Raw genomic sequence first — 57,045 nt, 5'->3', positions numbered from 1 at the left:
CAACCTGACCGTCTCGCCGTCTTGGCGCAGTTGTAGCCAGGCGTTTTGTGCATGGGCGTGGCGCAAGCAGTTGGAAAGCGCCTCGCGGGTGATCTGCAGAATATGGATTTGTTCGCTGGCCGATAGCTGGAAGGCCAGCGTGTCGACGTGCAGATGCACCTGAAACTCCCCGCGACGGGAAAATTCCTCGGCGGTGTCCTTGAGTTCCTGCACCAGTCCCGCGTCGTGAATCTGCAAACGAAAAGTCGTCAGCAACTCGCGTAACTGGCGATAGGCATTGTTCAGTCCCTCGCGCAACTCGGCGGTGACGGTTTCCAGGGTCTGGACCGGTTCGCCCCGGCGCATCAGGGTCTGCATGCGGCTGACTTGCAGCTTCATGTAGGACAGGGCCTGGGCCAGTGAATCGTGCAGCTCGCGGGCGATGATCGTGCGTTCTTCGAGCAGTAGCAGGCGATGATCCTGTTCCCGTTGGCGCTTGAGCGAGAGCGAGGTGCCGATCAGGTTGGCCAGGGCCTGGATCAGTTGGGTTTCCCAGGCTTGCATGGGATGCCCGTCGACAAAGTGCGCCTTCAGCTCACCCAGTTCACTGCCCTGGTTGCTGATGCTGAAGGCTTGCGGATTGGCTTTGTGGTGCTTCTGGCAAGTGGCGCAGTCGCTACTGGCGCAGACTTCGCGGATGTTCGCGCCATGCAGGGCCAGTAACTGTTGGGCCGGTGCCTGCAGTTGGCCTTGCAAGCACAGCGACAGGCGCAAGCCGGGCAGGCGTTGCTGGAAGCGTCGAATCAACTCATCCAGGCCTTCGGCATTGGCCAGGCGTGTGGCCAGGCTTCGGCTGCTTTGATACAGCAGCTCCAGAGCGGCATTGGCTTGTTGCAGGTTCAGGGTTTTTTGCCGGACCTGACTTTCCAGGGTGCGATGCGACTCTTCAATCGTCTCGGCCATGGTGTTGAAACTCGTGGCCAACTGGCCCAGTTCGTCCTGGGACTGATGGTTGACCCGCACCTTGAAGTCGCCTCGACGAAAGCGCTGGGTGGCGTCCACCAACTCCTTGAGGGGCGTGACGACACCGTACTGTAACTCGTACAACCCGATCAGCAGGACAATCATGGTGGTGAACAAGGCCAGGCCCTGGATCACCTGTTGCCAGCCTTGCTTTTGTTCGCTTTGACGCTGCAACAGGTTGACGAACTGGTTCAGTTGTTCAACGAAGGACAGGGCCTGGACCTGAAAATAGGCCGCATCGCCGCGCAGCAGTGCCGGGAGTAAATCCTCGTTCCATTGTTGCTGGATTTGCCCATAGCTGATTTGCAGGGCGGCGGTCGGGCCATCTTCCAGCACGGCCTTGAGTGACTGGCTGGTGAGACGGGTTTGCAGGCTGTCGGTGATGGTGGCGATTTCTGAGGGCGTTGCACCCGCGGCGAGTTTCCAGCTCAGGTGATAAGTCTCCATGCGCACCGAGCCTGCGGTGTTGATGGCGGCGGCATCGCCCTGGCTGAACCAGGCGATCAGCCCGGCGCTCAGCGAACTGGCGAGCGCCAGCACGGCGATCAGGATCACCGCCAGCCCGGCGCGAGCGGGCAGGGAGCTGCGCAACCAGCGGATCATCGGCGCAGGTCCCGGAAGAAATCAGGAAAACAGAGCATGTGCAGCACCAGAGTGGGTTTTGCCGCCGTTCCCTGACGCGCTACCTCTAAAGAGTTGTCGACAGGTCCTTGTCAGCAAAATCGTGGCTTAAAACTCTTAACAAGCTGATAAATAAAGGGTTTTAAGGCTTTTCAGGACTACCTCCTTAGAGGTAGACCGCACAAGCATAGGCCTATGCCCCCTTGGGCTTCGTTGACGTGGGTCAAGTTTTTGCGGGGTTGGCCTCTCTAGTCTGCCGCCATGGCTAACTGACTGGAGAGCATTGTGACCCAACCGCGTGTAAGACAAGGCTTGGTGCTGGGCATGAGCACGCTGGCCTTCACTGTGTGCTTCATGGTCTGGATGATGTTTGCCGTGCTCGGTGTACCGATCAAGGACCTTCTCCAGCTCAACGAAACCCAGTTCGGCCTGCTGGCCGCGACCCCGGTCCTGACCGGCTCGCTGGTGCGTTTGCCGCTGGGCCTGCTGACCGACCGCTTTGGCGGGCGCAGCGTGTTCTTCCTGCTGATGCTGGCCTGCGTCGCGCCGCTGTATTTGATCAGTCATGCCACCGCCTACTGGCAGTTCCTGGTGCTGGGCTTGTTCGTCGGCCTGGCCGGCGGCTCGTTCTCGGTCGGGATTGCCTACGTCGCCAAATGGTTCGACAAGGAGAATCAAGGCTTCGCCATGGGCATCTTCGGCGCCGGTAACGCCGGAGCCGCGGTGACCAAGTTTCTCGCCCCGGCACTGATCGCCGCCGGCAGCTGGCAACTGGTGCCGAAAGTCTTCAGCGCGATCCTCTTTATTACCGCGCTGCTGTTCTGGTTTCTCAGTGCCGAAAACAAGGACCACCGCAGTGCATCCGGCGCTACCTTGCGTGAGCAACTGCGCTCGTTGAAAGACCCTGCGGTGTGGCGCTACTGCCAGTACTACTCGATCGTATTCGGTGGCTACGTTGCCCTGGCACTGTGGATGACCAAGTACTACGTGCAGGAATACGGTTTCAGCCTGCAAAGCGCGGCGCTGCTGGCGGCCTGTTTTTCCCTGCCCGGTGGCGTGCTGCGCGCCGTCGGCGGCTGGATGTCGGATCGCTGGGGGGCGCAAAGCGTGACCTGGTGGGTGTTGTGGGTCAGCTGGATCTGCCTGTTCCTGCTCTCGTATCCCCAGACCCAACTGCAAGTGCAGACCATCGACGGCCCGGTGGATTTCCACATCGGCCTGAGCCCGGCGTTGTTCACCGTGCTGCTGTTCGTCATGGGCATCGCCTTCGCGTTCGGCAAGGCCTCGGTTTTCAAATACATCGCCAACGACTACCCGAAAAACATGGGCGCGGTGTCCGGCATCGTCGGCCTCGCCGGTGGCCTGGGTGGTTTCGTGCTGCCGATCCTGTTCGGCGCCCTGGTGGACCTCACCGGCGTGCGCTCTTCCTGCTTCATGTTGATGTACGGCGTGGTCTGGGTCTCCCTCACCTGGATGTACTTCAGCGAAATACGCAAAAGCCCGGTGCTGGGTAAAGCGCCGCTGCTGACCCCGTCCCCGATTTCCAGCATTGCCCTAGGAGAAGAACATGTCCGTTCTGCAAAAGCCTGACAAAGGCCCGGTCATTCATGACTGGCGCCCCGAGGACCCCGCGTTCTGGGGAAGTAGCGGCAAACAGACCGCCACGCGCAACTTGTGGATTTCCATTCCTGCGCTGTTGTTGGCCTTCGCGGTGTGGATGGTCTGGAGCACGGTGATCGTGCGTTTGAACGCCATCGGCTTCACCTTCACCACTGACCAGCTGTTCTGGCTGGCGGCGTTGCCGGGGTTATCCGGGGCGACCTTGCGCGTCTTCTATTCCTTTATGGTGCCGATCTTCGGTGGCCGTCGCTGGACCGCCCTGAGCACCGCGTCGCTGTTGTTGCCATCGATCTGGATGGGCTTCGCCGTGCAGGACCCGAGCACCTCCTACAGCGTGTTCGTGTTGATTGCCTTGCTCTGCGGTTTTGGGGGCGGCAACTTTGCCTCGAGCATGTCCAACATCAGCTTCTTCTATCCCAAGTCGCAGCAGGGCACAGCCCTGGGCCTCAACGCAGGGTTGGGTAACCTGGGCGTTTCGGTGATGCAGTTCTGTGTACCGCTGGTGATTACCTTCGGTGTGTTCGGCTTCATGGGCGGCTCGCCGCAAGCACTGCCGGACGGTGGCCAGTTGTGGCTGCAGAACGCCGGGTTCATCTGGGTGCCTTTTATTGTCCTGGTGACGGTGCTGGCCTGGTTCGGCATGAATGACCTGTCCAGTGCCCGCGCTTCGTTCAGCGAACAGGCGGTGATCTTCAAGCGCAAACACAACTGGTTGATGTGCTGGTTGTACCTGGCGACCTTCGGCTCGTTCATCGGTTTTTCCGCCGCGTTTCCGCTGCTGATCAAAACCTCGTTCCCTGACGTCATAGCCTTGAAATTCGCCTTCCTCGGCCCGTTGGTCGGCGCTCTGGTGCGGCCATTGGGCGGCTGGCTGGCGGACAAGCTCGGTGGCGCGAAAGTGACCTTGTGGAACTTCGTGGCGATGATCGCGATGGTCTTCGGGGTGATGCACTTCCTGCCGCAGAACGGTACCGGCGGCAACTTCTACGGCTTCCTCGGCCTGTTCATGCTGCTGTTCATCACCACTGGCGTCGGCAACGGCTCCACCTTCCGGATGATCCCGGTGATCTTCCGCACCCAGCATGAAAAAGCCTCGGCCGGAAAACCGCCAGCCGTACGCGAACAAGCGCTCAAGGATGCCGGTAAAGAATCGGCCGCCGTCCTGGGCTTCAGTTCGGCCATGGGCGCCTTCGGTGCGTTCTTCATTCCCAAATCCTTCGGCTCTTCGATGGCCCTGACCGGCGGCCCGGAGATGGCCTTCTACATGTTCGTCGGCTTTTACCTGAGCTGCATCGTGGTGACCTGGTGGTGGTACGCGCGCAAAGGCGCCGCGACACCCTGCTGAGACGACCCGAATTCAATCATTGCGTGGGCGGGGCACAGACTCCGCGACAAAGCCTGAGAGGACTACACCGTGAGTCATTTACTGGATCAATTGCGGTTTTTCAACCGTAAGCAAACCGAGTTTTCCGACGGTCATGGAGAGACCCGCAAAGAGTCTCGCGACTGGGAGAACGTCTACCGTTCGCGCTGGCAGTACGACAAGATCGTGCGTTCTACCCATGGGGTGAACTGCACCGGCTCCTGCTCGTGGAAAATCTACGTCAAGAACGGCCTGATCACCTGGGAAACCCAGCAGACCGACTACCCGCGTACCCGTAACGACCTGCCGAACCATGAGCCCCGTGGCTGCCCCCGTGGTGCCAGTTACAGCTGGTACATCTACAGCGCCAACCGCCTCAAGTACCCGAAAATCCGTAAGCCGTTGCTCAAGCTCTGGCGCGATGCGCGGCAGACCATGGCGCCGGTCGAAGCCTGGGCCAGCATTGTCGAGGACAAGGCCAAGGCCGACTCCTATAAAAGTAAGCGCGGCATGGGTGGCTTCATTCGTTCCAATTGGGAAGAAGTCAACGAGATCATCGCGGCGGCCAACGTCTATACCATCAAGCAATACGGCCCGGACCGGATCGTCGGCTTCTCGCCGATTCCGGCCATGTCGATGGTCAGCTATGCGGCCGGTTCGCGTTACCTGTCGCTGATCGGCGGTGCCTGCCTGAGTTTCTACGACTGGTACTGCGACTTGCCACCGGCCTCGCCGATGGTCTGGGGCGAGCAGACCGACGTGCCGGAATCGGCCGACTGGTACAACTCCAACTACATCATCGCCTGGGGCTCCAACGTTCCGCAGACCCGTACCCCGGACGCGCACTTCTTTACCGAAGTCCGCTACAAGGGCACCAAGACGGTCGCGATCACCCCGGACTACTCGGAAGTCGCCAAGCTCACCGACCTGTGGCTGAACCCTAAACAGGGCACCGATGCGGCGCTGGCCCAGGCGTTCAACCATGTGATCTTCAAAGAGTTCCACCTGGACAAACCGAGCGCCTATTTCACCGATTACGCCAAGCGCTTCACTGATTTGCCGGTGCTGGTGCTGCTCAAGCAAATGGTCGACAAGGCACCGGGCGCCGGTTACCAGCCGGACCGCTTCCTGCGCGCCAGCGACCTGACCGACAACCTCGGCCAGGAAAACAACCCGGAATGGAAAACCATCGCCCTCGATGTCAACGGCGAACTGGTGTCCCCTCAGGGCTCCATCGGTTATCGCTGGGGCGAGAAGGGCAAGTGGAACATCCTGCCTCGTGAAGGCGGCGAAGGCCGTGAGATCGATCTGAAGCTGAGCCTGATCGGTGATGACGTGGCCGAAGTGGCGTTCCCGTATTTTGCCGGCGAGTCCCACGAGCACTTCCAGCATGTGGCCGGCGATGCCGTGCAATACCGCCGCGTGCCGGTGCATAACGTGGTGCTGGCGGACGGCAGCGTGGCCAAGGTCGCCACCGTGTTCGACCTGTCGGCCGCCAACCTGGCGATCGATCGCGGCCTCGGCGGCGAAAACGTGGCCAAGGATTACAACGACGCCTCGGTACCCGGCACCCCGGCCTGGCAGGAGCAGATCACCGGCGTCAGCCGCGAGAAAGCCATCCAGATCGCCCGTGAGTTCGCCGACAACGCCGACAAGACCAAGGGCCGCTCGATGATCATCGTCGGCGCGGCGATGAACCACTGGTACCACATGGACATGAACTACCGCGGGCTGATCAACATGCTCATGCTCTGCGGGTGTGTTGGCCAGACCGGTGGCGGTTGGGCGCACTACGTCGGCCAGGAAAAACTCCGTCCGCAATGCGGCTGGCTGCCCCTGGCGTTCGGCCTGGACTGGAACCGTCCGCCTCGCCAAATGAACGGCACCAGCTTCTTCTACGCCCACAGTTCGCAATGGCGCCACGAGAAGATGAGCATGCACGACGTGCTCTCGCCATTGGCCGATAAATCACAATTTCCCGAGCATGCCCTGGACTACAACATCCGCGCCGAACGCGCCGGCTGGTTGCCCAGCGCACCGCAACTCAACACTAACCCTTTGCACATTTGCCGCGACGCCGCTGCTGCCGGCATGGAGCCGAAAGACTACGTGGTCAAGTCGCTGCAGGACGGTTCGCTGCGCTTCTCCTGCGAACAGCCGGACAGCCCGGTGAACTTCCCGCGCAACATGTTCATCTGGCGTTCCAACCTGCTGGGCTCCTCGGGCAAGGGCCACGAGTACATGCTCAAGTACCTGCTGGGCACCAAAAACGGGGTGATGAACGAAGACATCGGCCAGGTCGGCGATTGCAAACCCGAAGAGGCCGAATGGGTGGACGAGGGCGCCATCGGCAAGCTCGATCTGGTCACCACGCTGGACTTCCGCATGTCTTCGACCTGCGTCTATTCCGACATCGTCTTGCCGACCGCGACCTGGTACGAAAAAGACGACATGAACACCTCGGACATGCACCCGTTCATTCACCCGTTGTCGGCCGCCATCGACCCGGCGTGGGAATCGCGTTCCGACTGGGAAATCTACAAAGGTATCGCCAAGGCGTTTTCCAGCATGGCCGAAGGGCATCTGGGCGTTGAAAAGGACCTGGTGACCATCCCGCTGATGCACGACAGCGTCGGCGAACTGGCCCAACCGTTTGGCGGCACCGACTGGAAAAGCGCTGGCGTGGCACCGGAGCCGGGCAAGAACGCGCCGAACCTGCATGTGGTGGAGCGTGACTACCCGAACATCTACAAACAGTTCTCGTCGCTTGGGCCATTGCTGGAAAAACACGGCAACGGTGGCAAGGGCATCAACTGGAACACCGACGCCGAAGTGAAATTCCTCGGTGCGCTCAATCACAAAGAAGGGGCTGCCGGGATCAGCCAGGGTCGGCCGAAAATCGACTCAGCGATCGATGCTGCTGAAGTGATTCTGTCCCTGGCGCCGGAAACCAATGGCCATGTCGCCGTCAAGGCCTGGGCCGCGCTGTCGGAATTTACCGGCATCGATCACAGCCACCTGGCGCTGTCCAAGGAACACGAGGCGATTCGTTTCCGCGACATTCAGGCACAGCCGCGCAAGATCATTTCCAGCCCGACCTGGTCGGGTCTCGAAGACGATCACGTCAGCTACAACGCCGGCTACACCAACGTTCACGAAGGGATCCCATGGCGCACCATCACCGGTCGCCAGCAGTTCTACCAGGATCACCCGTGGATGCAGGCGTTCGGCGAGCAACTGATGAGTTATCGCCCGCCCGTCAACACCCGCACCATCGAAGGGGTAAAAGGCAAGCGCAGTAACGGCCACAAGGAAATCGTCCTGAACTGGATCACCCCGCACCAGAAGTGGGGCATTCACAGCACCTACAGCGACAACCTGCTGATGCTCACCCTCAGCCGTGGCGGGCCGATTGTCTGGCTCTCGGAGAACGACGCGAAAAGCGCTGGCATCGAGGACAACGACTGGATCGAGTGCTTCAACGCCAACGGCGCACTGACCGCCCGGGCGGTGGTCAGCCAGCGCGTCAAGGACGGCATGGTGATGATGTATCACGCACAGGAACGGATCGTGAACGTGCCCGGTTCGGAAACCACCAAGACCCGTGGCGGCCACCACAACTCGGTCACCCGGGTGGTGCTCAAACCGACCCACATGATCGGCGGCTATGCCCAGCAAGCCTACGGTTTCAACTATTACGGCACGGTCGGTTGCAACCGCGACGAATTCGTCGTGGTGCGCAAAATGTCCAAAGTCGACTGGCTCGATGGTTCAAGTGGCGATGACCTGCCACGTCCGCTGCCGACCGATATCGAGGAGAACTGAGATGAAGATTCGCTCACAAATCGGCATGGTTCTGAACCTGGACAAGTGCATCGGTTGCCACACCTGTTCGATCACCTGCAAAAACGTCTGGACCAGCCGTGAAGGCATGGAATACGCCTGGTTCAACAACGTCGAATCGAAACCCGGGATCGGCTACCCGAAAGAATGGGAAAACCAGGACAAGTGGAAGGGCGGCTGGATCCGCAACGCCAACGGCACGATCAACCCGCGCATCGGCGGTAAGTTCCGCGTGTTGGCGAGCATTTTCGCCAACCCGGATCTGCCGAGCCTCGACGATTACTACGAACCGTTCGACTTCGATTACCAGCACCTGCACACCGCGCCGCTGGGCGAGCATCAGCCCACTGCGCGCCCGCGCTCGCTGATCTCCGGCAAGCGCATGGAAAAAATCGAGTGGGGCCCGAACTGGGAAGAGATCCTCGGTACCGAATTCGCCAAACGTCGCAAGGACAAGAACTTCGACAAGATCCAGGCGGACATTTACGGCGAATACGAAAACACGTTCATGATGTATTTGCCGCGCCTGTGCGAGCACTGCCTCAACCCGACGTGCGCGGCGTCGTGCCCGAGCGGGGCGATCTACAAGCGTGAAGAAGATGGCATCGTCCTGATCGACCAGGAGAAATGCCGTGGCTGGCGGATGTGCATCAGCGGCTGCCCGTACAAGAAGATCTATTTCAACTGGAAAAGCGGCAAGTCCGAGAAATGCATCTTCTGCTACCCGCGGATCGAAGCCGGGATGCCGACTGTTTGCGCGGAAACCTGCGTCGGTCGCATTCGTTATCTCGGGGTGCTGCTGTATGACGCCGACCGCATCAGCGAAGTGGCGAGCACCGCCAATGAGCAGGACCTGTACGAGAAACAGCTGGAAATCTTCCTCGATCCGAACGACCCGGCAGTGATTCGTCAGGCCCTGGCCGATGGCGTACCGCAGTCGGTGATCGATTCAGCCCAACGTTCGCCGGTCTACAAAATGGCCGTGGACTGGAAACTCGCACTGCCGCTGCACCCGGAATACCGCACCTTGCCGATGGTTTGGTACGTGCCGCCGCTGTCACCGATCCAGAACGCCGCCACTGCCGGCACCGTCGGTATGAACGGGGTGATCCCTGACGTCGACAGCCTGCGTATTCCACTCAAGTACTTGGCCAACCTGCTGACCGCCGGCGATGAAAAACCGGTCAAGCGTGCGCTTAAACGCTTGCTGGCGATGCGCGCCTACAAACGTTCCGAGCAAGTCGATGGCGTTCAGGACCTGCAAGTGTTGAAGGACGTCGGCCTGAGCGTGGCCCAGGTCGAGGAGATGTATCGCTACCTGGCGATCGCCAACTATGAAGACCGCTTTGTGGTACCGAGCGCGCACCGTGAAGACGCCATGAGTGACGCCTTTGCCGAACGCTCCGGTTGCGGCTTCAGTTTCGGCAGCGGCTGCAGCGGTAGCTCTGACACCAACATGTTCGGTGCGAAGAAAGCCAACCGCCGCGACATCCTGAAAACCGTCCAGTTGTGGGAGGAATGAGCATGCAAATTCTCAAAGTGATTTCGCTGCTGCTCGATTACCCGACCGAGACGCTGATTGGCGGTCGCGACGAACTGGAGCAGGCGATTATCCAGTCACGGGAAATCAGCCCCAAGCAACGCGGTGCGTTGTTCGAATTGCTCGAGCTGATCTGCGCCAATGACCTGATGGATGGGCAGGAGCACTACGGTGCGCTGTTCGGCCGGGGTCGTTCGCTGTCGTTGCTGTTGTTTGAGCATGTGCATGGCGAATCCCGCGACCGTGGCCAGGCCATGGTCGACATGATGGCGCAATACGAAGAAGCCGGTTTTGCCATCGGCGTCAAAGAGCTGCCGGACTATATCCCGCTGTACCTGGAGTTCCTCTCCACCCGCGAAGACATCGAGGCTCGCGAGGGTCTGGCAGATGTTTCGCACTTGCTGGCCTTGCTCGCGGCGCGCCTGGAAGAGCGCGAAAGCGCCTATGCCAGCTGCTTCCGGGCGCTGCTGCAAATCGCCGGTGCCGAACCGCATCAGGCGGTCGCCGACTTGCGAGCGCAGGTGGCTGCGGAACCGCGTGACGACTCCCTCGAAGCCCTCGACAAGATCTGGGAAGAGGAGGCCGTGGACTTTCTCCAGGCCGAACAGCAGGACCGTTGCAGTGGGCTGCCAAGCGCACCGGGCAAGGCTCGGGAAGAAAGCGCGGTGCCGTTGCACTGGGTGGATTTTCAGCATGAAGGGTTGGCCGCCGCGCCAGCCCAGGAGGTCGGTAATGTCTAAATGGAATCTGTTGTTGTTCGGGATCTATCCCTACGTCGCTTTGGCGATCTGCCTGATCGGCAGTTGGGCACGCTTCGACCTGTCGCAATACAGCTGGAAGGCAGGCTCGAGCCAGATGCTCAATCAGCGCGGGATGCGCGTGGCGAGCAACCTCTTTCACGTCGGTGTGTTGTTCGTGCTGGTCGGGCATTTCGTCGGCCTGCTGACGCCAGCGTCGGTTTATCACCACGTGATCAGCACCGAGAACAAGCAGTTGCTGGCCATGGTGTCCGGTGGGTTTTTTGGCCTGTTGTGCCTGATCGGCTTGTTGATGCTGGTCAATCGGCGGCTCACCGATCCTCGGGTACGTGCCACCTCCAGCCCTTCGGACATCCTGATTCTGCTGGTACTGCTGGCGCAGTTGCTGCTTGGTCTGCTGACGATTGCCGCGTCCACCGCGCATATGGACGGCTCGGTGATGGTGATGCTCGCCAATTGGGCGCAGAACACCGTGCTGTTGCGGCCGATGGAAGCGGCGGCGGCCATCGCGCCGGTCGGGCTGACCTACAAGCTGCACGTGTTTCTCGGTTTGACCCTGTTTGTGCTGTTCCCCTTCACCCGTCTCGTACACATGATCAGCGCACCGATCTGGTACCTGGGGCGTCGTTATCAAATCGTTCGTCAGAAGTACTGAGGAGACAATCATGTCAGGTGGATGTGGATGTGGTGGTGGTAACGGCGGCAGCGGTGGCTGCGGGTCTTCCAAAAAAGCCGAGGACGTTCTCGACATCGCGCCGGTCGCAGAGGCGCAGTTTGAAGCACTCCCGGTTGAGCCGGCGGCTGCCGATGACGCCCCGGCGCAGTTGATCGCCAGCAGCGAACAGGAGTGGCCGATCATCAGCGTCAACGAGGTGTCGATCACCCCGGAGGCAATGGCCCAGGAGCTGCAATATCACCCGGCCGAAAGCCGCGAGGAAGCGGTGTACCTGGCCGCCCGGGCGTTGGTGATTCGCGAGTTGTTGCAGCAGCGCATTGCCGAACTCGGCGTGTCGATGGAGATCGGTGCCGGCGAGAACGAAGAAGAAGCGGCCACGCGCTTGTTGCTCGAACGCGAGGTGCACGTACCGCAGTGCGATGAGGAAACCAGCCTGCGTTACTACGAAAACAATCGCGGGCGCTTTCACAGCGCACCGTTGCTGGCGGTTCGGCACATCCTCCTCGAGTGTGCGCCGGATGATGTCGAGGCGCGCGCCGTTGCGCATGATCAGGCGGAAGTTCTGCTGCAACGTCTGGAAGACTTTCCCGGCAGTTTCGCCGAGCTGGCCGTGAAGTATTCGGCCTGCCCGTCGAAGGCTCAGGGCGGTTCTCTGGGGCAAATCAGCAAGGGCCAGACCGTGCCTGAACTGGAACGTCAGTTGTTCACTCTGGCGCCGGGCCTGGCCAGCAAACCGCTGGAAAGTCGCTACGGCTGGCATGTGGTCAGTGTCGATCAGCGGATCGAAGGCATGCCGTTGCCCTATGAAGTGGTGTCGACAGCGATCCGCACGCAGTTGCAGCAAGGCGTCTGGCAAAAAGCCCTGGTGCAGTACCTGCAAACCCTGATCGGTGCGGCGGATATTCGCGGCATCCACTTGCAGGGCGCCGACTCACCGCTGGTGCAGTGAGCATCGTGGCAAACCGGGAGATGTGATGAACGCTGTAATGCAGGATGGCTTTGGACGGCAGATCGATTATCTGCGGATGTCGGTGACGGACCGGTGTGATTTTCGCTGTGTGTATTGCATGGCGAAAAACATGACCTTCCTGCCGCGTCAGCAGGTGCTCACGCTGGAAGAGTTGCAACGTCTGGCAACGCTGTTCGTCGGGTTGGGCGTACGCAAAATCCGCCTGACCGGTGGCGAACCGCTGATTCGTCCGGGCATTGTCGAACTGTGCCGCAACATCGCCGCGCTGCCCGGTTTGCGCGAACTGGTAATGACCAGCAACGGCTCGCAACTGAGCCGCCTGGCCCGGCCATTGGTGGAGGCGGGGGTCAAGCGGATGAACATCAGCCTCGATAGCCTGGACGGGCAGAAGTTTCGTGCGATCACCCGCATCGGCGATCTCGATCAGGTGCTCAACGGCATCGAAGCGGCGCGGGACGCGGGGTTTGAGCGGATCAAACTCAACTGCGTGGTGATGAAGGGCCGCAACTTCGATGAAGTCCCGGCGTTGGTGCAATACGCCATCGATCAGCGCATCGATATCAGTTTTATCGAAGAAATGCCCTTGGGCGACGTCGGGCGTTCCCGGGGCGAATCGTTTTGTTCCAGCGACGAAGTGCGGGCGCTGATCGCCAGCCAGCATCGCTTACTCGATAGCACTGAAAACAGCGGCGGACCGGCGCGCTACGTGCGCCTGGAGCGCCATCCCGATACCCGGATCGGGTTCATTTCACCCAACAGTCACAACTTCTGTGGCAGCTGTAATCGGGTGCGGATGACGGTTGAAGGGAAGCTGTTGCTTTGTCTGGGGCAGGACGATGCCCTGGATTTAAGAGGATTGCTGCGGCGTTATCCGCTGGATGACCAGCCGTTGATCAATGCCGTGCAGAAGGCCTTGCGCGGCAAGCCGTTGCGCCACGATTTCAGTCCTGAAGGGGAGGTGCAGATTGTGCGGTTCATGAACATGAGTGGGGGTTGAGCTGATCTTTAAAACACAGCAAATCCAATGTGGGAGCGGCGGTGCGACGATTCGACTTGCTCGCGAAAGCGGTCTTTCAGTCAACGATGATGTTGAATGTGATGGCCTCTTCGCGAGCAAGCCCGCTCCCACATTTGGCTCCTCGCTTGCCACAGGATCTGTGTCGTCATCGGGCGGTTTTTTTCACCGCCAAATCTTGATATCGATCAATTGCAGATCAGCCCTTTGTCCGTAGTCTTCACTGCATGTTGTGTTTGTTTGTCTATAAACATCTATATGTAGTATCTGGAGGCCGAATGCAGAGCACGCTGATCTCAGTTGGATGTAACCGCTTGCACAAGCGTGATGGCAGTCTGGTTGCCTTCGATGCGGACAAGATCCGTCAGGCGTTGATCGCCGCCGGCAAGGCAACGGGGGAGTACACCGAGGTTGAGGTTGAAGGTTTGCTTCAGGCGGTACTCGCTCGGCTGGACGGACTGCCAAGGCTGCATGTCGAGCAGATCCAGGATCGTGTCGAACGGGTATTGATGGACGCCGGTTTTTTCTTCGCCATGCGGGCCTACATCGTCTACCGCGAACAACACGGGCGTTTGCGTCGTGACCGCCGGACCATGGTCGAAGTGGCGACCTCGATGAACGAGTACCTGGACCGTGAAGACTGGCGGGTCCAGGCCAACGCCAATCAGGGGTATTCCCTGGGTGGGCTGGTGTTGAACGTATCGGGCAAGGTCACTGCCAACTACTGGCTGGACGAGGTGTACAGCGAGGCCATTGGCCAGGCCCACCGCGAGGCGGACTTGCATGTGCACGACCTCGACATGCTCGCCGGTTACTGCGCCGGGTGGTCGCTGCGCACCCTGTTGCACGAAGGGCTCAACGGTGTGCCAGGGCGTGTCGAAGCCGGTCCGCCGAAGCACTTGAGCAGCGCTTTGGGGCAGATGGTGAACTTCCTCGGCACCCTGCAAAACGAATGGGCCGGTGCTCAGGCATTCAGCTCGTTCGACACCTACCTGGCGCCTTATGTGCGCAAGGACCAGCTGAGTTATCAAGAGGTGCGCCAGGCGATCCAGGAGTTCATCTACAACCTCAACGTGCCGTCGCGTTGGGGCACCCAGACGCCGTTCACCAACCTGACTTTCGACTGGGTGTGCCCGCAGGATTTACGCGAGCAGATACCCGTCATCGGCGGGGAGGAAATGCCGTTTGCCTATGGCGACCTGCAAGTCGAAATGGACCTGCTCAACCGCGCCTACATCGAGGTGATGCAGGCTGGCGATGCGAAAGGGCGAGTGTTCACCTTTCCGATCCCGACCTACAACATCACTCATGATTTCCCGTGGGACAGTGAAAACGCCGACCGCTTGTTCGAGATGACCGCGCGTTATGGCCTGCCGTACTTCCAGAACTTCCTCAATTCGGATCTGCAGCCCAATCAGGTGCGTTCGATGTGCTGCCGTTTGCAGCTGGATGTTCGCGAGTTGCTCAAGCGTGGCGGCGGCCTGTTCGGCTCGGCGGAGCAGACCGGATCGCTGGGTGTCGTCACCATCAACTGCGCCCGTCTGGGCTATGTGTTCAAGGGCAACACCAGTGGTTTGTTGCAGCGCCTGGACGCATTGATGGAACTGGCGATGGAGAGCCTGGAGGTCAAGCGCAAAGTCATTCAGCACCACATGGACGCCGGTTTGTACCCTTACACCAAGCGTTACCTGGGTACCTTGCGCAACCATTTCTCCACCATCGGCCTCAACGGCCTGCATGAAATGCTGCGCAATTTCAGCGGCGACGAGGAGGGTATGCACACCGAGCACGGCCGGCAGTTTGCCCTGAAGATGCTCGACCACGTGCGCGCCACGTTGCTGCGTTTCCAGGAAGAAACCGGTCATCTCTACAACCTGGAAGCGACACCGGCAGAAGGCACCACTTACCGCTTCGCCAAGGAAGACCTCAAGCGCTATCCGGACATTCTCCAGGCCGGCAGTGTGCAGGCGCCGTATTACACCAACTCCTCGCAACTGCCCGTGGGCTACACCGAAGACCCCTTCGAGGCCCTGGAACTTCAAGACGAACTGCAATGCAAATACACCGGCGGCACGGTCCTGCACCTGTACATGGCCGAGCGGATTTCATCGACCCAGGCCTGCAAGCAACTGGTGCGAAAAGCCCTTGGCCGCTTCCGCCTGCCGTACCTGACCGTGACCCCGACCTTCTCCATCTGCCCGGTGCACGGCTACCTCGATGGCGAACATGAGTTCTGCCCCAAATGCGACGAGGTCCTGCTGCTGCAAGAGCAGAAAGCCGGCGCCGTTCATTGATTTCGATCCACTCAACCGCAAGGAGCTTCACCATGACTGCATCGCAAACACTGCCCCAGACTCAACGTCAACGCTGCGAAGTCTGGACCCGGGTGATGGGCTATCACCGTCCTGTGTCGGCGTTCAATCCGGGCAAACAGTCGGAGCACCGTGAGCGGGTGCACTTCACTGAAAGCGCGGCACTGGCCGGGCGCCAATGAGTCGAATGCTTCGGGTCGGGGGCATGGTGCCCCTGACCACTATCGACTATCCGGGACAGCTCGCCTGCGTGCTGTTTTGCCAGGGTTGCGCCTGGCGTTGTCGTTATTGTCATAACCCGCAGCTGATTCCCCCTCGTGGCAGTGAGGAAGTGGATTGGCGGCGGGTGTTGGCATTTCTGCAACGTCGTCAGGACCTGCTCGATGCCGTGGTGTTCAGCGGCGGTGAGCCAACCTTGCAGGACGGTTTGCTCGACGCCATGGATGAAGTGCGGGACATGGGATTTCGCATCGGCTTGCACAGCGCCGGCATCAAGCCGGCTGCGTTCGCCAAGGCACTGACCGGCGCGGATTGGGTCGGTTTCGATGTCAAGGCATTGCCCGAGGATTGCCAGGCCATCACTCGGGTCGAGGGCAGCGGGACCGCCAACTGGCGCAGCCTCGAGCATCTGTTGGCCAGTGGTGTCGACTACGAATGTCGCACCACGGTGCATTGGCATCTGTTCGAGCCGGCGCGTCTGCTGATCCTGGCAAAACGCTTGAATGCGCTTGGCGTCAAACGCTTCGCCGTGCAACTGGTTCGCACCGAGCGGATGTTCGATCCGCTGTTGCCGAGTGTTTCGGCTCAAGCGTTGCTGCCAGAGTTGTGGGAGGCCATGCGCGAGTTGTTTCCAGCCTTCGTGTTGCGGGGATAACGGGGGCTGGGGAACTCAAGCCCAGCCCCAGAATTGCAACCACCAGCCAAATCCCACCATGCCTTCGGCCAGGAGCAGGCAAGCGATGGCGGACCCGCGTCGCACCTGGGAAAGACCTTCGCGACTCAGCCGATTCCAACCCAGTAGCAGGCTCCAGCCCATCGCGGCCAATAACAGACAGGCCCTGGCCGGTTGTACCCACTCCAGCAGCAGGCCTTCATAACGCAGTAATTTGACGGTGGTGGCCGACAGCCCGAGAAACAATCCGGCACCCCCCAAGGGCGTGAGTGTCAGCGCCAGGGGCCAATACAGTGTGCGATCCCGCGCCAGTCGGGCCGTCAGGCGCAGAAGCAGCATCAACGCCGTGCCGAGCACGATCGAACTCAAACTCAGGTAAGCGACGATGCTGAAACCGTCGAGCCAGCTGAAGCTGTCGTTGAGCTGCGGGTAATGGGTCAGCAGCCACCAAGGGGCGTTATCCTGCAAGGCCCAGAACTGGTTGTGTTCGACCAGCCACTGGGCCAGGGATTGTTTGAGGGCGACAAACCATGGGCTGACCGTCCACTGAAACGCGCCCATGGCCAAGCCAATCACGCCGAACAGCAGCAAGCGTGTATCCCAAGGGGAAAGGGTCCGTGCTGTCGCGTGAAGAATCTCCTGATTGCTGGAGCGGGCGATCAGTTGAACGGCACCGCGTTGCCCGCTGCAGCGTCCACAGGCGTGGCAATCACTGGCGCCTTGCAGGCGGCGGATATCGAGCAGGGGAGCGCAGTTGGGCGGCGGCAGGCGTGGTGCGGAATTTTCTAGCCAGCGTTGTTCGTCGACCTGAAAGTGCACGGGGGCCAGCCTTGCGAGCAGGGCGAAGACACCGCTGACCGGGCACAGGTAACGGCACCAGACTCGCTTGCCCCGGGCGAACAACAACCCGACGATGACCGCTGCGACGGTCGAACCGCCCAGAATCAACAGCGCGGCCTGGGCGTAGTCATAAACGCTGATCAATTGGCCGTAGAGGGTCGTCAGGCAGAACGCCAAGGTTGGCCAGCCGCCCCAACGCAACCAGCGCGGCACACCCAGGCCTTTACCGTAATGGCTGGCCCATTCGCTGAGCGAGCCTTCCGGGCACAAAACGCCACACCAGAGTCGGCCGAAGAACACCATCGACAGCAACACGAACGGCCACCAGATCCCCCAGAATAGAAACTGCGCGAGCAAGGTCAGGTTGTCGAGTATCCGTGCCTGGCTGTCTGGCAGCGGCAACAGCGCCGGGGTCACCAACAGCACCGCATAAAACACTACAACAGCCCACTGCACCGCACGGATGACGGGCGCATGACGACGCATCCCGTCGCCCAGTCGTTGGAGCCATCGATTGCGCCAGCTCAGGTCGGGCATGGCAGGTTTTCCGCAGTCCGCTGCCGTAGCCAGACGCCGACGGCCAGCCAATAACCGATCCACACCAACAAGGTCAGGCCACTGGGGCTTGCCCGATAACCGGCTCCACCTGCAACAAAGCCACCCAATCCATGGCTGTCGCTCAGCAACGTGCTGCTGTCCCAAAGTGCTTCGCCAACGAGGCTGTAAACCACGTCCGGCAAATCCAGGGCGAGCAGTTGGCCGCCGATTCGTTCGGTGCCGCTGACCAGCAACGCTGCGCCGAGCATGAGCAGGATGACTTCGCTGATGGCAAAGAATCGCTGCCATGAAATGAATCGGCGACTCCTGTGCAGCAGCGTGATGGTCAGCGCCGACAGCACCAGTCCCAACACGCCGCCGACGGCAAACAAACCGAGCTGCGGACCTCGCAACCGGGCGCCGGCGCCATAGAGAAAGACCACCGTTTCGCTGCCTTCGCGGCTGATCGCGAGCATGGCCAGCAGTAATAGACCTGCGCCCCCTTGCCGAGCCAGGTGGCTATCGGCGTGTCGTCGCAAATCATGGTTGAGGCTGCGTCCGTGGCGATGCATCCAGCCCACCATCTGCACCATCAACAGGCTTGCAACCAGTGCGAGTGCGGCCTGGAACCATTCGCTGGCCGACCCGCTCATGGCCTCACCGGCAAACAGAATCAACACCGCCAGCAGGCCCGAGAGCATCAACCCCAGCACCACACCTGCCCAGAGGAATTTGACTAGCCGATTACATTGGCCTTGCTGGCTGGCCCAAGCCTGGAGAATACCGATCACCAGCAACGCCTCGACGCTTTCGCGCCAGACGATGAACATTGATTGATTCATGGAAGCTCCGTGCGCTAACAGGTTATTTCGCGAGGATGCCGCCCTCGGGCAATTGCGGATTGAACTCGTCAAAAAAGGGGTAGTGACCGGGCCTCAGGGGGTGAATGACCACGAAGGTTGTCACGCCCGGCGACAAGACTTTTTCAACCCGCAACGGCGTGCTCTCGAACTCGGCCGGACCTTGGCCGACGTTCTTCAGAACGATCTTGAAGCGCTGTCCGGCCGGCACCTCCAGCAAGGCAGGGGTGAAGTGGCCATCGCGAAGGCTCAGCTCAAAGCTGGGTAACTGGGCATAAGCCGTCACTGGCACAACGGCTCCGGCGAGGATCAGCCAGGCAATGCGCAGGCGCTTCATTCAATAGCCGCCTTTTTTACCGATGCCGGCGTAGATGAATTCGTAGTGCAGTTCGCAGCGTTCAAACCAGGGAGCGACACCGGTTTCCTTATCGGTGTGGCGCCCGAGGGAGCCATGACCGCCGGGTGGCAGGACGGTGAACGTCAGCTGATATTTACCGGGGCCAAGCAGCTTTACATTGTCGCCATAGTGCGGGCCGTCGTTGGCCACCATGGCGTGGAAATCGCCTTTGATCTCGGGGTCGCTGCCGTGTTTTTTCAGGTTGAAAGAGACGTTCAGGTAGGGGACGAAACTGCCTTCCTGAAAGCCCTGGCGATTGTCCGCAGTGGCGCGAATATCGGCTTCCAGGTGGACGTCAGAATCCGCCGTGGCGCGCATCATCCCCGCAGGTGCCATTTCTATCGGCTGCAAATACACCGCCCCGACTTCCAGCCCGGGACACAACTGTGGTTCCCCGATCGGGTATTCCTTGGCGTGAGCCAGCGGCGATAGCAAGAGCAGGGCGAGTGATAGCGAAAAAGGGGTACGCATAATAGCTTCCTGAACACTGACGAGTAGGAGCCCGAGTCTAGGAAGCTTTGCTGCGAACAATAATGATTGTTATCAAGTTTTGAGCAATTAAACGGTTGGCTCGTCACGTTGGCGAAATCGCTGGGCGCGATCGACGCAGTGGGTCATCTGTGCCGCCGCATGAACGGTCATGGGATGCTGGGTAAAACCGGGTCTGGGGGAAATGTAGTCGGCCATGTCCCGGGCAATGGCGAGCTGACGTTCCGAACCTTCTGCCAGCAGCGCGATGACCAGGTTTTCCAGGGCAATCACCCGGACACGCAAGTGAACCAGCTCGGCGTTGGTCAAGGCGGGCGGGGCGGTAAACGCCTCGCCATCGATGGATGTTGCGGCGTTTTGATCGTCCCATGTCGACAGGGTTGGATGGTCCGGGGCCCCAACGCTTGGGAAAGGATTCTTATTGAGCATGAGCGGCGACTCCTAGTCTGTTCAGCCGTTAGAAGCTTAGCTGCAGGATCGCGATGGGGGAGGGAAGTCGCTTGATGTCGATTCTTGATATGTATCAAGGCTGGCATTGCGCAAGGGCTGTAGGTTGGAAAAGCGCCACTCAATGATCGGAGATCGGCATGGCCAAGAACTTCCCCGTCAACCCCAAGCACCCCGAACGGATCTGCTGGGGATGCGACCTGTATTGTCCGGCGAAGTCCCTGGCGTGCGGCAATGGTTCCGAACGGACGATGCATCCGGCGGAGATGTTTGGAGAGGATTGGCATCTGCCTGGCAACTGGGGCCTTGATGCGGTCATTACTACAGACAAGGTGGTGGATGACTTTCAATCACTGCCTGATGCGCTGCACGCAAAGCGTTGATCCGCTTTTCGTAGGAGCCAGCGGTGCGTCGATCGCCACACCGCTGGCTCCTATAGGCTGCAGGATATCAAGCGTGGGTGATGGAAAGGTCGCTGATGATGCACACCGAACCGTCTTCGGGGTCGGTGGTGTCGGAGTAATCGATCTGGTTGTACACACCGCCGTGGAAGGCCAGCGTTTTCGTGTCCCAGGTGTTGTCGAGACGCATGATTGCGGAGGTCGATTTGACCCCGTTACAGCTCGCCGAAACGGAGACCGCGCCGCTCGAATTGGCGTGAATGTTGATTTTGAACAGTGCCCCGAGCGGCACGTCTTCAAGAACCGTCGTGTTCACCGGGTCTTCTTGAAGATAACTCGACCGGAACCCCATGGTGATTCGGCCTTTGTTCCAAAACACTTTCACCGGTGGTCGCTCTGAACCCTGCACATGAATCTGGCCGATCACGACCTTCTGCAGCGAGTTGACCTTCGTCAGACGCATTTCTTGTCGATTCCAGTGGTCAGCAGCGCTGGCGAACAGCCAATAACCCGGCTCTTTCCACTCGCAGCGAGTCCGGTGCGTGCTTTTGCTCGAAGCGCCGAGCGTCGGCGCCGTCATTTGCAGCGAACCATCTGGAAGCATCGAAATGACTTCCGGGCATTCAAGCAGTGCCCGCCAGCCGATGAGCTCAAGTGCGATGGGGTTGGTGTCGGAGATAGGAAGCGGTGTAGCGATTGTGTAGTTGCTGATGTCTACGGTCATGGTCATTTTCCTTAATTCATTTTGATGTCACCTTTTGCTCCGTTGAGCCTTTCGCTGTTGATGTAGGCCTACATCCCACTGCCCACTCGATGAATGGGCAGAGGTGATGCTTCGCTGCTGGGCCGGTGTAGTCTTGACTTGCAAATAAAAGTAGCAGTGCTGCTATTTAAAGTAAATAGCGCTGCTAATAATGTTTTTGAAAGGCACAAAAAACCCGCGCTTTGGCGGGTTTCTAATCGATGAACGCGTTCTACAGAGTGTCGAGCTGCGTCTGAAGTCGGGTCGCCGACATTTCAAATGCGCGCTGAAGGGGAAGGTTTATTATTGCTCCATGATGGCCCGGTACCGCTTTTGGTACTCCTCATACGACGGTGCAGATTTGTTCAATTGCTGAATTTGCTGCAGCTTCCACTGATCCTTGCTGAGCGGCCCGCCTGAAGCAGAAGTTGCTGCTGCATCGGCAACGGGTGCGGTCGCGGCCGGTGTAGTGGAAGGGCTGGAGGTGTTGATGTTGCCCAAGCATTGGTATTGGACAACCATCTGACCTGCAATGCAGGTACCGTAACCATTCATCTGGTTGCAGTGCTGGGTTTTTCCTCCAAATGCCTCTGCATCCGTGTAACCCCACATCGCGCATTTTGATTTAGCGATACTCTGGGCTTGCTCGATTCGAACCACAGGGGTCTCAAACTGCTGGAAGTCATACGCCATATCAACGACGCCATCAGCTCGGCTTCCCCCTTTGGCGTAAAAGTCCTTGTTAGTGGCGCAACCAGCGAGGGTTGCTGACAACACGAAAGCGAGAGCTACCGATAACTTGCGCGTAGCTGGGTTCGATGCTGAGAAGGTCATATTGGACTCCGTTCATTTTTGGTGCAGTCCGCAAACACCGCGGCTCCTTCCTGTACTGTAGGCGGATGCCGAGCATTCTGTAGTCTTCAACAACAAACGGAGGCTATTTTATTCATTCTGTCTTTGCGCCGTTTCTGGCGTTTGTGTAGGGGAGGACTTCCCTAAAAATTCCCGCCGCGCCATCTATTCCGGCCTGCCCCGCACATCCTTGTTTTGATTCCTTAAGGCACGCCCGGTTGGCACCAGGTGTCAATTCATGACAAAAAATAGGCTGACAACTATCTGGCAAACATTCCCCACCAGAACACGTGGCCCAGGATCACGATTTGCTGTTCCTGAACTTCTGCAAAGGTGTAGTCCTCATCCGGATGCTCGTCGCGATTGAAGCTGCGCAGGCGGATGCCCGTCGGTAGGCGGTAAACCTGCTTCACCCGTAGCTGACCGTTGTGGTTGATGGCGTACATGTCGCCGTCAACGATATCGCCCAGTGAGCTCTTGCCGACGTTGATGCCTACAGTTGCGCCGTCACGCAGCACTGGCAGCATGCTGTTGCCGCTGACAACCACGCACTTCGCGTTGCTGAACTGAACGCTGTTATGGCGAAGGTCTTTCTTGAAAAAGCGCAGCCGGGCACTGTCGCTTTCCTCGATCACGAAACGGCCTGATCCGGCCGCCAGTTCCACTTCGCGCAGGAAGGGAACGTAGACCTCATCGTCTTCCAGGGGAGTGTCGTCATCCCAAGGCTGGATGTCCGACATCAATACGCTTGGCTGAATGCGTTCGAAAGACTGGACGCTTGCAACCGTCGACATCAGGCGTGGGCTGACTTCGCTGGCATCGAAGCGCAAGGCTTTTGCCAGTTTCAGGAGTGCCTCGACGTTCAGTGGAACCTTGCCGGTTGCGTACTGACTGAAAGCGCTTTGGCCAGACCATCCGCAGGCATCGGCCACATCCGCTTGAGTGAGATTTGATCCAGCCGCTTTGGCAGCAGACTTTCGCTGGTCGTAAATAGCCTTGAGCCTGGAGCTCTCGACGACTTCTTCAGGGGTAAGGGGGCGGCGTGTTTTCATGGTGACAAGGGTATTAGCAGAACTGATATTTCTGCAAGCAGCGCTGCTAGTAGTTTTCGACTGATAAAAGCAACTCCGCTGCTCTGCGTGGCCGATCGTGATGATCCCCGGTGTGGCTGCAGGATTATCCGGGCATCTTGAAACCATCAACGCTCATCTTTGATGTCGTTGGCATTGCACATAAGCCGCACTGGATTCTCGACATCCTGTTCTTCCCATGTGGCGAAAATCGATAGCCCCATTCTCAGTCGCGCCTTCCGCACAAAAAAAAGCCGCTCACTGAGCGGCGTTTTTGTTGCAGAACCTCGCGGCTGACCTTGGTTGTTTTCAACAACGATGCTGAGCAAGCCCTTCTAATAGTGGTGAGGTCGGGAACACAGTGCCACGGCACTCATCACTCATCACTCAGAAGCGAGTGCGGCATCCCCCCGTACCTGTTGGCTGTCAGCGGCCGGCTGGCGACCCACCTTGAACCATGCAGCGTATAACGCCGGGACGAAGAAGATCGTCAATAGCGTCGCCACGGTAAGGCCGCCCATGATCGCAATTGCCATCGGCCCCCAGAACACACTGCGCGTCAGCGGGATCATTGCCAGCACGGTGGCCAGCGCTGTCAGCATCACTGGGCGGGCCCGGTGAATGGCGGCATCCAGCACAGCATTCCATGGGTCGCGCCCTTCGGCGATCTCGGTTTGTACCTGATCGATCAGGATCACCGAGTTGCGCATGATCATGCCACCCAATGCGATGATGCCCAGGATTGCGACGAAGCCCAGCGGCGACTGGAACACCAGCAGCGCCGGCACCACACCGATCAGGCCCAGCGGTGCGGTCAGCACCACCATCCACATGCGAGAGAAGCTCTGCAGTTGCAACATAAGCAACAGCAGGATGCTGATCAGCATCAGCGGGGCCACCGCCAGCAGTGCCTTGTTGGCTTTGTCACTTTCCTCCACCGCGCCGCCCACGTCGATGCGGTAGCCCGACGGCAGCTTCGCTTCGATATCCTTGAGCAACGGCTGGATCTCCTGCGTTACCGATACACCTTGTTCGCCATCCTTCACGTCGGCACGCACCGTGATCGCCATGTCGCGGTTGCGGCGCCACAACACTGGCTCTTCCAGCCCAGAGCGCACCTGTGCGACTTGCGACAGTGGCACCACCGTGCCCTGGCGCGTGTAAAGGTTGATGTCTTTCAGTGTGTCGAGGCTCAAGCGTTCCTCAGGCACGGCACGGGCCACGATGTCGATCAGGTCCTCGTGCTCACGCAGTTGCGACAGGGTGGCGCCGTTCATCACGGTTTGGGTCGCCAGCGACACATCGGCCGGCGTGAGGCCCAGCGCGCTCGCCTTGTCCTGATCAAGCTCGACCTTCAGCGTGCGCACCGGGTCGTTCCAGTCGAGCTGGAGGTCGCGTACCTTCGGGTTGGATGCAACTACGTTCTCCACCTCACGGGCGATCCGGCGCACCACTTGGGTATCGGGGCCGACGACGCGAAACTGCACCGGGTAGCCGACAGGCGGCCCCAACTCGAGCCGGGTCACGCGCACCCACGCCTGCGGGAATTGTTGGTCGGCCGAGGTCACCAGCCGCTCACGTACCCGCTCGCGCGCATCCAGGTCCTTGGTCATTACAACGAACTGGGCGAATCCTGGATTCGGCAGCTCGGGGTTGAGCGAGAGATAGAAGCGCGGTGCGCCGGCGCCGGTGTAGGCGGTATAGAAACGCACGTCCTCGTCCTTCGCCAGGATCTCCTCCATATGCTTGACCTGCTCGGTCGTCGCGGCGAACGAGGCGCCTTCCTTGACGCGCAGGTCAATGACCAGTTCAGGGCGCGAACTGTTGGGGAAGAATTGCTGCGGCACCAGTTTGATACAGGCCAGAGCAAGCACCAAAGCGCCAAACGTCGCACCGATGACCACCCAGCGACGCTCGATGGCGGTGTCGATCAGGCGGCGCAGGGTACGGTAGAACTTCGTGTCATACATATCACCATGCTGGTGCTTGCCCAAGTCGTTGGGCAGCATCTTGACCGCCAGGTACGGCGTGAAGATGCCGGAACAGATCCACGAGAACAGCACCGCGGCGCCGACGATCCAGAAAATGCCACCCGCGTACTCGCCGGTGGTGGACTTCGAGAGGCCGATCGGCAGGAAGCCCACGACGGTGATGAGTGCGCCGGTCAGGCGCGGCATGGCGGTGGACTGATAAGAGAAGGCGGCCGCCTTTACGCGGTCCATGCCGGTTTCCATCTTCGCCACCATCATCTCGATGGCGATGATGGCGTCATCCACCAGCAATCCCAGCGCGATGATCAGCGAACCGAGCGAGATACGCTCCAGGTTCCAGCCCATCGCCAGCATCACCAGCGCCACGCCGCCCAGCACCAGCGGCACCGTGGTCGCGACCACGAGGCCGGCGCGCCAGCCCAGGCTGGCGAGGCTCACCGCGATCACGATGATCAGCGCCTCGGCCAGCGCGTGCGCGAAGTCGTGGATAGCGTCCTTCACCGTGGTGGGTTGGTCGGCCACAAGCTCAAGCTCCACGCCATGTGGAAGCTCCGACTGGATCTTGGCGACTGCCGTGTCCATCGCCTTGCCAAGGTCCACGATGTTGCCGTCGCTGGTCATCGTGATGCCGAGCATCAGCACTGGCTGGCCGTTGTGACGCACCGTATAGGTCGGCGGATCTTCGAAGCCACGTGTAACGGTCGCAATGTCGCCGAGCTTGATCAGTCGGCCGCCTGCGGAGATGGGCACGTTGCGGATAGCTTCTTCGCTGGCGAACTGGCCGCTCACACGCACCATGACACGATCGCCGCGGGTGTCGATCTGGCCTGCGGGCAACATGGCGTTCTGGCTCTTGAGGCTTTCGGCGATGGCCAGCGGTGTAATGCCCAGCGCTGCCAGGCGCTCGTGCGAGAACTCGACGTAGACACGCTTGGCCTGCTTGCCGATGACATCGATCTTCTTGACCATCGGCACCTTCAGCATGCGGCGCTTGATGTCCTCGGCCGCGTCCGACAGGTCGGCGTGACCGACGCCGTCGCCCTTGACCGCGTACATCAGGCCATACACGTCGCCGTACTCGTCGTTTACGATCGGGCCGATCACGCCGTCAGGCAACTCGCGGCTCAGGTCGTTGAGTTTCTTGCGCGCCTGGTACCAGGCCTCGCGCTGGTCAGCCTTGGAGGTGCCGCCGCGCACGGTGAGCGTCATGCCCGCGTAGCCTTGCCGCGCATAGGTGACCACCTTCTCGAAGTTGTCGATCTGCTCGAATTTCTTCTCCATGCGGTTGAGAACCTGGTCCTGCATCTGCTGGGCGGTGGCGCCCGGCCAGATGACCATTGTGGTCATGGAGGGCACGGAAAAGTTCGGATCCTCGAGCTGACCGAGCCTGGTGAAGCTGAAGGCGCCGGCCATCGCGACAATGAGGAGCATGAACAGGACGATGGCGCGATGGCGCAGCGCCCAGTCGGTGAGGTTCAGGTTGTTCATCGGGCGGCCTGCTGCGTGATGTTCGCGTCAACAATCGCCGCATCGGGAAGCGCGACCTTCAGTCCCGAGGCCATCTTCTGCACCCCGGCGGTAACGACCAATGCGCCGGCCTGCGGCCCGGAGACGAGCACCTCGTCGTTGCGGTAGCCCAACACCGCCACCTGCACCAGTTCGACGACGCCTACCGGATTCTTGCCCTCGGGCGTGACCACCCACAGCGCAGGCTGGCCGCCGCTTTGCGTCAGTGCCGTGGCTGGTACCGCTGCCACCGAGACACTGGTCATCACGCGCTCGGCCGTTACCGTGGCAGTGGCGCCCAGCGGCAGCACCTGCATTGGCTTGAGCCGCGCGCGATAGGTGCGCGTTTGCGCCGCAGCCTGCGGCGACAGCTCACGCAGCGTGACATCGAAGATCTCGTTCGGCGCACTTGCCAGCGAGGCCTTGAAACGCGCCTCCTTGAAGACGGACAGCTGATCCTCGGGTACATCAACAACGATCTCGGATTCATCCGGATTCGCGATCGAGACAACCGGTTGGCCCTCAGCCACGACTTGCCCGGCCTCAACGCGAACAGCCGTGACGACGCCGCTACGCGAGGCGCGCAGCACGGTGTATTTGAGCCGGTTGCGTGCGAGCTCAAGCTTTCGCGCCTCGGCCTCGGCGGTCGCATGCGCGGTCTGGGCATTTGTATGTGCACGCTCGTCGTCGGCCGCGCTGACCGAGCCGTCAGCCTTCAGCGCAGTCAAGCGCTGGCGGTCCGAATCGGCCTGACGCGTCTGCTCGGCGGCAACCGCCCACTGTTGTCGAGACGCTTCTTCAGCGAGGCGGTAGTCGCTGTCATCCAGCACAGCCAATATGCTGCCTTCGCGTACAAACTGGCCTACATCGACGTTGCGCTGGGCGACTTTGCCGCCCACGCGGAAGGCCTGGTCGACTTCATGTCGCGACTGTACGGTGCCCACGTAGCGACTGATGTCGCGGGCATTGTCGTAGCTGATTTCAACGGTGCGTACCGGTCGTGGCGCCTGCACGGTTGGCTGGTCCGGGCTGCACGCGGACAGCATGACGGCTACGGCCAAAGCGCCGGCCGCAGTAAGGGAGGTTTTCAAGGCGGTTCCTCTTTGAAAAACGGCAGTTTCTTAAGAAAGTGGTGGCCGGTCGGCTTGGGTGGCTGCGGTGGGAGTGACGGATTGTTCGAACACCTGCCAGCCCCCGCCCAGTGCCTTATAGAGCTGCACGCTATCGAGCAGCAGGCGGGTGTTGCTGTCGTTGGCATTCAGGCGCACTGCCAGGCGTGCCCGTTGCGCGTCCAGCAGCGGCAACAGGTCGATCTGCCCCCTGTCGTAAAGCGATTGCGCGTGGCTCAGCGCCGCCTCAGCGGACTCGGTGGCCGACTGCAATGACTGGGCGCGCTGACGCTCTTGCGTCTGCGTGACGAGGGCGTTCTCCACGTCTTCAAGCGCGCGCACAATGCCGTCCTCGGCGCGCAGTAGCGCCTCACGCTGGCCGCTCTCGGCGACCTCGTTGATCGCGCGCGTACGCCCGGCGTTGAAGATCGGCATCGCAAGCAGACCGGCCACATTGGTGAAGCGCGCGGCGCCCAGATCCAGACCGTTCAGCTCAAGGCCTTGGCGGCCGTAGGATGCACCGAGGAACAGCCGCGGGAACCACTCAGCCGCGGCTTGTTTACGGCGTGCATTGGCGGCGTCGAGCTGCGCCATCAGCGCCAATACGTCAGGCCGACGCTGTAGCAGGGTGGCGGGCTGCCCCTGGCGGGCTTCGGGCGCTACCACGTTGCCAGGGGAGGGCTGGATACTCGTGGCATTAAAGGCCTGGTCACCGATCAGTACCGCGATGCGGTGTCGCGATACGGCTGCCAGCGTCTCCAGCGGTGGGATCTGTGCGCGCGCCGATGCGGCATCGGTCTGTGCGCGCTCGACGTCGAAGGAGGTTGCCAGCCCTACACGGTGGCGCGCGTTAACCAGGCGCAGTGTCTCGTCCTGCGCCTTGGCGATCGCGCCTAATGTTTCGGCCTGGCGCAGTGCGCCGACCAGCGTGAAGTAGTTGCTGGCGACGTCGCTCATCACCAGCAGGCGCACGCCGCGCACGCCATCTTCCGCGGCCAGTGCTTCGGCATCGGCCGCTTGCGCGCCAGCGCGCAGGCGTCCACTCAGGTCAAGTTCCCACGAGACGTCCAGGCCTGCGCCCACGGTCTTGGTATCTGGATAACCCTGCTTCTTGGCCGTGCTGTAGCCGCTGCTACGGTCGGAGCCGAAGGCGGACATTCCGACACTCGGAAAGAGCCAGGAGCGACTGATCGTCTCACCGGCGCGAGCGGTGCGCACACGCTCGGCGGCGATCTTGATGTCACGGTTCTCGCGCATTGCGCGGCGCACCAGATCCGTCAACACCGGGTCGTTGAACGCCTCCCACCACGCGGCTTCGGGTTCCATTTCGGAGGCCGTGCTTGCGGCGAACTTGGCCGGCAAGTCTACCGACGGCTTGGCGACCTCTGTGGAACAACCGGTCAAGACCAGAGCGAAAGACGCGGCGAGCGCCGCACCCACGACGACGCCGAGCAGGCGTTCGGCATGTTGCAGGGGCGTCCGCCCGGTGTAGCGGATCAGCGGAGGGGAGGTTGGAAGTCGCGGCATCGGATTGGACTCGTGTAGATTCGAGATGGCGTCAGCGTAGGGCCCGGTGTGTGCGAAGTCGTCAGCGAAGCGTCGCCGTTCGGTCGCCATATCGAGCGCTCATTCATGTTGGAGGCGTCACTCGCCGTCGGTATCTGCCGCGTGCTCGCCGGCCGCCGATGCGAGGTCCGAGTCAATCGACTCCAGTAACTCATCGGCGGACGAAAACTCGCGCTGACGCCCGGTGACCAGGTTTTCGAGGCGGCCCGCGAGGGCTCCTGGTGTGGCATCGCTACGCAGCTTCACGACGTATGAGCGGCGGTTCGGGTACTTGGATTCAGGGTTCAGGCTCATTGCGGACCAGGGGCAAGAAAGTTCGACGACAGCGTAGGCCGTCCCCTGGGGCAAGTCGTAAGCGAAAGGTCAGATTTCGGTCGGCTTGAACACCGAAGCCCTTAACTCATCAAGCCGACTCTGCGCCCTGAAGCAGCGAGCGCGCACGTTTAACCAGCTCGGTTCCCTCCGTTTCGGGCAACTGGTCAAGCAGCACCGCCAAGGCCTGGCGGTCCTCGGTCGTGGCGTCGTGGTGCTCACACAGTTCTACTAACGCCTGCAGCTCCAGCCACGGTGCTTCTTGGGCACGCGCCTCCTCAATCGCATGCCGCGCGGCGATGCTGCCGGCATCGAGCCGGCCCTGCGTCCGCGCAATCGATGCCTCCAACAGCAACAATTGCGGCAGGTAGACGCGCTCGCCCAGTTCTTCCCCAACGTGTAGGGCTTCCTGTAGCTCGACTCGCGCGGCGTCGCAATCACCCGCCAGCAGCAACGCTTCGGCGGCGTAGCCGAGCACCTCGCTGGCACCGGAGCGCATGCCAAGCCCGGTGTGTTCTTCGTAGGCCTCGCGGATGCTGCGGTAGCCGTCGCGCGGTGCGCCGTTGCGCGCGTAAGCCCAGCCGCGCCACCAGCGGCAAGCCGTGCGCCCCAGTGCGAGCGAATACTCGTCGACCAATGTCTGCATGTCGTCAGCCAGCGCTGCCACACGCACAGGGTTTCCCATTCGCACTTCGATCAACACCTCCTGCCAGGTGGCGACCAGCCAGGTCATAGGCTGGCGAAGCGTTTGTGCGCGGTTCCGCGCCAGTTGCATATGAGCCCGGCCTTGCTCAACCAGGCCAGAACGCACGAGTTCTATGGCCAGCATGCCGTGCAGCATGACCTGAGGATCGGCCGCAAAAATCTCGTTCGCCCTGATGTCCAACGGCTCGGCGATTGCGAGTGCGCGCTCCAGCCATCGGCGGGTCGCCTGCGTGCACCCCTGGAGATGATGAACCTCGCCTTGCACGATGCACGCCACCAGCATGAGTGCTGGATCGTTCGTGTCGATCGATAGGGCTTCGGCGCGTTCCGCGACCGCCAGCGCCAACGTATAGTCGCCGCGCAGACCGAGCAGATAGCCGAATCCGTGCAGCAGGCGACCGCGCATCGGATGCTCGGGTACATCCGTTAGCCGCGTATACGCGCGTTCGAACGCGTTCCTGGCTTCGCTGCCGACACCGAGCGTATGGAAAGCCGACACGCCTTGCAGCGTGGCCAAGGTAATTTCGAGTGTATCGCGCTCCATCCCTTCCGGCGCCTGCCACAGCAGGACCATCGCGCGCTCAGTGAGACCGAAGCACAAGGCTGGGCTGAAGTGCAGCAGCGCGGCTTCCGCGGCCTCGGCGTAGTAGTGCAGCGCGATCATCGGCTGCCGGGCCCGGTCGAAGTGCGTCGCCAGCTCCGAGGCAGCAACCGGCATGCCGGCCATACGCTCGCGTTCGAGCGCAGTGCCAACCTGGCGATGAAGGTGGGTACGCAATGAGCGCGGCGTGCGGTCGTACAGTACCTGGCGGAAGAGGGCATGGCGGAACGAGTAGGGTAGCTCCACCGTCTCTTCACGTTCGGCGGCTCGCGACCGCGTGAGCCACACCTGCTCGCGCACCAGTTCCTCGCAGGCGTGGGCCACCGAAGCGAGGTCGCGTTCGAGGGCCAGCGAAACCGTCTCGACCCGGAACTCGACTCCGCATACCGCTGCCGCCGAGAGCAGCGCGAGCTGCTCCTGCCCGAGCTTGGTGATGTAGTGATCAATGATGGCCGCGAGGTTCTCGGGAACCGCCATCCCCACCAGCCGGGCCTCGATGGTGGCGTCGTCGCCCGTTGTGTCCATCACTTCACTGATGACTGACGAGACGAACAGCGGCACACCGTCGGTGCGCTCATGCAGGGCACGCACGAAGGTTTCATCGCGCGCCAGCGAGGCCGAACGCAATGCGACATAGTCAGCGACCTCGGTTTCCGAGAACGGGTCGAGCACCACTTCCTCGCACAGACGTTGCAGGCGCAGTTCGTGACGCAACGAGTTGAGCGGATGATCAAGCGCCACCACCTCGGCGACGCGGAAGCTCGCCAGCCACATAAGCCGAGTGCGGCCCCGTCGCCGCGCCACATAGTCGATGAGCTGGACCGTCGCCCGATCACTCCAATGCAGGTCTTCGGTCACCAGCAACAGCGGACGCTGCTCGGTGTAGCGGTCCAGCAGTTCACCCATTTCCCGCAGCATGCGATCCGGACCGATGCCGGCAAGCTCGCGCCGCAACGCGTCTCGCTCTTGCGCGGTGCTCAGCCACGGCAGTTGCAGCAACCAGGTCGGCGCCACGGCGCGCATCAGCGTCGGCAGGGCGGGGTCACTGCGGCACAGATCGGCCAACGCTTCCAGCACAGGCAGGTACGGCTCGCCGGTGCCGTAGTGCTCCACGCAATGGCCACGTGCGCAGGCGATGTCGCCAAGGCTGGAGAGGAAATGCTCGATCAACGTGGTCTTGCCAATGCCTGGTTCTCCGGCAAGCCAGACCACTGCGCGTTGCCCACCGTAAGCCCGCTCCCACGCGCGCTGCAGCCTTGAAAGTTTGTCGGTGCGACCAATGAATGGCGGCGACGGATACGCACCGGCCGCCGGCACCGTCGCGGATGCCGGGGGCATCGAAGGGGTAGGGGATGGCGCGGCGATGAAGCGATAGCCGCGCCGCGACACAGTCTCGATGAAGCGGGGCTGCCTGGGGTCATCGCCCAGCACCTTGCGCAGATCGCTGATGGCCGTCTTCAGCACTGAATCGCTGACGAACCGATGCCCCCACACGGCATCAAGCAACGCATCTTTGGTCACCAGCGACCCAGGCTGGCGCGCAAGTACGCACAGCAGAGTGAAGGGCGTTGGCGCCAACGCCACGGCTTCTCCGTTACGTAACAAGCAGGCGTTGGCTTCGTCGAGCTCGAACTCGACGAAGCAGAGCTGGACTGGGTTCGGATGAGGCTGCGCACGCGCCACGTTGGATTCCTGAAGACAAAAACATAGTTTCTAGCACTGGGCCATTACTCCAATAACAACGCTGATCGGCTCATAAGCCAAGCCTCGCCGGTCGGAAATTGATGCAGACGCTTCCCGCTCTCCATCGCGGGACAATTCGATGAGACGTTGCGACGGCGCAAGGCCCCCTGACACCTTTGGCACAGCACATATGGCCTCATTCCGAGGTGGTAATGATCTTGAAATGCTAATGACGAAAATTTCAATATTGAAATATGTCTCAATTTTACATACCTTCACCTTGCCTGACGATGAGACCGACGCGTCTCACCACTTCAATCACAACAAGGGCTCGAGATGAACAACAACAAAAAAGCTTCGCAACTGCCTCCCGCCGCCGTCGATGTGCTGGTCGTCGGTAACGGCCCGGTAGGGGCGACAATCGCGGCGCTGCTCGGCCGCTATGGAGTAAAGACACTGGTAGTGGACAAGACCCATGAGGTCCTGCTAATGCCCCGTGCCATCGCTCTGGACAACGAGGCGCTGCGCATCCTGCAACTCGCCGGATTGTCGGAAGATGCTTTCGAGAAGATCGTCATCCCTGAAGTGAAGATGCATTCCCCGGTCCTCGGGCAATTCAGTCGAGCCAACACCGCCGGGTGCATCGACGGCCACCCCAAACTGGTGACCTTCTATCAACCCGACCTCGAACACGCGATGCGTAAACAGGTCTGCGGGCTCAAGACAGTGACCAGCCTGGGTGGCTTCGAGCTCGAGAATCTGGTCGAGGAGCCGGATTGTGTCGTCGCCTCCGTTCGGGACCAGGACGGCCATCTGCATTTCATTCGCGCCCGATACCTGATCGGTGCGGATGGTGCCAGCTCCAGGGTCAGGGCCTTGATCGGCCAGGAGTTCGAAGGACAAACCTATGCAGAGGATTGGCTGATTGTCGATGTAAAAAACCGGCATAAGTCCGCCATTGATCACGTTGAGTTTCTCTGTGATCCAAAGCGCCCAACGCCGCACATGCCCGCTCCTGGCGGAAGAGAGCGTTGGGAGTTCATGCTGCACCCAGGCGAATCCCGGGAAGAGCTGGAAAGCCCGGAAAGCATCGCCCGGCTGATTGCGCCATGGATCAATCCTCAGGAGCTGGAAATCGAGCGCAAGGCGGTGTATCGATTCCACGCACGCTGCTGCAACAGGTTCAGCAGGGGGAAAGTTTTCCTTGTGGGGGATGCCGCCCACATTACTCCCCCCTTTGTCGGGCAAGGTCTCGTCGCGGGGCTTCGAGATGGTGCCAACCTTGCCTGGAAACTGGCCTGGGTCCTTCACGGCCAAGCCGCGCCTTCAGTACTTGATACCTATGACGTAGAGCGCCGCCCCCATGCCCAAGCGATGATTAATCTGGCAAAACTCATGGGCCGTCTGGTGATGCCAAGAAACAAGATCGCCGCTTTCTTCATCCATGGCCTGATGCGCACATTGGCGTTGACTCCCGCTACCAGAAAGTACTTCGAACAACTGGACATCAAACCGAAGAACATCTTCAAAAACGGTCTGTTCATGCATCATCGTCGTGGCGACAAACTGGTGCGCGGTAGCCTGTTTCCCCAGGCCTGGGTTCGCAACACGCAACAGCAGATCCAGCTGAGCGACGATGCGCTTGGACACAACCTGACCCTGGTCGGATTCGGTGTCGACCCGTTGTCGCTGCTGAGCGCTGCCGAGGTCTTTTCCTGGATACAGATGGGAGGTCACTTCTTGCAGATCGGAGCCTGCGGTCAGCGCTCCGACAGCGCTTGCGACTTCATCGAAGACCTGAACCATGTCATCCTGCCGCTGGCTGCCAAAGGCACACTCGTCGCGATCCGCCCCGACCGTATCATCATGCACCACGCTCCCGGCGCACAGGCAGGCAGCCTGGTTCGAGACTGCCAGATCCTGATGGGTAGCGCCGACTCCACGGCCGACAACGTTTCCATTACCATCAACGAGCCTCCTCGATTAAGAGCGTAAAGATGCCTTCCCCCATTTTTCCTTCAGAAGCAACTGAGCAAGAGCCTCTCACTCGAGGCCACAAGAAGCGGGAACGCACCCGTCGCGGCTTGGTGGACGCGGCGTTGCGTCTGGTCGCACGCAAGGAAGTGGGGGAGATTGCACTGCTCGATGTCGCCGCGGAGGCCGCGGTCTCCAACGGCACCATCTACAACTATTTTCGAACGCGTGACGAAGTTCTCGAGGCGGTTGGCATCGCCATGGCGAGCGAGTTCTCCGATGCCATTTCCGCCCTGAGCTCGGACGTGCACTGCGGTGCGCAGCGGCTGTCGATTGGCGTGCGCATGTTCATCTGCCGGGCCGCGTACGACCATCAATGGGCTAACGCACTGCTGCGCATCATTCATTCCGATCAGACCATGCGCTCGCGCTTGGCCGCCCATGTGCTGGGCGACCTGCGTGACGGTCTGAGCGCAGGGACTTTCGCTTATGAGGACGAAGGGATTGCCCTGGACATGGTCGTATCGTGCACAACCGGAGCCATGCGTTCGGTTGTCGAAGGGCGTGTAGTGGCGGATCACGATCTGTTGGTTGCGGAAATGATTCTCAAGGCGCTGGGCGTAACACCTGCCAGAGCCAAGAAAATCGCCGGTAAGCCACTACCCTAGTCCTGAAGTCATCCTTGGCCGGCTAAGCCCGGCCAATCCATTGCCGATAGTTCTTCGCCTGGCGACGAGATTTCAGCTGATTGCCGATCAATGCCATGAGTGGCGACGTCCTGGGTTTTGTCTGTTTGCCTTGGCTCAGCAAGCCGAGTTGCTTCTTGACCACCGACGCCACTGCAAGCGACGCCAGCGCCTTGTTCTTCCAGGGGACGACGATGGGCTCCACTTCAGTGTCCTGACCTGCCATCCACTGGCTTGGCAGGGCTGGCTCGATTGCCAACGCAGTGGCAAGCCCCACCATCGACACCGAGCCGCTCACCACTCGCTCCGCGACCTCCTTTCTGCGCACGCCGCCGGTGACCATCAGCGGCATGCGCGCGATTTCTCCTATTCTTTCCGCGCACTCGAGAAAATACGCTTCTCGAGCCAGGCGGCTGCCATCGCGGGTTTGCCCTTGCATCGCCGGGCTTTCGTAGCTGCCACCGGACAATTCGACCAGGTCGACCGCTTTGGCGTTGAGCATTTCCACCACACGAGCCGCATCCTCGGCATCGAAACCACCGCGTTGAAAGTCTGCGGAATTGAGCTTCACAGCGACGCAAAAGATCGGTGCCACTCGCAGGCGTATTGCATCGATGGTTTGCAGGAGAATTTGCGCGCGATTTTCCAGGCTCCCACCCCAACGGTCGCTACGCCGGTTGGTCAAGGGGGAGAGGAATTGGCTGAACAGGTAACCATGCGCTGCATGAATCTCCACGCCGGTGAATCCGGCACGCTCAGCCAGCACTGCGGCCTGTGTATAGCGCTCAATCAGCTCTTCGATCTCCCGCTCATTCAAAGCCCTGGGTGGCACAAAGGCCTTTGATAGTCCGGGAATGTCGACAGCCACCGCGGAGGGGCCCCGTGCCGACTGCCCCATGGAGGCCAATAGTTGCCGTCCGGGATGATTGATTTGCATCCAGGCCTGGGCTCCGCGACTGCGGCAAGCATCGGCCCAGAGCCTGAATTTGGCCAGGTTCCGATCGTCCTCAAGTACCACACCAGCGGGTCCGGTCAAGGCGTGCCGGTCAACCATGACGTTGCCAGTGATGATCAGGCCGGCCCCACCGTCCGCCCAACGCCGGTAGAGCTTGACCAGCGCATCCCCTGGAGCGTGATCCTCATTGGCAAGATTCTCCTCCATGGCAGCCTTGGCGATCCGGTTTGGAATCACCGTGCCGTTAGGCAAACGAAGCGGTTTGAAGAGCTTTGAGCCGGTCATGTTCTGTCCTTCAGCTGATGAGAATTCGGCCAGCCATCGCTAAGGGTCATACCGTTTGAGCACCGTCTGTACAGTGCTTGCTCAGGTTCTTGAACTCCTGGTTTGCATCGATGGGCCGGTTTGATGACCTGCCGGGACGGCGAGCCAGAAACACGATATAGCTGAACACGCGTGTTCAGTTGTGTCAATGTGTAGAACCCCGCAACGATCCTGCCATATCCAATCTATCCATCTGGTTTTTTACGTCATAGAAAGGATGTCATTGAGAAAAACGTATTTAATTCAAAAAACGTTGTTGACGTGAACTGAACACAAGTGTTCAATCGAGCCATAAGGTAATCCTGGAGAGAGAACCGTGGAATCCCTGAATCCAACACAGCGCCGTATTCATCAAGCCGCCTTTCGCCTGTTCGCTGAAAGAGGCACCTCACAAGTGAACATTCTTGACCTCGCACAAGAGGCAGGCGTGGCGCGCGGAACGGTCTATAGCAACATCGACAACATGGAAAGCCTGTTCGAGGCAGTCGCCAGCCATCTCGCCAAAGAGATGCATGAGCGCGTCAACAAGAGCTTCAATTCCCTTTCTGATCCGGCTCCGCGCCTTGCCAATGGCATTCGATTGTTCATCCGTCGAGCGCACGAAGACTCTCAGTGGGGGGCGTTCATCCATAAATTCGCCATGAGCAATGCTTCGTTGCGCGAAATGTTCAGCAGCCAAGCGACGACGGATCTTCTGAGCGGACTGTCCAGTGGGCGGTACACGTTTGAAAAAGGGCAATTGCTTTCGGTAATGACGCTGATATCGAGCAGCGTCCTGGGTTCTATTTTCCTGGTACTGGAAGGCCACAAAACCTGGCGCGAATCGGGCTCTGACACGGCCGAGCTGGTGTTGCGGGCATTGGGCGTACCGCCCGAAGAGGCTAGAGCGCTGGCGATCACCGAGTTGCCAGCACTGCCTTCCCTCGACTGATTCATTAACCGAGTCAACCAGACACCCCTGGATTTTCAGGGGTGCGGGGACGGCTTTACCCTGAAAACCCGGAAAACAAGAACAATGACCCACAAAAATGAAATGCCCCGGTTAGCGACACCACAACCTGCCCGGCATCCGAAGCCGACGGTGAAGGCCCAGGATCTGACGCATCTGATCTTTCAACGACCGGATTTGAACGAGGCAGCGCGGTTCCTGACCGACTTCGGCCTGTCGGTGAGTCAGCAGGACGCCGATACGCTTTACCTGCGCGCCACCGCCCCCACTGCTTACTGTTACCGTGTCCATCGTGCAGAACATGCACGTTTTATCGGGTTCGGACTGGCAGTCCAGTCGCTCAAGGATCTGGAGAAACTGACGCGTATCCCAGGCGCGTCATTGGTAGAAAAATCAGAACATCCTGGTGGTGGGTATTGCGTCAAACTCACCGATCCTTCCGGATTCATCGTGGAAGCTGTTTGCGATCAGACGGCAGGTATAACGCTGGGACACCGGGCTCCTCTTTCCTGGAATCTGGCGCAAGAGCAACCGCGAATCAACGCCACGCAGCGCCCTCCGATCGCTCCGGCTGAAGTCCTCAAACTGGGCCACATCGTCATCGAAGTGGCCGACTACCAGGCGACCTGTGCCTGGTATACGAAGCACTTCGGGTTTATTCCCAGCGATGTGCAAGTACTCCCCGATGGCACACCTATTGTCACCTTTATGCGCCTTGACCTTGGTGACACTCCTGCGGATCACCATACGCTCGCGATAGCGCAAGGGTTCATGGCGACCTATAGCCATAGCGCCTATGAGGTCGTCGATGCAGACGCTGTGGGCATGGGGCAGCGCGTCCTGCGCGAGCGCGGTTGGGTGCACTCGTGGGGCATCGGCCGACACATCCTGGGCAGTCAGATCTTCGATTACTGGCAAGACCCTTGGGGCGATAAGCACGAGCATTACTGCGACGGGGATATTTTCACGGCTGCACAGCCTACGGGCATTCATCCCGTGAGCCCCGAGGCAATGGCGCAGTGGGGGCAGCGCATGCCCAAGCGTTTTACAAAACCGAAGATGAGTCTGGCCAATCTGCGTGCGCTGTTGCGCAACCTGCGGCGCAGTCCGGACTTGAGCATTCGCAAGTTGATAACACTCATGCGGATGTTCGGGTAGAGCCGCCATGTCGGGCAATGCAACCAGATATGGCCGTCGGGATGTGCTCAAAGCCGGCGCCTTGATCGTCGGCGGCTCGTTGGTCTACAGCGTTGCCAGCCCCCCCTCAGAACAACACCACAGTTCTCGCGCCGCCGAGCACGGGACAAACGCCGCTCCAGGAGTACCTTCAATGTCTGCTGTACACGTAGTCCGCTTCGAATTTCAGAACGGTATCCACTGGGGCGTGCTACGCCAGGGCCGTATCACGGTTGTCCCCGGTGCTTTTGAAACCACCGGTGATTTCATTCGCGAGAACAGTATCGACGACCTCGCTCAGTTGAAAGGTACGGAGCTTGCGGAGGGCGAAGTGAAACTGCTGTCGCCGGTGACCCGCAACCAGCAGTTCGTCTGCCAGGGCGCCAATTACCGTCAGCACATGATCGAGTCGGGCATGGACCCGGATGCGAAGAAATTCAACATGATCTTCACCAAGGCGACGAGTTGCCTGGTGGCGGCTGACAGCGACCTGATCAAGCCGCGCACCGTGCGCTTCCTCGACTACGAGATCGAACTGGGGCTGGTGATGAAGCGCGCGATCAACGGCGCTGTTGCTGTCACCGACGCCAATCTGCATGAGTTCATTGCAGGCGTCGTCATCGTCAACGACTACTCGGCTCGTGACATTCAGATTCCTCAGATGCAGTTCTACAAGGGCAAGAGTTTCCGCACTTTCGGTCCGGTCGGCCCGTACCTCTGCCTTCTGGATGCCACGAATATTCATTACCTCAAAGCACTGCAGCTGCGCCTGACGGTCAACGACCAGGTGCGACAGAACGACAGCACGGCCAACCTGGTTTACGGCCCCGCTGAAACCCTTACCGAACTTTCCGCCCTGCAAGATTTCGCCGCTGGGGACCTGATCGCCACCGGTACGCCTGCCGGCTGTGCGCTCACGGTGCCTTCGCCTGCCAAACAGCGTATTGCGGCGCTAATGCCGGAAGCGACCAAGTGGAAGCTGTTCCTCAAGGCGCAGGAAGGTCGGACGCAATATCTCAAGCCAGGTGACGTGGTTGAGGCGCGCATTCGCAGCGCCGATGGTGTGATCGACCTCGGCGTGCAACGCAACCGAGTCGTGGAGCAAGCCTGATGGTTGTGCAGACCCTGAGTGACATCGAAAGCCTCGAACAAGTCCCCCTGTCGGAACGTGGCCTGGCATCCAGCACTTATGAAGCGCTGCGACAGGCAGCCCGGTGCTCCCCCCAGGCACCGGCGCTTAGCTTCTTCGCCGATGCCGCCGACTTCAAGCGCACCTACAAATGGAGCTACTCCCAGCTCTTTGCCGATATCACCCGCGCGGCGAATGCTTTCCATGACTTGGGTATAAAGCCGGGCGAGGTGCTTGCCTTTATCTTGCCCAATCTGCCGGAAACCCATTTCACGATATGGGGCGGGGAGGCGGCGGGCATCGTCATGGCGATCAATCCGCTGCTCGAGGCCAAACAGATAGCTGGCTTGCTGAATGCCGCGAAGGCATCCGTGGTAGTGACGCTCGCGCCGACGGCGGGCAGCGATCTGTGGCCCAAACTGGCTTCGCAACTGGATCAGTTACCCACGGTCAGGTCTGTCGTGTGGGTCAGCATGGAGCCCTATGTCGCCGAACCCGTGCGTGGGGCCCTGAAAGCAGCGGCACTGAAGGAACGCGACTTACACCGAGATATCGCGATCCACGATTGGCAATCGCTGATGAGTACTCAGCCGCACACACACCTGAAGAGTGGTCGGCAAATCCGCCAGGATGAGTGCTCCTCCTACATCTGTACGGGCGGCACCACCGGGCTCCCCAAGATCGCCGCGCGTAGCCATGGCTCTGAAGTGTTCAATGCATGGGCCGTAGCCGCTCATTTGCAGCCACGCAGTGGTGGCCAGGTCATCTTTTGTGGCCTGCCGCTGTTTCATGTCAATGGACAACTGGTGACGGGGCTGGTGCCTTGGACGCAGGGCGACCATGTGATCCTCGGCACGCCTCATGGCTATCGTGGCGAGGGGGTGATCCCACGATTCTGGGAGATGGTCGAGCACTTCGGTATCAACCTCTTTTCCGGCGTGCCAACTGTCTATGCCGCACTTCTGCAAAATGAATGGCAGGGCTGCGACCTGTCCAGTCTTCGCTATGCAATGTGTGGCGCTGCACCCATGCCGGCTGAGCTTTTCCGGGAGTTCGAGCGCCGGACCGGGCTAAAGATCCTTGAAGGCTACGGTCTGACGGAGGGCACCTGCGTTTCCTCAATCAATCCGCCCCATGGCGAGCGCCGTATCGGCTCCATCGGGATGCGGATTGCTTACCAGAATATGCGCGCGGTCGTGCTCGATGATGCTGGAGAGTATCTGCGCGACGCCAATGTGGATGAGATCGGCCTCATCACGATCAGTGGTCCGAACCTCTTCGACGGCTATCTGGAAGAGCGTCATAACCAGGGCTTTTGGATCGATATCGACGGTCAGCGCTGGCTGAATACAGGCGATCTGGGGCGCCAGGATGCGCAGGGTTATTTCTGGCTGACCGGACGCAAGAAGGAGTTGATCATTCGCGGCGGCCACAACATCGATCCCAAGCAAATCGAGGAAGCTCTGCAGGCGCATCCCGCCGTCGCCTTGGCCGCTGCAATCGGCAGCCCCAATGCCTACTCGGGCGAGGTGCCAGTCGCCTACGTTCAACTGCGCCCCGGACAAGTTTGCAACGCCGAAGAGCTTGAGGCATTCGCTCATCTCCATATCAGCGAGCGGGCAGCAGTCCCCAAGCGCATTGAAATCCTCGAGGCGTTGCCACTGACTGCCGTGGGCAAGATATTCAAGCCCGCTTTGCTACAGCGGGAGATTGCCAAAGTAGTCCAGGAGGAAGTGGAACGCCTGGGGCTTTCGGATGTTGCTGTTGAGGTCGTGCAGGACAATCGCCGTGGGCATGTCGCCTGCATCAAGGCCGGAACTGGCCAAGAAGTTCTGGCTCCGCTCTTGGGGCGCTATAGCTTTCAAGTCGAGTGGCTTAATTGAGTCTCTGATTCACATCTGTAAGTCCAGCAGTCATGCCCTGGCGCTGTTCGGCCAGGGCGTTTAACACAACTTCGATCAATTCCAACCGGCACTGAAAAGTGCACAGGAAGGCGAAGCCTTGCCTGCGTGCAATCAACAAAAACAATAAACAAGAGGTGGACAATGAAACTGAATAGCCGTGTGATCCCGTGTTTCTTTACTCAGCGAAAGTATGCTGTCTGGATCAAGTTCACCAGTGCCATGGCCCTGCTCAGCGCCTCTTCTATTGCAAGTGCCAATGGCATTGCTCTAAACGAACAAAGTGCAAGCAGTGCGGGAACTGCTTATGCGGGAAGGTCATCTTCGGCGCTGGACGCCAGCACCATCTATGGAAATCCTGCTGGCCTGACCAAGTTGAAGCGCAGTGAAATTTCCGGCGGTGCCGCGATCGTTTCGGTGAGCGACGACATCAGTGATGCGCAGAGTAGTGCCGCGGGAACGAACAAGGGGGATTCGGTGCCTTTGGGCGTCGTGCCCTTCGCCTATATGTCGACACCGCTAGATGAGCGTCTTTCGGTGGGGCTGGGCCTCTATGCCCCGAGTGGTCTGATCAATGATTATGAGGGCTCTTTTCAGGGTCGCTACCACGGCTCCTACAGCACGACCAAGGAGATAACCCTGCAGCCTACCGTTGCCTATCGGATCAATGATTACGTGTCGATTGGGGGTGGACCGACCCTGAACCGTTTCAATGCAAAGCTTCAGAATTACATGGCAACCGGCGCCCTGAACAACGGCCAGGACACACTGGTTACCATCAAAGGCGATGACACGGCGATTGGCTACAACGTCGGGCTCTTGGTCGACTTTAACGAGGCAACCCGTTGGGGGATTACCTATCACTCGAAGGTGAACTATCAGCTCGAAGGGCACACTGAAGTTTCCGGCTCCCCGAGCATTATCCCGCTGGACGGAAAGTATGACACCAAGATAGATCTTACGATGCCCGAATCAGTGGATACGTCCATCACCCATCGATTCAATAGTCGCTGGACCGGCTATCTGGGGACCACCTGGACACGCTGGAGCCGGATTCAGAAGATCGAAGCAATCAACAGCGGTGTTTCCGCTATGGGCCAGGCTGCTGGCCTGGGGCGTGTGGCCGAAGAGATGAACTGGCACGACACTTGGTCCACCGCGGTTGGCGCATCCTATCAATTGAACCCGCAATGGCTGATTCGTGCGGGCTATGCCTATGATCAGACGCCCGTTGGAAATGCCGACCGCAGCGTGCGCGTTCCGGTCGGGAATCGCCAGGCCGTGACCTTGGGCGGCGCTTATTCGCCGAACGCCGATCTGACATTAGACTTTGCTTATGGCTATCTCTGGGATTCAAAAGCCTCAGTACAGCATTCGAACGACTCCGGACTTCAACCGGCATACAGTGCCAACTACAAAAATAGTGCGAATGGAATTTCAGTGCAGGCGACCTATCGGTACTGATCGACACGACTCCATTTTTGCAAGTCTTGCACCTTTAATCGAAAAGCAACTATCCCGACGGGGCGTGATGCAGTTCTGCCTGTCAGTCAGCACCCATTGCCGCGACTACTTTTGCGGCAGTGGGTGGGGTTTGCTCAGCCACCAGCAGCAATGACTGTGGCATAGGGCTTTGCGGGTGCTGCGGTTCCTGCAAGCCGGCCAGCCGAAAACCGGCCATGTCCAGGGCATTGAGCCAACTGGACAGCGTTCGGAAGTACCACGGCATGGGTTGCCACTGCCCCTTGAACCCAGCGAAGGTCTCCTCCCGCCAACCATCTTGATAGTCGCCCGCCGCCGCGGTCCACGGATGCAGAGTCTGGATCACCAGCGTGCCACCAGGGACGAGCAGGGCGTTCATGGCCGCGAGCAGGGGAATGATGTCCTGGTGCAACAGGGCAAAGTTGGCGCAGATCAGGTCGTAGTGGCTGCCAATGTCTACCTTCGCCTCCACCAGCTCTTCATAGCTCGCTAAATGCACCCGCGAAGAGCCCGCCGCCCGCGCCGCCTCGACCAGCGCTGCATCGCCATCCACACCAACCGCCTGGATGGCCCGGTCAGCCAGGGCACGCAACAGCCAGCCCTCGCCGCAGCCCAGGTCGAGCACGCGCTCGGGTTGGCGGCCGAGTACCGCCAGCAGGATGGCCTGGTCGGTGACTTGCAGGCGGCTATCGATGGTGCCGGTGCGGATGGCTTCGATCCAGGATTGGGCGTTGTGGTGCCAGCTCTGGAGGAGGGTGGACTCGGTGGTGGGCATTTCGATGTCCGGCGTCATGGGTTAGATGGAAGGATAGGACAAGTGCTGGTGCAGCGGATCCGTTTGGCGCTGGGGCCCGACTTCCGGCAGGTCGCGGCAGCGTTGTCGCGAACCATGTGGAAGCCACAATCATTGTCCCGTTACCCGAACCTCTGCCATCATTCAGGAACTCACACGCCGAGCAAGAAATATGAACCGTCGTAAAAAAATAAAGCAGCTATTAAAGGCTCACGCCAAAAAGGCCAGCGCCAAATTGGCACCGGCCAGTAAGTCTAAATACATCAGTAAAGCTGACCGATTGAAACTGGCTGCTGAATCCGGTCTGGACTCAATTATTTCGCCTGAGAGCTGATCCAGACATTTTGGGTCGATACGTGTGCGGTGGTCGGGGCGAGCCATGGCCCTGGTCGCATAAATTTGAAATGCATGGCGTGACTCGACAGAATCGCGCCCCGATCCGGCCAAAGTTGTCGGATGTTCGTGATTAAAAGGGGCTGCGGTTGAACGAACACACATTGTCCATGCGCCTGGAACGCGTCGCGGCGCATGTACCAGCAGATGCGCGCCTGGCCGATATCGGCTCGGATCACGGCTATCTGCCGGTGGCGTTAATGCGCCGTGGCGCCATCGCGGCGGCGGTGGCGGGCGAGGTGGCATTGACGCCGTTGCGCTCGGCCGAACGTACTGTGCGCGAGAACGGCCTGGACCAGTGGATCACCGTGCGCCTGGCCAATGGCCTGGCGGCGATCGAGCCAGAAGACGGGATCACGGCGATCAGCATCTGTGGCATGGGCGGCGAGACGATCCGCGACATCCTCGACAACGGCAAGGCGCGCCTGAGTGGCCGTGAGCGACTGATCCTGCAGCCCAACGGCGGCGAGCAGCCATTGCGCCAATGGCTGATGGAGAATGGCTACCGTATCCTCTGCGAGGAAGTGCTGCGGGAAAACCGCTTCTACTACGAGATCATCGTCGCCGAGCGCGTCGGGCCGGTGCTGTATACCGCCGAAGAGCTGTACTTCGGCCCACTGCAGATGCAGGCACGCAGCCCGGCGTTCCTGATCAAGTGGCAGCGCATTCTGCGCCACAAGCAACAGACGCTGACCAGCTTCGCCCGGGCTCGGCAGGTCGTGCCCGAGGAAAAGGTACAAGAGATCGCCCGGCAAGCCCGGTGGATCACCGAGCTGCTGGCTTGAACACGCTCCAGCGGTTGTACGTAAAGTCGCCTATCGAGGGATTCACGGAAAAAATGGTCTGCCCTGCAATTGTCTTGGGGACACCTGGTTCGGGACTACGCTAAAGCTATGCTGATCCTCGATCAATTGTGACCTGTTCGCGCTGCGTCCGTCCCTGGAGCGCCCAATGCCACCCATCACCGCGCGCCTGGTGGCGCTGTTTGTGCTTTGCCTGACGCTTGAAGTGCCAGCCCAGACCAACGCTTGCCCAGCTGGCGAAAAAGAAGTGTGCCTGAACGGCTGCATCTGCCTGCCAGACCTGGAGCCGATGCTCGGCTCCCTGCCTGATGACGTCCACCAGGTCGCGGCACCTGCCCTGGCGCTATGGCTGACCCAAGCCCGCGCTGATGCAGCCAACACCGGCATCCAACCCATTCCATCGCACATCCGGCAGCAACTGCTGCGCTGGTACGACCCCAGCGTCCTCGATTCCGCTCGCTACAAAGCTGGCGACGACGGCCAATTCAACGCCGCGACTGCCATGCTGCAAAATCCCGATGTCGGAGCCGTGACGCTGATCGACATCATCCTCTTCCGGGACGCTCAAACCGCCGAACAGAACATCGCGCTCTGGGCTCACGAGTTAAAACATGTGCAGCAGTATCAGGAGTGGGGGGTAGAAGGATTTGCCCAGCGGTATACACAGGATTTCAATGCTGTAGAGGCGCCGGCTTATGCCATACAGGCTGAGGTCAGGCGGTCGTTGCGCGAAGGGCCTATTGAAAAATAGCGATCTGTCACCGAGGGGAGCTATCGGTGCGGGCCAAAGCTGGGCTCGCATGCGGTTGGCATTCGCGGCAGCAGAACCTCAGGTTTCTCATTCTGGATGCCGGCCGGGAACCAGCCAGGTGGTACTCATGGAAAACGCTCTTGAAATTACTGAGGGCGGAGCAGGTGAGCATTACTGTCGATGATGGTTTGGATTATTTCCACCGAGCCATTAATGGCGAATTGCGCACCCATGCATACCAGAAGGAAACCCATCAGCCGTGATATGGCATCAATGCCTGACTGTCCCATTATTCTCATGATTATTCCTGAGCCAAGCAGGCATACCCAAAGGATAAGAGCGGTAATCAGGAAAATTAACGGAGGGGCTACTAATAAGACCCAGGCAGGAAATAACGTACTGTGTTTGATAGTGGCGGCGGAACTTATGATCATCGCAATGGTGCCAGGCCCGGCCGTGCTGGGCATGGCCAGCGGGATGAACGCAAAGTTCGGTTGTTCGGTTGCGCCATTGCTGGAAGCAGAGTGTTGAGGAGGCGGCGGAAACAGCATCTTCAAGCCCATGATGATGAGAATTCCGCCACCGGCCATACGCAAGCCCGGTATGGAGATGCTAAATGCATCCATAACAAACGCGCCTACATAGTAAGTGAACGTCATGATCAGAAAGACATAGAATGACGTCAGAAAAGCCTGTGACTTTTTTTCCTTGTGACTCAGCCCCTTACTCAAGGCGAGAAACAGCGCAACTGTGGTGGGAGGGTTAGTCAACGGCAGCAGCGCCAGTAACCCAAGTCCGATTGCATTGAACAGATCTGTCATGTCGAACTCAAGTCCTGTTGTTCTAGGCCACGTGTGTCGGCGAACGTCGTTAGCGTGAAGTTTTGACCTTCAGGACTTCGGTATAAATGGCATCGACCGTCTGACCCACCTGGAGTTTCTTCATTCTTTCCTGAAGCTTCGGGTCTTCGACTTTCAGGACCGTCGCTTTTCCCTCCGGCGGAAGCAAAGTCACCTCATGCTGTTTCAAGTCAATGCGAGTGATCTTGGACGTGACCTTGACCTGGCGAACCGCTTCACCTCCGGGATTGGGATTATCCTTGGTGGCGCGGATGGACATGGATTCATCAGTGACGCCCGGTGCACCGCCAACATCGGTATCAAGCTTATAAGCGACCGAGCGAATCACATGAATATCGACCGTGTCGCCGACTTTCAAATTGTGCAGGTTCTTGGCCTGCTCGGTGAGCTGGATAGGCACTGGACTTTTGTCGTGACCTTCGATGGTGACCTGGTAGTTGGCGGGATCAACGGCCAGTACGCGTGAAACGATGTGACCTTCCATGGCATTGCTGCCCAACGGTATGTCGGCGGCATGGGCCGTCACGCCGGCGGTTGAGAGGAGTGACGCGAGGGCAATGGCGCGGATTGGTTTCATGGGGCTGCTGTTCCATAGATGGTTGACAGAACGAATCCAGGTATCCCAATAGCCATGCCGTTCGACGTTTAGATGACCAGGCTGGAAGGTAGCCATTCTGATTTCTCCTTTTGGAAACCTGATCCCGGTGCAGGCGATGAACCTGCCCGGGATTTTTGCCTTATTGGTAACTGATACCCGGTGCCGCAGTGCTCACACGCGTGCCAGCCTTGCCCTGGACAATCGCTTCGATATCCGAGAGTGGACCGATCACCGCGGTTTTTCCAGTATGGCGGGCAAAATCGCAGTCCGCTTGGGACCTGCGGTGAGGTGTCCGCCGAAGCCGAACATTCGCGGATCGCCGCGCAGAGTTTGCAGCAGCTACACGTTGACGCCGCGCCAGGGGCAGGCTTTGGCTGTGATGGCGCCGATAACGTGATGTTCGGCGGCGAGCTTCCAGTAATGTTCGGGCAGATGAGCCGCATGGAATGTGCCCCCCGGTTCGGGCCATGGAGCGCCTTGAGGGCGGTGCGGATCGAACAGGCGAATATGGCTGTCGATGATCGTGCTGTTATAGAGCGGGGTAACCGTCATAGTGATGTCTATGTCAGGGGATGGGTCAGGCGCCTGCGGAACGGCATGGTGCGTGACCCTCACTGCAAGTGCGTGGCTCAGCCTTGCAGATACACCGCATGGGTATGGGTGTATTCGTACAAGCCGTGCTTGCCATCCGCGCCGCCAATGCCTGACTTGCGCACACCAGCGTGGAAACCCTGCATGGCTTCGAAGTTCTCGCGATTGACGTAGGTTTCGCCAAAATCCAGCTCGCGCATCGCGTGCATGGTTTTGCTCAGGTCGCGGGTGTAGATCGATGACGTCAGGCCATAGTCGCAGTCGTTGGCCATGGCGATGGCTTCGTCGAGGTCATCGACGATCTGGATCGGCAGCACCGGGCCGAAAATCTCTTCGCGCATGATCTCCATGTCGGCGCGGCAACCTGCTAGCACTGTGGGTTGGAAGTGGTAGCCGTTGGGCAGATCGGCAACCTGTCCACCGCTGATCAGACTCGCGCCCTGGCTCAGCGCGGTGCGAACTTTCTGGTTGACGCTGTCCAGGCCCTGACGGTTGATCAGCGGGCCCATCTCCACATCAGGCTGGGCAATCGGGTCGCCATAACGGGTGGCGCTCATGGCCGCGGCGATGCGCTCGATGAACTGATCGGCTACCTTGCGCTCGACGTAGACCCGCTCGGCACAGTTGCACACTTGGCCGCTGTTGATGATGCGCGAGTCACGGATGGCTTTGACCGCAAGATCCAGATCGGCATCCGCCAGGACGATGGCCGGCGCCTTGCCACCCAGTTCCAGATTCAGTTTGGTGATGTTCGGCGCAGCGGCGGCCATGATCCGCGAGCCGGTGTCGACGCTGCCGGTGAAGCTGATCATGTCCACGCCCTTGTGCGCGCTCAAGGCCGCGCCCACCCGGCCGTCGCCGCAGACCACATTGAACACGCCGGCTGGCAGATCGGTTTCGGCCACCAGTCGGGCGAATTCAAAGCAGTTGTTCGGGGTTTCTTCGCTGGGTTTGATCACAATGGTGTTGCCGGTCAGCAGAGCCGGGGCCATCTTGCGGGCGATCAGGAAGAACGGGAAATTCCACGGCAGGATTCCAGCCACCACACCCAAGGGTTTGCGGAACAGGAAGATGTTTTCGTTCTGCCGGTCGCTGGTGATGATTTCGCCTTCGATGCGCCGCGCCCATTCGGCCATGTAGTCGAGGTAGTCGGCGGTAAAGTTGACTTCGACTTCGGCGAGGCCGCTGACCTTGCCTTGTTCCAGCGTGATGGTGCGCGCCAGATGGGCGACGTTTTCCCGCAGCTTCGTGGCGATCCGGCGCAGATGCCCGGCGCGTTCAATCGCCGGTTTACGCGACCAGTCTTTTTGCGCAGCGCGAGCAGCGGCGAGGGCGCGGTCGACGTCGTCGGCAGTCGATGCCGGGACTTTCGACAACACGGCACCGGTGGCCGGGTTGATCACATCGAGATGGGCAGCGCTGGCCACGAATTGGCCGTTGATGAAGTTTTGGTAAACAGGCACGGACGACATTGGGGCGACTCCTTGGCTGATCAATAGGTGCGCGACGGCGCTTGCTCGGTGGCCGGTGTGCGGTAGCGCGCGAGGGTGGCCGTGGCGCTTTGGCGTAGCAGGCTGATGTCGATAGCCACCGCAATGAACTGGCAGCCCCAGCTCTGATAGCGGCGCGCGTCTTCTTCGTTCGGTGCGAGGATTCCGCAGGCCTTGCCCGCCGCGAGGGTGGCTTTGACGGCATGTTGAATGCGTTCTTGAACCTCGGGGTGGCCAGGGTTGCCGGCATGACCGAGGCCAATGGACAAATCCGCCGGGCCGATAAACACCGCATCCACGCCTTCGACGGCGGCAATCGCTTCGACATTTTCAACGCCCAGGCGCGATTCCACCTGAACGATCAGGCACAGCTGTTCATGGGCGGTGTCGAGGTAATCGGGCACGCCGTCCCAACGCGTGGCGCGGGTCAGGCCGCCGCCGACGCCACGAATGCCGTAGGGCGGGTAACGCATGGCGCGTACCAGCGCCGCCGCTTGCTCGGCGGTTTCGACCATCGGGATCATCAGCGTCTGTGCACCGATATCCAGCAGTTGCTTGATCAGGTTGGCGTCGCCATTTACCGCGCGCACGATCGGTGAAGTGGGGTAGGGCGCGACAGCCTGCAACTGGGTCAGCACACCGGGCACGGTGTTCGGCGCGTGCTCGCCGTCGATCAGCATCCAGTCGTAACCGGTGGTGGCGACGATCTCGGCGGCGTAGCCGGTAGCGAATCCGGCCCAGATTCCATATTGGGTCGCGCTGTTGTTCAGCGCAGCCTTGAAAGCGTTGTGCGGCATGTTCATGACGGGGTCCTTCTCAGCGGTTATACGGCCGATGCAGTTGGCATTCCGGGTTGAGGGTGACACCGAAACCAGGCTGGTCGAGTGCCGACAGGCGCATGCGGCCGTTCACCGGCACCGGTTCACCGAGCAATTGCGGGTGGAACATCGGCACCACTTCATCGGCTTTGGGCGCCATCATCAGGAACTCGGCGAACGGGCTGTTATGCCGGGTGGCGACAAAGTGATAGCTGTAGACCGAAGAACCGTGGGGAATGACCAGCGCGTTGTGGGCGTCGGCCAACGCCGAAATCTTCACCAGTTCGGTGATCCCGCCGCACCAGCCGACGTCCGGCTGGATGATGTCGCAGCAACCCATCTCCAGCAGCATGCGGAAACCCCAGCGGGTCGCTTCGTGTTCGCCGGTGGTGACCAACATGCCTTTGGGTACGTTGTTGCGCAGCGCTGCGTAGCCCCAGTAATCGTCAGGCGGCAAGGCTTCCTCAATCCACTTCAGCCCATACTCGTGGGCGCCGACCGCAAGTTTGGTTGCATAGTTGAGGTCCAGGCTCATCCAGCAATCGAGCATCAGCCAGAAGTCCGGGCCGACCCGCTCGCGCATGGTTGCCAGCTCTTCGAGGTTCTTGCGCAGGCCTTCCTCACCTTCGGCCGGGCCGTGGTGCAACGGCATCTTGCCGCCGATGAAACCCATTTTCTGCGCCAGGTCCGGACGGGCGCCGGTGGCGTAGAACTGCAATTCGTCACGCACCGCACCGCCGAGCAACTGGTGCACCGGCTCCTGGCGGATCTTGCCGAGCAAGTCCCACAGCGCCAGGTCGACACCGGAAATCGTGTTGATGACGATGCCTTTGCGGCCGTAATACAGCGTCGATTGGTACATCTGGTCCCAGATTTTTTCGATGTCGGTGACCCGTGCACCTTCGAGGAAACGCGCCAAGTGTTTCTCTACGATGTAGGCGGCAGGCTCGCCACCAGTGGTCACGGCGAAACCGACCGTACCGTCGCTGGCTTCGATCTCGACCACCAGGGTCCCGAGGACGTTGATGCCGAAGGTGCGGCGGCTCTGGCGGTACTCGGGGTATTTGCTCATCGGCGTGGCGATGTGATCGTCGATCCAGTGGCCGTCCGCCTGATCGTGATAATCCGCGCCGCCGCCTCGCAGGGTGAAGGCGCGTACGTGTTTGATGGTTGGAATGCCCATGTGTGACTCCTCAGGTTTAAACGGTGGCCGGTTTGCTGGAAGGCTTCTGGACGGGTGAGCGGATGCCCAGGACCAGCAACGCGGCGATGACAGTGGTGCCAGCCAGCACGTACAAACCGGCGGCCGGTGAATGGAAGGCGCCTTCGGCCCAGTTCTTCAGCACCGGGGCGATGAAGCCGCCGAGGGCGCCGAACGAGTTGATCAAGGCAATCCCGGCCGCAGCGGCGCTGCCGGCGAGATAACTGGAGGGGAAGGTCCAGAACACCGGTTGCACGGCGATGAAACCGGAAGCGGCAAAGCACAGGGCGACGATGCCCAGGAAGGGGCTGCTAAAGGTCACCGAGCAAGCGATCCCGGCTGCCGACATCAGCAAGGTCAGGCAGGCGGTGCGGCGCCGTTCGCCGGTGCGGTCGCTGTAGCCGGGGATCAGGTACGCTGCGACTATCGCGCAGATCCACGGAATCGCCGTGACCAGTCCGACCATCAGCCCGACCTTGGTGCCCAACAATCCGCCAACCTGGGTGGGCAGATAGAACACCACGCCGTAGACACTGGCCTGAATCAGCAGATAAATCAGGCACAGGTACAGTACCGACGGCTGGCACAGGACGTTGAGCAGGCTGCGGCCGTGGTTCTGTTTATGGCTGTCTTCTTGATCGAGGATGCCTTGCACTTGTTGGCGTTCTTCAACCGTCAGCCATTTGGCATCGGCCGGGCGATTGTCCAGATACCAATAGGCCCAGACGCCCACCGCCGTGGCCATCAGGCCTTCAACCGCGAACAGCCACTGCCAGCCGTGGACACCGGCAAATCCGTCCAGCTCCAGCAACAGGCCGGACAGCGGGCTGCCGAAGATGAACGCCAGCGGCGCACCGAAGTAGAAGAAGCCCATGGCTTTGCCGCGCGCAGCGCTGGGGAACCAGTAGGTGAGGTAGAGGATGACCCCGGGGAAGAATCCGGCTTCGGCCACGCCCAGCAAAAAACGCAGGATGTAGAAGCTGGTTTCGGTGTGGGCGAAGACCATGGCGGCGGAGACAAGGCCCCAGGTGACCATGATCCGGCACATCCACAGGCGGGCGCCGACACGGTGCAGGATCAGATTGCTCGGGACCTCGAGCAGCGCGTAACCGACGAAAAACACCCCGGCGCCGAAGGCGAAGGCGGCGTCACTGATATTGGTGTCGGCTTGAAAGGCTTGCTTGGCGAACCCGACGTTGGCGCGGTCGAGGAAGGCCATGATGTACATCAACAGCAGGAAGGGGAGCAGCCGCCAGGAAATTTTGGCGAGCAGAGGCGCGGGTAGAGTCTTCATCGCAGTTTTCCTTTGGTAGGGCATTTGTTCTTATGGGAAAGACTGTACGGCCGTGGAGCGATGCGTTACAAATCGAATCTAGCTCACAACTGATACCCTGAAGGTATCGAACGCGAAGGCCCCCTCATGACCACGCCAACCATCTCCCGCAGCCTGCTCAATCGACTGCGCTACAAGCATTTGCACATGCTGGTGACGCTCAGCAGCAGTCAGAACCTGCACCGCGCCTCGCAAAGCCTGAACATGTCGCAGCCGGCGGCAACCCGGATGCTGCATGAGATTGAAGACATGTTCGGCTGCGATCTGTTCGAGCGCCTGCCCCGCGGGATGCGGCCAACGGCGCTGGGCAGTGAGTTGATTCGCTTCGCCGAATCCGCCATCAGTGGCCTCGATCGCTGCGCCGAAGATCTGATCGCGCGGCAGCAGGGTGGTTACGGTTACCTTTCCATCGGTACCATCATGGGCGCGGCGCCGGATCTGGTGATGGATTCGATTGCCGAGATCAAGGCGCTCAACCCGCAACTGCGAATTCGCATCATGGGCGACACCAGCGACCAGGTGATCCAGTTGCTGGAGCAGGGCCGCATCGACTTGGCCATCGCACGGCGCAATGCTGCCACCGACAGCGAGCACTACGCCTTCGAACAACTGGGTAACGAACGCCTGCTGGTGGTGGTGCACGCCGGTCATCCTTTGGCCCAGCGCAAAAAACTGGAACTGGCGGAACTGGTCAGCAGTTGGCCGTGGATCCTGCAACCGGAAACCAGCCCGGCGCGGATCGGTCTCGATCAAGCCTTGCAGCGCCTGGCCTTGCCGACACCAGCAGACATCATTGAGTGCAGTTCGGTGTACTCCATGCAGCAACTGATTCAATTGACCGACGCGATCATGGTGCTCTCGGAAACCGCTTTGCGCGACTACCTGAAAATGGGTCTGGTGGTGGCGCTGCCGGTGGAGCTGGATGTGCAACTGGCGCCATTCGGATTGCTGCTGCGCAAGGGCGAGCACATCAGTCGGGAGTTGGAGGTGTTCATCGATCTGTTGCGCCAAAAAGCCGGGGCGCTTTGATTTATCACGGCGACGGAAAGCGCAGCAGCTTACGTCGGCCCGAGTGTTACCGAAGAGCAATTCTTTGGCGCCGGCATCGGCATTGCCGCGCGCAAGAACGATCCGCTGGCCGGTCGCTTCAATCAGGCCTTGCGACGATTCGTGCCAACGGTACCTACGACAAGGTTTGCCAGAAGTATTTCGACTTCGATATCTACTGCGAGTAATGACCGGATGTTCTTCCGGCACACATGTTTGCGGCCGTTCTCTTCATTGATCGGAGCAAAGATGCAAACCAAGGCGTTACCCCGATTAGTGGTTGATGCACTGTTGCAAACGGCCGTCGACAACCCCGAAGTTCAGATTTGAACCGGTGAGCTACAGGCTGACCTGGCTCAAGTTCAAAAAACAAACCGCTGGTCGAAAAGCCTTACTCCATCCAAGGTGTGGGCTGAAGTGTGGACTGGAGCTATTTGTCAAACCCCAGAAACGACAAAGCCCTGAATAATCAGGGCTTTGTCGTATAAAGATGGCGGAGGCGATGGGATTCGAACTCATGGACCTGTTACAGTCGACGGTTTTCAAGACCGTTGCCTTAAACCACTCGGCCACACCTCCGTTTGCGTTGCGGGCGCCATAATACCTGAATGAAACACACTGTCAAACTCTCTGCATGGCTTGTTACAGAGCGTCTGTTATGATCTTTGCGACTGAACGTTTCAAACCCAACAGGAGTGTCGCCATGCGCGAACAGGATTACGCAGTTAATAACAGCGTGCAGGCTGAGCAGCTAGAGGTTAGCCGCGTCCTGCGCAACACTTACGGTTTACTCGCCCTCACCCTCGCATTCAGCGGCGTGATGGCCTTTGTTGCGCAGCAGATGCGTGTCGGCTACCCGAATATCTTCGTGGTGCTGATCGGCTTCTACGGCCTTTTCTTTCTCACCAACAAACTCCGTGATTCGGCATGGGGCCTGGTTTCTGCGTTCGCGCTGACCGGTTTCATGGGTTTCCTGCTCGGCCCGATTCTCAACCGTTACCTGGGTATGCAGGGCGGCGCGGAAGTCGTCAGCTCGGCCTTCGCGATGACCGCGCTGGTGTTTGGCGGCCTGTCGGCTTATGTGCTGATCACCCGTAAGGACATGAGTTTCCTCGGTGGTTTCATCACCGCCGGTTTCTTTGTGCTGCTGGGCGCGACACTGGCGAGCTTGTTCTTCCAGATCAGCGGTCTGCAGCTGGCGATCAGCGCAGGTTTCGTGCTGTTCTCCTCGGTGTGCATTCTGTTCCAGACCAGTGCCATCATTCACGGTGGCGAGCGCAACTACATCATGGCGACCATCAGCCTGTATGTATCGATCTACAACCTGTTCGTCAGCTTGCTGCAACTGTTCGGCATCATGAGCCGCGATGATTGATCGCCAGCCTTGAGTAAAAAACCCGCTTCGGCGGGTTTTTTATTGTCTGTGATTTGGCTCAGTGTTGGTTTCAATCAGGTTCGTGGCAACACACGCAGAGTTTGTTGCCGTCCGGGTCGCGCATATAGGCGCCGAAGTAATCGGGATGGTAGTGCGGACGCAGGCCCGGCGGCCCCTCGCAGGATCCACCATGAGCCATGGCCAGTGCGTGACAGCGGTTGACGATCTCGTGACTCGGCGCAAGCAGGGCGATCATCTGCCCATTCCCCGGTGTGGCCGGCTGTTCGTCGAACGCAGTGCCAATGACGAACAGCGGACGCGGTGCATTCTTGCTCATCCACGCAGCCCAGGGTTTGCCGGGATCGCAAAATTTCATCTGCAGCTGCAGTGCATCCATGATCGGTTGGTAGAACGCTAATGCACGATCGAAATCGGTGATGCCGATAAAAACGTGAGACAACATTCACCTCCTCCTTATTCGGCCACAATGATGCTGCCATCAGCCTGTTGCCGATAAATGGTGTAGGGCAGCAGCATGGTGTCGAGAACGCCGGAAATCACTACGTCGATCAGTACAAAGGGCGTGCCGTTGTTGTATTTGTACTCATCGATGCCCGGGCCTGGAGGCGCATGCAGGCTGCAAAAGTCATACGTCACGCCGCTATAGATCCGTGGAACCGCACCGCAGTAGGTTTTCTGTTCCTTGAGACTCTTCGCCGCTGCCTCGTCACTGCGCACCACGGTCTGAAACGTGCCGCAACCAGTGAGTATCATGGCCGCCAGTAACATGACTTGAGTTTTCATACCGTCAATCCTTCGCCGGAAAAACCCCAATCTACCTCTTTGTGAACAAAACAGCACTCAAGCCATCGGTGGCAGCCGGCGCTTGACCGGGGTCTTCTTGACAATGGCGGTGTTGGTTTCGGCGTGGCTGTTGAGGCGATCGAGGAGGGTGTCCAGTTGTTCCATCGAGCGCACGTGCAGGCGGGCGATAAAGCAGTCATCGCCGGTGACTTTGTCGCACTCGGTGAATTCGGGGATGGCCTGAATCTGTCGCTCCACTTCCTGTAACTGGCCCGGCAATGGGCGAATGCGGACGATGGCCTGGAGTTGGTAGCCAAAGCATTTGGGGTCGATCTCGACGGTGTAGCCCTTGAGCACGCCACGTTCTTCGAGGCGGCGCAGGCGCTCGGCGACACTGGGCGAGGACAGGCCGCTGATCTGTGCCAGGGCTTTGAGCGAGCGGCGTGAGTCTTCCATCAGCGCGCTGATCAGCACTTGGTCGATGTCATCGGTCATGGCGAATCCCCTGTTAGGCAATCGGTTGAATAAGCCTTGATAAAAAAGGTAAAAGCCGAGTTTAGCCTGCTTTTTGCGCTGGAGAAGCCCCCAAATGGATTGGCATACTTTGGGCTCAAATACAGGAGGTGGATGATGGACAAAACATTACGTCGTGGCTCATTCGAAATGACCGCCGCCATGCTGATTTCCGGGACCATCGGCTGGTTCGTGCTGGTGTCCGGGCAACCGGTGCTGGACGTGGTGTTCTGGCGCTGCGTGTTCGGTGCCGCCACCTTATTGCTGATCTGCGCGGCGTTCGGCTTTCTGCGCCCTGGCATTTTGACGTCCACCACTTTTTTGCTGGCCGTACTGAGCGGTGTGGCGATTGTCGGCAACTGGGTGCTGTTGTTCGCGT

General features: G+C 59.9%; 51 protein-coding genes, 1 tRNA gene and 1 pseudogene (2 of these 53 only partly in view). 25 read left to right on the top strand and 28 right to left on the bottom strand.

Translation table 11 applies throughout. The annotated features are described in order from the left end of the window. Nucleotides 1–1,605, bottom strand: partial view of a HAMP domain-containing protein gene (locus tag PMI36_RS28545; RefSeq protein ID WP_008067114.1) — the 5' portion only. It extends 198 nt beyond the left edge of the window; the window shows 1,605 of its 1,803 coding nt (coding positions 1–1,605); its start codon is at nt 1,603–1,605; its stop codon lies off the left edge, out of view. A gap of 303 nt (nt 1,606–1,908) precedes the next feature. On the opposite strand from PMI36_RS28545, the gene PMI36_RS28550 reads away from it, so the two are divergent. The 11 genes from PMI36_RS28550 to PMI36_RS28600 all read left to right on the top strand — a co-directional run bounded on the left by PMI36_RS28550 (nt 1,909) and on the right by PMI36_RS28600 (nt 16,594). After that, nucleotides 1,909–3,213, top strand: coding sequence for an MFS transporter (locus PMI36_RS28550; protein ID WP_008067112.1), 1,305 nt, complete (start codon nt 1,909–1,911; stop codon nt 3,211–3,213). Then, on the top strand, nt 3,191–4,588 hold the full coding sequence (locus PMI36_RS28555; protein ID WP_008067109.1) for a NarK family nitrate/nitrite MFS transporter: 1,398 nt from the start codon (nt 3,191–3,193) through the stop codon (nt 4,586–4,588). The genes PMI36_RS28550 and PMI36_RS28555 overlap by 23 nt, the downstream gene beginning before the upstream one ends. A 69-nt stretch (nt 4,589–4,657) precedes the next feature. Further along, nucleotides 4,658–8,431 (top strand): nitrate reductase subunit alpha, encoded by a 3,774-nt coding sequence (locus PMI36_RS28560; protein ID WP_008067105.1) that lies wholly within the window; start codon nt 4,658–4,660, stop codon nt 8,429–8,431. A 1-nt stretch (nt 8,432) separates the two neighbouring features. Further along, nucleotides 8,433–9,971, top strand: coding sequence for a nitrate reductase subunit beta (gene narH / locus PMI36_RS28565; protein WP_008067103.1), 1,539 nt, complete (start codon nt 8,433–8,435; stop codon nt 9,969–9,971). A 2-nt stretch (nt 9,972–9,973) separates the two neighbouring features. Beyond that, nucleotides 9,974–10,729 carry a nitrate reductase molybdenum cofactor assembly chaperone gene (gene narJ / locus PMI36_RS28570; RefSeq protein WP_008067101.1) on the top strand — a complete coding sequence of 252 codons (756 nt, stop codon included), beginning with the start codon at nt 9,974–9,976 and terminating at the stop codon, nt 10,727–10,729. Continuing rightward, a complete protein-coding gene (gene narI / locus PMI36_RS28575) occupies nt 10,722–11,402 on the top strand; it encodes a respiratory nitrate reductase subunit gamma (protein WP_008067100.1) in 681 nt (226 codons plus the stop codon). Before narJ ends, narI begins: the two co-directional genes overlap by 8 nt. A gap of 10 nt (nt 11,403–11,412) precedes the next feature. After that, complete coding sequence (locus tag PMI36_RS28580; protein WP_008067098.1) at nt 11,413–12,372, top strand: peptidylprolyl isomerase; 960 nt, start codon at nt 11,413–11,415, stop codon at nt 12,370–12,372. Nucleotides 12,373–12,397: 25 nt separating this feature from the next. Further along, on the top strand, nt 12,398–13,390 hold the full coding sequence (gene moaA / locus PMI36_RS28585) for a GTP 3',8-cyclase MoaA (RefSeq protein ID WP_008067089.1): 993 nt from the start codon (nt 12,398–12,400) through the stop codon (nt 13,388–13,390). 296 nt (nt 13,391–13,686) lie between these two features. Next, complete coding sequence (locus PMI36_RS28590) at nt 13,687–15,702, top strand: ribonucleoside triphosphate reductase (protein WP_008067087.1); 2,016 nt, start codon at nt 13,687–13,689, stop codon at nt 15,700–15,702. Nucleotides 15,703–15,734: 32 nt separating this feature from the next. Further along, nucleotides 15,735–15,902, top strand: a complete 168-nt coding sequence (nrdD, locus tag PMI36_RS32220) for an anaerobic ribonucleoside-triphosphate reductase (RefSeq protein ID WP_008067085.1) — start codon at nt 15,735–15,737, stop codon at nt 15,900–15,902. Further along, the gene (locus PMI36_RS28600; protein WP_008067083.1) at nt 15,899–16,594 is read left to right on the top strand and encodes an anaerobic ribonucleoside-triphosphate reductase activating protein; all 696 of its coding nucleotides are present in this window, start codon (nt 15,899–15,901) and stop codon (nt 16,592–16,594) included. The genes nrdD and PMI36_RS28600 overlap by 4 nt, the downstream gene beginning before the upstream one ends. Nucleotides 16,595–16,609: 15 nt before the next feature. On the opposite strand, the gene PMI36_RS28605 is transcribed toward PMI36_RS28600, so the two are convergent. From PMI36_RS28605 to PMI36_RS28625, 5 genes are all read right to left on the bottom strand, one after another. Then, nucleotides 16,610–17,989 (bottom strand): 4Fe-4S binding protein, encoded by a 1,380-nt coding sequence (locus PMI36_RS28605; protein WP_008067076.1) that lies wholly within the window; start codon nt 17,987–17,989, stop codon nt 16,610–16,612. Further along, nucleotides 17,977–18,831, bottom strand: coding sequence for an FTR1 family iron permease (locus PMI36_RS28610; protein WP_008067073.1), 855 nt, complete (start codon nt 18,829–18,831; stop codon nt 17,977–17,979). Before PMI36_RS28610 ends, PMI36_RS28605 begins: the two co-directional genes overlap by 13 nt. A 22-nt stretch (nt 18,832–18,853) precedes the next feature. Further along, nucleotides 18,854–19,186, bottom strand: coding sequence for a cupredoxin domain-containing protein (locus PMI36_RS28615; protein WP_008067071.1), 333 nt, complete (start codon nt 19,184–19,186; stop codon nt 18,854–18,856). Beyond that, nucleotides 19,187–19,717, bottom strand: a complete 531-nt coding sequence (locus tag PMI36_RS28620; protein ID WP_008067069.1) for an iron transporter — start codon at nt 19,715–19,717, stop codon at nt 19,187–19,189. It lies immediately after the preceding gene. 87 nt (nt 19,718–19,804) lie between these two features. Continuing rightward, nucleotides 19,805–20,164 carry a hypothetical protein gene (locus PMI36_RS28625; protein WP_008067068.1) on the bottom strand — a complete coding sequence of 120 codons (360 nt, stop codon included), beginning with the start codon at nt 20,162–20,164 and terminating at the stop codon, nt 19,805–19,807. A 158-nt stretch (nt 20,165–20,322) separates the two neighbouring features. Here PMI36_RS28625 and PMI36_RS28630 point away from each other — a divergent pair, with 158 nt between their 5' ends. Further along, nucleotides 20,323–20,565 (top strand): DUF3079 domain-containing protein, encoded by a 243-nt coding sequence (locus PMI36_RS28630; protein ID WP_008067066.1) that lies wholly within the window; start codon nt 20,323–20,325, stop codon nt 20,563–20,565. A gap of 67 nt (nt 20,566–20,632) precedes the next feature. Here PMI36_RS28630 and PMI36_RS28635 read toward each other — a convergent pair whose 3' ends face one another. From PMI36_RS28635 to PMI36_RS28670, 8 genes are all read right to left on the bottom strand, one after another. After that, nucleotides 20,633–21,307 (bottom strand): polysaccharide lyase family 7 protein, encoded by a 675-nt coding sequence (locus tag PMI36_RS28635; RefSeq protein WP_008067064.1) that lies wholly within the window; start codon nt 21,305–21,307, stop codon nt 20,633–20,635. A gap of 321 nt (nt 21,308–21,628) precedes the next feature. After that, a complete protein-coding gene (gene yecR / locus PMI36_RS28640; protein WP_008067063.1) occupies nt 21,629–22,159 on the bottom strand; it encodes a YecR family lipoprotein in 531 nt (176 codons plus the stop codon). Between the two features lie 278 nt (nt 22,160–22,437). Next, nucleotides 22,438–23,229: an XRE family transcriptional regulator gene (locus tag PMI36_RS28645; RefSeq protein ID WP_008067062.1), complete on the bottom strand. Its 792-nt coding sequence runs from the start codon at nt 23,227–23,229 to the stop codon at nt 22,438–22,440. Between the two features lie 401 nt (nt 23,230–23,630). Next, nucleotides 23,631–26,726 (bottom strand): efflux RND transporter permease subunit, encoded by a 3,096-nt coding sequence (locus PMI36_RS28650; RefSeq protein ID WP_008067060.1) that lies wholly within the window; start codon nt 26,724–26,726, stop codon nt 23,631–23,633. After that, nucleotides 26,723–27,835, bottom strand: coding sequence for an efflux RND transporter periplasmic adaptor subunit (locus PMI36_RS28655; RefSeq protein ID WP_008067058.1), 1,113 nt, complete (start codon nt 27,833–27,835; stop codon nt 26,723–26,725). Before PMI36_RS28655 ends, PMI36_RS28650 begins: the two co-directional genes overlap by 4 nt. A 30-nt stretch (nt 27,836–27,865) precedes the next feature. Next, a complete protein-coding gene (locus PMI36_RS28660; RefSeq protein WP_032830049.1) occupies nt 27,866–29,380 on the bottom strand; it encodes a TolC family protein in 1,515 nt (504 codons plus the stop codon). Between the two features lie 117 nt (nt 29,381–29,497). Beyond that, nucleotides 29,498–29,713, bottom strand: a complete 216-nt coding sequence (locus PMI36_RS28665; RefSeq protein WP_008067053.1) for a hypothetical protein — start codon at nt 29,711–29,713, stop codon at nt 29,498–29,500. A gap of 109 nt (nt 29,714–29,822) precedes the next feature. Continuing rightward, complete coding sequence (locus tag PMI36_RS28670) at nt 29,823–32,720, bottom strand: AAA family ATPase (protein ID WP_008067051.1); 2,898 nt, start codon at nt 32,718–32,720, stop codon at nt 29,823–29,825. A gap of 336 nt (nt 32,721–33,056) precedes the next feature. Between PMI36_RS28670 and mhpA the strand changes: the two genes are divergently transcribed. Further along, nucleotides 33,057–34,715, top strand: coding sequence for a bifunctional 3-(3-hydroxy-phenyl)propionate/3-hydroxycinnamic acid hydroxylase MhpA (gene mhpA, locus PMI36_RS28675; RefSeq protein ID WP_008067043.1), 1,659 nt, complete (start codon nt 33,057–33,059; stop codon nt 34,713–34,715). Between the two features lie 2 nt (nt 34,716–34,717). Next, nucleotides 34,718–35,362, top strand: coding sequence for a TetR/AcrR family transcriptional regulator (locus PMI36_RS28680; protein WP_008067041.1), 645 nt, complete (start codon nt 34,718–34,720; stop codon nt 35,360–35,362). 22 nt (nt 35,363–35,384) lie between these two features. On the opposite strand, the gene PMI36_RS28685 is transcribed toward PMI36_RS28680, so the two are convergent. Then, on the bottom strand, nt 35,385–36,620 hold the full coding sequence (locus tag PMI36_RS28685) for an NADH:flavin oxidoreductase/NADH oxidase family protein (protein ID WP_008067039.1): 1,236 nt from the start codon (nt 36,618–36,620) through the stop codon (nt 35,385–35,387). 355 nt (nt 36,621–36,975) lie between these two features. Here PMI36_RS28685 and PMI36_RS28690 point away from each other — a divergent pair, with 355 nt between their 5' ends. From PMI36_RS28690 to PMI36_RS28710, 5 genes are all read left to right on the top strand, one after another. Beyond that, nucleotides 36,976–37,590: a TetR/AcrR family transcriptional regulator gene (locus tag PMI36_RS28690; protein WP_008067036.1), complete on the top strand. Its 615-nt coding sequence runs from the start codon at nt 36,976–36,978 to the stop codon at nt 37,588–37,590. Between the two features lie 84 nt (nt 37,591–37,674). Continuing rightward, nucleotides 37,675–38,766, top strand: coding sequence for a VOC family protein (locus PMI36_RS28695; RefSeq protein WP_008067035.1), 1,092 nt, complete (start codon nt 37,675–37,677; stop codon nt 38,764–38,766). A 172-nt stretch (nt 38,767–38,938) separates the two neighbouring features. Beyond that, on the top strand, nt 38,939–39,895 hold the full coding sequence (locus PMI36_RS28700) for a fumarylacetoacetate hydrolase family protein (RefSeq protein WP_008067034.1): 957 nt from the start codon (nt 38,939–38,941) through the stop codon (nt 39,893–39,895). Beyond that, nucleotides 39,895–41,796 (top strand): acyl-CoA synthetase, encoded by a 1,902-nt coding sequence (locus PMI36_RS28705; RefSeq protein ID WP_008067033.1) that lies wholly within the window; start codon nt 39,895–39,897, stop codon nt 41,794–41,796. The genes PMI36_RS28700 and PMI36_RS28705 overlap by 1 nt, the downstream gene beginning before the upstream one ends. A 162-nt stretch (nt 41,797–41,958) precedes the next feature. Continuing rightward, nucleotides 41,959–43,278, top strand: coding sequence for an outer membrane protein transport protein (locus tag PMI36_RS28710; RefSeq protein WP_008067032.1), 1,320 nt, complete (start codon nt 41,959–41,961; stop codon nt 43,276–43,278). A gap of 82 nt (nt 43,279–43,360) precedes the next feature. On the opposite strand, the gene PMI36_RS28715 is transcribed toward PMI36_RS28710, so the two are convergent. Further along, nucleotides 43,361–44,071, bottom strand: coding sequence for a class I SAM-dependent methyltransferase (locus PMI36_RS28715; RefSeq protein WP_008067031.1), 711 nt, complete (start codon nt 44,069–44,071; stop codon nt 43,361–43,363). A 190-nt stretch (nt 44,072–44,261) separates the two neighbouring features. Here PMI36_RS28715 and PMI36_RS30150 point away from each other — a divergent pair, with 190 nt between their 5' ends. From PMI36_RS30150 to PMI36_RS28725, 3 genes are all read left to right on the top strand, one after another. Continuing rightward, nucleotides 44,262–44,423, top strand: a complete 162-nt coding sequence (locus tag PMI36_RS30150) for a DUF2986 domain-containing protein (protein ID WP_008067023.1) — start codon at nt 44,262–44,264, stop codon at nt 44,421–44,423. 148 nt (nt 44,424–44,571) lie between these two features. Continuing rightward, a complete protein-coding gene (locus PMI36_RS28720) occupies nt 44,572–45,267 on the top strand; it encodes a tRNA (adenine(22)-N(1))-methyltransferase TrmK (RefSeq protein ID WP_032830041.1) in 696 nt (231 codons plus the stop codon). 166 nt (nt 45,268–45,433) lie between these two features. Beyond that, on the top strand, nt 45,434–46,036 hold the full coding sequence (locus tag PMI36_RS28725; RefSeq protein ID WP_008067020.1) for an eCIS core domain-containing protein: 603 nt from the start codon (nt 45,434–45,436) through the stop codon (nt 46,034–46,036). A 146-nt stretch (nt 46,037–46,182) separates the two neighbouring features. On the opposite strand, the gene PMI36_RS28730 is transcribed toward PMI36_RS28725, so the two are convergent. From PMI36_RS28730 to PMI36_RS28760, 8 genes and pseudogenes are all read right to left on the bottom strand, one after another. Continuing rightward, complete coding sequence (locus tag PMI36_RS28730; RefSeq protein WP_008067018.1) at nt 46,183–46,857, bottom strand: MarC family NAAT transporter; 675 nt, start codon at nt 46,855–46,857, stop codon at nt 46,183–46,185. A 49-nt stretch (nt 46,858–46,906) separates the two neighbouring features. Beyond that, nucleotides 46,907–47,473 (bottom strand): hypothetical protein, encoded by a 567-nt coding sequence (locus PMI36_RS28735; protein ID WP_032830040.1) that lies wholly within the window; start codon nt 47,471–47,473, stop codon nt 46,907–46,909. A 160-nt stretch (nt 47,474–47,633) separates the two neighbouring features. Beyond that, nucleotides 47,634–47,768, bottom strand: a pseudogene (locus PMI36_RS31345) (carbamate kinase); the annotation flags it as partial. 65 nt (nt 47,769–47,833) lie between these two features. Beyond that, nucleotides 47,834–48,046 carry a hypothetical protein gene (locus tag PMI36_RS31605; RefSeq protein ID WP_008067016.1) on the bottom strand — a complete coding sequence of 71 codons (213 nt, stop codon included), beginning with the start codon at nt 48,044–48,046 and terminating at the stop codon, nt 47,834–47,836. Nucleotides 48,047–48,123: 77 nt separating this feature from the next. After that, nucleotides 48,124–49,557 carry an aldehyde dehydrogenase gene (gene aldA, locus PMI36_RS28745; protein WP_008067014.1) on the bottom strand — a complete coding sequence of 478 codons (1,434 nt, stop codon included), beginning with the start codon at nt 49,555–49,557 and terminating at the stop codon, nt 48,124–48,126. A 20-nt stretch (nt 49,558–49,577) separates the two neighbouring features. After that, complete coding sequence (locus PMI36_RS28750; RefSeq protein ID WP_008067010.1) at nt 49,578–50,378, bottom strand: aldolase/citrate lyase family protein; 801 nt, start codon at nt 50,376–50,378, stop codon at nt 49,578–49,580. 13 nt (nt 50,379–50,391) lie between these two features. Then, nucleotides 50,392–51,576, bottom strand: a complete 1,185-nt coding sequence (gene rhmD / locus PMI36_RS28755; protein WP_008067008.1) for an L-rhamnonate dehydratase — start codon at nt 51,574–51,576, stop codon at nt 50,392–50,394. 16 nt (nt 51,577–51,592) lie between these two features. Further along, a complete protein-coding gene (locus PMI36_RS28760; RefSeq protein WP_008066999.1) occupies nt 51,593–52,888 on the bottom strand; it encodes an MFS transporter in 1,296 nt (431 codons plus the stop codon). Nucleotides 52,889–53,014: 126 nt separating this feature from the next. On the opposite strand from PMI36_RS28760, the gene PMI36_RS28765 reads away from it, so the two are divergent. Then, nucleotides 53,015–53,956: a LysR family transcriptional regulator gene (locus tag PMI36_RS28765; RefSeq protein ID WP_008066995.1), complete on the top strand. Its 942-nt coding sequence runs from the start codon at nt 53,015–53,017 to the stop codon at nt 53,954–53,956. 509 nt (nt 53,957–54,465) lie between these two features. Here PMI36_RS28765 and PMI36_RS28770 read toward each other — a convergent pair. Continuing rightward, nucleotides 54,466–54,553 (bottom strand) — tRNA-Ser (locus PMI36_RS28770). Nucleotides 54,554–54,677: 124 nt separating this feature from the next. On the opposite strand from PMI36_RS28770, the gene PMI36_RS28775 reads away from it, so the two are divergent. Continuing rightward, nucleotides 54,678–55,349, top strand: coding sequence for a Bax inhibitor-1/YccA family protein (locus PMI36_RS28775; protein WP_007898177.1), 672 nt, complete (start codon nt 54,678–54,680; stop codon nt 55,347–55,349). 70 nt (nt 55,350–55,419) lie between these two features. Here the strand turns inward: PMI36_RS28775 and PMI36_RS28780 are convergent, their stop codons facing one another. Genes PMI36_RS28780 through PMI36_RS28790 form a run of 3 tightly spaced genes read right to left on the bottom strand, consistent with a single transcriptional unit; the run spans nt 55,420 to nt 56,648 of the window. Continuing rightward, nucleotides 55,420–55,812, bottom strand: a complete 393-nt coding sequence (locus PMI36_RS28780) for a VOC family protein (protein WP_008066993.1) — start codon at nt 55,810–55,812, stop codon at nt 55,420–55,422. 11 nt (nt 55,813–55,823) lie between these two features. Next, nucleotides 55,824–56,153 carry a YceK/YidQ family lipoprotein gene (locus tag PMI36_RS28785; protein ID WP_008066990.1) on the bottom strand — a complete coding sequence of 110 codons (330 nt, stop codon included), beginning with the start codon at nt 56,151–56,153 and terminating at the stop codon, nt 55,824–55,826. A 57-nt stretch (nt 56,154–56,210) separates the two neighbouring features. Then, nucleotides 56,211–56,648, bottom strand: coding sequence for an Lrp/AsnC family transcriptional regulator (locus PMI36_RS28790; RefSeq protein WP_008006559.1), 438 nt, complete (start codon nt 56,646–56,648; stop codon nt 56,211–56,213). Nucleotides 56,649–56,783: 135 nt separating this feature from the next. Here PMI36_RS28790 and PMI36_RS28795 point away from each other — a divergent pair, with 135 nt between their 5' ends. Then, nucleotides 56,784–57,045, top strand: partial view of a DMT family transporter gene (locus PMI36_RS28795; protein ID WP_008066988.1) — the beginning only. Its footprint extends 632 nt past the window's final position; only the first 262 of its 894 coding nucleotides appear in the window; its start codon is at nt 56,784–56,786; its stop codon lies off the right edge, out of view.

This window comes from Pseudomonas sp. GM79, from assembly GCF_000282495.1.
Lineage (GTDB): Bacteria > Pseudomonadota > Gammaproteobacteria > Pseudomonadales > Pseudomonadaceae > Aquipseudomonas.
This window is presented reverse-complemented; position numbering and strand designations above follow the sequence as displayed.

Bases quoted from the DNA above. Each gene is read 5' to 3' on its own strand.
- PMI36_RS28555 (WP_008067109.1), top strand. From the start codon at position 3,191: ATGTCCGTTCTGCAAAAGCCTGACAAAGGCCCGGTCATTCATGACTGG.
- narH (WP_008067103.1), top strand. From the start codon at position 8,433: ATGAAGATTCGCTCACAAATCGGCATGGTTCTGAACCTGGACAAGTGC.
- narJ (WP_008067101.1), top strand. From the start codon at position 9,974: ATGCAAATTCTCAAAGTGATTTCGCTGCTGCTCGATTACCCGACCGAG.
- narI (WP_008067100.1), top strand. From the start codon at position 10,722: ATGTCTAAATGGAATCTGTTGTTGTTCGGGATCTATCCCTACGTCGCT.
- PMI36_RS28580 (WP_008067098.1), top strand. From the start codon at position 11,413: ATGTCAGGTGGATGTGGATGTGGTGGTGGTAACGGCGGCAGCGGTGGC.
- moaA (WP_008067089.1), top strand. From the start codon at position 12,398: ATGAACGCTGTAATGCAGGATGGCTTTGGACGGCAGATCGATTATCTG.
- PMI36_RS28590 (WP_008067087.1), top strand. From the start codon at position 13,687: ATGCAGAGCACGCTGATCTCAGTTGGATGTAACCGCTTGCACAAGCGT.
- nrdD (WP_008067085.1), top strand. From the start codon at position 15,735: ATGACTGCATCGCAAACACTGCCCCAGACTCAACGTCAACGCTGCGAA.
- PMI36_RS28600 (WP_008067083.1), top strand. From the start codon at position 15,899: ATGAGTCGAATGCTTCGGGTCGGGGGCATGGTGCCCCTGACCACTATC.
- PMI36_RS28605 (WP_008067076.1), bottom strand. From the start codon at position 17,989: ATGCCCGACCTGAGCTGGCGCAATCGATGGCTCCAACGACTGGGCGAC.
- PMI36_RS28610 (WP_008067073.1), bottom strand. From the start codon at position 18,831: ATGAATCAATCAATGTTCATCGTCTGGCGCGAAAGCGTCGAGGCGTTG.
- PMI36_RS28615 (WP_008067071.1), bottom strand. From the start codon at position 19,186: ATGAAGCGCCTGCGCATTGCCTGGCTGATCCTCGCCGGAGCCGTTGTG.
- PMI36_RS28620 (WP_008067069.1), bottom strand. From the start codon at position 19,717: ATGCGTACCCCTTTTTCGCTATCACTCGCCCTGCTCTTGCTATCGCCG.
- PMI36_RS28625 (WP_008067068.1), bottom strand. From the start codon at position 20,164: ATGCTCAATAAGAATCCTTTCCCAAGCGTTGGGGCCCCGGACCATCCA.
- PMI36_RS28630 (WP_008067066.1), top strand. From the start codon at position 20,323: ATGGCCAAGAACTTCCCCGTCAACCCCAAGCACCCCGAACGGATCTGC.
- PMI36_RS28635 (WP_008067064.1), bottom strand. From the start codon at position 21,307: ATGACCGTAGACATCAGCAACTACACAATCGCTACACCGCTTCCTATC.
- yecR (WP_008067063.1), bottom strand. From the start codon at position 22,159: ATGACCTTCTCAGCATCGAACCCAGCTACGCGCAAGTTATCGGTAGCT.
- PMI36_RS28645 (WP_008067062.1), bottom strand. From the start codon at position 23,229: ATGAAAACACGCCGCCCCCTTACCCCTGAAGAAGTCGTCGAGAGCTCC.
- PMI36_RS28650 (WP_008067060.1), bottom strand. From the start codon at position 26,726: ATGAACAACCTGAACCTCACCGACTGGGCGCTGCGCCATCGCGCCATC.
- PMI36_RS28660 (WP_032830049.1), bottom strand. From the start codon at position 29,380: ATGCCGCGACTTCCAACCTCCCCTCCGCTGATCCGCTACACCGGGCGG.
- PMI36_RS28665 (WP_008067053.1), bottom strand. From the start codon at position 29,713: ATGAGCCTGAACCCTGAATCCAAGTACCCGAACCGCCGCTCATACGTC.
- mhpA (WP_008067043.1), top strand. From the start codon at position 33,057: ATGAACAACAACAAAAAAGCTTCGCAACTGCCTCCCGCCGCCGTCGAT.
- PMI36_RS28680 (WP_008067041.1), top strand. From the start codon at position 34,718: ATGCCTTCCCCCATTTTTCCTTCAGAAGCAACTGAGCAAGAGCCTCTC.
- PMI36_RS28685 (WP_008067039.1), bottom strand. From the start codon at position 36,620: ATGACCGGCTCAAAGCTCTTCAAACCGCTTCGTTTGCCTAACGGCACG.
- PMI36_RS28695 (WP_008067035.1), top strand. From the start codon at position 37,675: ATGACCCACAAAAATGAAATGCCCCGGTTAGCGACACCACAACCTGCC.
- PMI36_RS28700 (WP_008067034.1), top strand. From the start codon at position 38,939: ATGTCTGCTGTACACGTAGTCCGCTTCGAATTTCAGAACGGTATCCAC.
- PMI36_RS28705 (WP_008067033.1), top strand. From the start codon at position 39,895: ATGGTTGTGCAGACCCTGAGTGACATCGAAAGCCTCGAACAAGTCCCC.
- PMI36_RS28710 (WP_008067032.1), top strand. From the start codon at position 41,959: ATGAAACTGAATAGCCGTGTGATCCCGTGTTTCTTTACTCAGCGAAAG.
- PMI36_RS28715 (WP_008067031.1), bottom strand. From the start codon at position 44,071: ATGCCCACCACCGAGTCCACCCTCCTCCAGAGCTGGCACCACAACGCC.
- PMI36_RS30150 (WP_008067023.1), top strand. From the start codon at position 44,262: ATGAACCGTCGTAAAAAAATAAAGCAGCTATTAAAGGCTCACGCCAAA.
- PMI36_RS28725 (WP_008067020.1), top strand. From the start codon at position 45,434: ATGCCACCCATCACCGCGCGCCTGGTGGCGCTGTTTGTGCTTTGCCTG.
- PMI36_RS28730 (WP_008067018.1), bottom strand. From the start codon at position 46,857: ATGACAGATCTGTTCAATGCAATCGGACTTGGGTTACTGGCGCTGCTG.
- PMI36_RS28735 (WP_032830040.1), bottom strand. From the start codon at position 47,473: ATGAAACCAATCCGCGCCATTGCCCTCGCGTCACTCCTCTCAACCGCC.
- PMI36_RS31605 (WP_008067016.1), bottom strand. From the start codon at position 48,046: ATGACGGTTACCCCGCTCTATAACAGCACGATCATCGACAGCCATATT.
- aldA (WP_008067014.1), bottom strand. From the start codon at position 49,557: ATGTCGTCCGTGCCTGTTTACCAAAACTTCATCAACGGCCAATTCGTG.
- PMI36_RS28750 (WP_008067010.1), bottom strand. From the start codon at position 50,378: ATGAACATGCCGCACAACGCTTTCAAGGCTGCGCTGAACAACAGCGCG.
- rhmD (WP_008067008.1), bottom strand. From the start codon at position 51,576: ATGGGCATTCCAACCATCAAACACGTACGCGCCTTCACCCTGCGAGGC.
- PMI36_RS28760 (WP_008066999.1), bottom strand. From the start codon at position 52,888: ATGAAGACTCTACCCGCGCCTCTGCTCGCCAAAATTTCCTGGCGGCTG.
- PMI36_RS28765 (WP_008066995.1), top strand. From the start codon at position 53,015: ATGACCACGCCAACCATCTCCCGCAGCCTGCTCAATCGACTGCGCTAC.
- PMI36_RS28775 (WP_007898177.1), top strand. From the start codon at position 54,678: ATGCGCGAACAGGATTACGCAGTTAATAACAGCGTGCAGGCTGAGCAG.
- PMI36_RS28780 (WP_008066993.1), bottom strand. From the start codon at position 55,812: ATGTTGTCTCACGTTTTTATCGGCATCACCGATTTCGATCGTGCATTA.
- PMI36_RS28785 (WP_008066990.1), bottom strand. From the start codon at position 56,153: ATGAAAACTCAAGTCATGTTACTGGCGGCCATGATACTCACTGGTTGC.
- PMI36_RS28790 (WP_008006559.1), bottom strand. From the start codon at position 56,648: ATGACCGATGACATCGACCAAGTGCTGATCAGCGCGCTGATGGAAGAC.